Below are 55710 nucleotides of genomic sequence, written 5' to 3'. Positions count from 1 at the left end.
CAGGTGCAGCTGAACATGCAATGGCAGTTGTGGATGGAACTCTGGCGCGGCAGCGGCCTGCTCACCGCCATAGGCATCCAACAAGCGACTCAGCCAGACACCCGCCAGCTCAGTCTGACCCTGACACAGCCACAGCTCGCATTTGCTCAGGGTGATCATCGCCAGGTAGTAGATCGGCGGAATATCCCAGATATGCATCAGCCGCTCGGCCTCGGCCAACTGGGCAAACGCTTCTGGCAGGTTGCCGCAGCGCCCTTCCAGGCTGGCCAGCACGCAGTACCCGATCAACACACTGATATCACGACAACCACGCGCTTCGGCAATTCCGGCCAGCAAGCGCTGACGGGCCTGCTGCGGCTGCAGACGCAGGCTCAGCAGATAGCCTTCGTACAGGGTCAGCCGTCCACGTGCGGCGTACTGCCGCTGGGACGGCAGCTTGGCCAGACGCTGTTGGCCCTGGCGCACTTCGTCCAGTGCGCGGAGCACCTCGCCACGGGCTTGCAACACCCGCGCACGGTCGTAATAGGCCAGGGCTTCGAACAGCGGGTTACCGACCCGCTGCGCCAGCTCCAACGCTTCACGGTTCAGCCCACGGGCACGCCACAGATCACCGTGCACAATCGCCAGGTTGGCCAGACTGGACAGGCACATCAGGCGCTGCCCATAACGGTCCAGCGGCAGACAGCTCAGCGCTTCACTGCAATAGGCCTGAGCTTTGCCGCTGTCACCGCGGCCGCGGGCAATCACCCCACTCAGGGCCAGCCACTGGGCCAGCAAACCTTCCTGCTCGCGGCGCTCGCGGGCGGGCATAAAACGCCCCAGCTCAGCCAGCAGTTCTTCGGCGGCATCCAGCTGACAGGCCAACGCCAGCGCCCAGCCGTACAACAGAATCAGCCGTGGTGTGCTGGTCAGCAGGCTGTCCGGCAAGTCCATCTTCCAGCGCAATAAGGTGGCGACGTTCTGCTCGGCCAGCAACTGTTCTTCGGAGAGGTTCTGCACCAGGTTCGCTGCCACGTCCGGCTGACCTGCGCGCAACGCCTGTTCGATGGCTTCATCCAGCAAGCCCTCAGCGCTGAACCAGCGACACGCGCGCAAATGCAGACCTGAGGTGGGCTGCGGCCGGCTACGCAGCAAATCGGAAAACAGGTGGTGATAGCGAAACCATTTGCCCTGCTCATCCAGCGGCACCAGAAACACCTGATGCGCCTGTAGGTGGCGGAGAATCGCGGCGCTGTCATGGGCATCGCGCAGGGCATCACACAGCTCGGCGCAGAAGCGCTCCTGACTGGCCGTTTCATAGAGAAAGGCCTGCACGTCAGCCGGCTGGCGTTCGATCACCTCTTCCAGCAGGTAGTCGTGAATCAGCCCGTCACCGCCCTGCACCAGCGCTGGCAACGCCGCCGACTCCTGCGTCTCGCTGACGGCCAGCGACCAAAGGCGTAACCCCGCCACCCAGCCCTCACTGCGTTGCAACAAGGCGGCCAGCGCTTCGGCCGACAGCTCGGTGCCCTGCAGCCGGAGCAACGCAGTACTTTCAACGTCGGTCAGGCGCAGATCCTGTTCATGCAGTTCCAGTAACTGGCGCGACAGGCGCAAACGCGCCAGGTGCCAGTCCGGGCGTTGACGACTGGTCACCAGAATCAGCAGTCCGGTAGGCAGATGATTGAGAAAAAACTGCAGGCAACGATCCAAGACGGCGCCTTGCGCCAGATGATAATCGTCCAGCACCAGTAGCAACGGTTGCTGCGGATCAAGGCACACCGCCAGCTCATCAAGCAAACCGTCCAGCCACTCTTCAAAGGCAAATGGCTGATGCCGTTGACGCAGGCGCAGCAAGCCCAGCGCCTCCTGCCCCACACCAGGGAAAAACTCTTGCAGCCCACTGAGCAAGCGCTCAAGAAAGCGCCCTGGATCGCTGTCGCGCACGCTCAGCCCCAACCACAGGCTTTGCCACTGTTCTGGCAAGTGTTCGCAAAACTCGATAGCCAGCGAGCTCTTGCCAAACCCGGCCGGAGCGCTGACCAGCAACAGGCGCCCCGCCAAACCACCTAGCAGGCGCTCGCACAAGCGCGGGCGTGGAACATAGTGGGCGGGTAACGGAGGCCGATAGAAGTGCCCGCCCAATACATTGGGGGTCGCTACCAAGCCAGGAATACGGGACAAATCAGTCATCAGCCGGTTTCTTGTAGTAGTCAGGCAGAGGCACTACCGATGCCCCGCAGACTAGCGCCTTGACTCGCGCATTTGAAGCCCTGGGTACAGTCGGGTAGCAAACTACACTGATTGTTCATCCATCAGCCACAGAGTGCTTGGCGTGTGCGGGGCAAACTGACGGCTTGTAACAGCATGTCGGCAAAGGGTCATCGCAACACCGGCCAGACAATCGAAATCAATGACTGCACATAAAAAAACCGGCCACTAGGGCCGGTTTTCAATACAGCATGACGCAGGTTTAGCGTACGCCCGCCTGGCGCAGGGCCGCTGGGGTGTAATCACTTTCCTTGGCTGGGTAGTCGAACTCGTAGGCACTCTTCTCTTCGTTCTTCATGCCCAGAGCCAAGTAGCGGCCAGACAGCAGGTCATACAAGGTTTCGATGCTGTACCACGGCACTTGCTTGTCGTAGTAGTACTGAGCATGGGCTTCAGCCACACGCCACAGGGTACCGCGACCGTCGTAATGATCGATCGCCGCTGCTTGCCAGGTGTCCTCATCGATGAAGAAGTCACGCTTGGCATAGATATGACGCTCGCCCGACTTCAGGGTTGCAGTCACATGCCATACGCGGTGCAACTCATAACGGGTCAGATCCTGATTGATATGGCCAGCCTTGATGATCTGGTCATACTTCAGCTTCGGTGAGTCCAAACGGTAGCTGTTGTAAGGAATGTAGATTTCCTTCTTACCGTTGAGCTTCCACTCGTAACGGTCAGGTGCACCGTTGTACATGTCGAAGTTGTCGGAAGTACGCAGACCGTCAGCGGCAGTACCTGGACCGTCATAGGACACCTGCGGCGCACGACGCACACGACGCTGACCGGCGTTGTACAACCACGCCAGACGCGGTTCCTTCACCTGGTTGAGGGTCTCGTGCACCAACAACACGTTACCCGCCAGACGCGACGGCGCGGTTACGCGCTGTTTGAAATAGAACAGCACGTTGCTCGGCTTGCTGTTGTCTGCATCTTTCAGGGCGCCACGGAAGGTGAACTCATCCTGGAAGTAAACCAGGCTGTAGGAACCATTCGGCTGCGGCGTTGCCTGGGTCACCAGACGCTTCACACTGCCACCACGGTAGCGGGTGATGTGGTTCCAGATGGCTTCCAGACCGTCCTTCGGAATCGGGAACGGGTTGGCCTGATCGAAGTTCTCCAAACCGTTACCGCCTTCGACCAGCTTGGTATTCACCGCGTTGTTTTTGGCTGCGGCCAGAATATTAGCGGGCAGGTTGGCAGTACGATGGGTTGCGAACACCGGCATTTTGTAGCTTTCCGGGTAACGCTTGAACATCGCCAGCTGGCCTGGGGTCAGCTTGTCTTTGTACTGATCCACGTTTTGCGCGGTAATAGTGAACAGCGGCTGCTCATTCGGGAACGGGTCCGAAAGGAAACCCGCACCATCGGCAGTACCAGCACTGGCTGGCAGACCGCCCGTCCAGGCAGGGATCGAGCCATCCGCATTACCCGCCATTTCCGCACCAATCGGAGTCAGCGTAGTACCCAGTTTCGCGGCCTCATCTGGCGAGACGGCAGCCATCACACCGCTGGCCAGCAGCGAAAGTGTCAGCGCACCGGTTTGCAGCAGACTTTTTGTTGTTTTCATAGTCATAGTCGTCCTCAAAATCTCGTCCGCTTACTTAGAAGTTCACGCCAAAGCTGAGCGCAACGAAGTCGCGATCAATTGCAGTGTTGTATTTGCCGCCGAAGAAATCGGTGTAGGCCAGGCTGGCGGTGTAGGTATTCTGGTAGTCGGCATCCAGGCCCAAACTGACAGCCTTGGCGCCTTCGGTGAACAGGCCATTCGGACCGTAACCATTGACGTCATGCGACCAGGAAACACTTGGCTTCAGGTTCACACCGGCGAAGACATCGGGATAATCCCAAATAGCACGAGCGCGATAGCCCCACGCGGTTGAAGTCACAAAGCCATCGTCTTCACAGTACTTGGACTGGTTCTCACGACTTGCGGTGCCCAGCGTGCTGGCGTTCAGCGTGCTGCATGTATTCAGTGCACCGGTTGCTGGCAGAGGACCTGGACCGTAAACCGGATCGCGGCCATAGCGAATTTCGCTAGTTCTCTCCAGCCCACCCACATGAACGATACCAACTTCGCCGACCAAAGTAAGACGGCTAGCGCCCATTACTTGATCAAAGAAATGTGTAAAGGTTGTTTGGAACTGAGTGATCTCTTTGCGATTGTAACCGTTAACTTCTTGACCTGGCTGACCATCAATCAATGAGGCATTACCAAACAAACCGCCAAGAGGGTTAACACCAGCAAACAGGATATCTGTGGTATTAAACAAAACCGGAGCATTAGGACGGTAGCTGATTTCACCCGCCATAGCAGTACCGCTAGGCAGTGTCGTCGAGAAACTTAGTCCATAGAGCTGTATGTCTTCGGGATACTCAAGGAAATAGTTAGAGTTACCCGCAATTAGCAGAGGACGAAGTGGCTGAAGAGCCGGGTTCGTAGCAAATGGCGCACTATTAGCTATGGCGTATACATCGGCACTAGGGCCTGCAGCACTAAATACCGGCGTACGGCTGTGATAGTTCATGAAGTACGCACCAAACTCTGTATCCAGAGCGGGCGAGAAATACCGAAATGCCGTACCGAACTGACCGCTGTCCCGGGCATCACGATCGCCACTGCGTTTAACAACAACACCTTCAGTTGTCTGTTGAACCCTTAGATCGGGACGACCAAGAGCTGTAACTGTGTTGTTAATACCAGCTAGCGCAGCAGGGTTATTACTCAAGACTGCCAGGTTATTTGCGCAACCATCAGCAATAATATCAGGCTGAGCAAAGAAGGTGCCGCAGTTATCAACTACTGTCTGATCCCACTCAAGCTGGTAGAAAGCTTCCATTGAGAGGTTTTCGGTAAGACTCTGCGACACATAGAACATGTTTACCGGAATCAGACCTTCCTTGATTTCAGCACCCGGACGACGAAATGCGGAGACATCTACCGGGTTGATCGAGTTGATACTGTTCTGGATAAAAGTACTTTCACCCCAGCTGACCACTTGCTTACCCAAACGCACGGAGCCTGGCTGATCGGCGATTGCATAGTTGTGATAAACAAATGCATCAAGGATCTGCGCACCGGAAGCCTGGGCACCCTCTTTACGGTTGCTGTCGCTTATATCCTTGAACAGACGGCTTTCATCTTTCAGCTCAAAGTCATACCAGTACTTGCCGCGAATAAACACGCCTGTATCGCCGTACTTCAGCTCAAGATCATGAAGCCCTTTGAAAATTTTGGAGAAGGTCTCGCCACGCTTGAAGTTCTGACGTGAGTCGTCAGTAGTCTGCGACAGACCGTCACCGCCGTTGTTCGAGCCGATCAAATCTGGATCAGCACCACGCACCGACCAGCTTGAGCCAATCGACATCGAAGAGTCGAACTGACCTTCGATCTCACCGATATTGAAAGTAACGCCGAATGCAGGGGCGGCGAGGGTGGATGCGAGGCTGACGGCCAGTGGCAGTTTTGCCAGGCGCCAGGTTTGTTTTGTTTTTGTCATCGACGCTACTCCATGTGCTTTTTGTTATGGATGGTGCGGACTATAGCCAGCGGGTACTTCTGCTTGATCCCTCGAAAGTGTGATTTGCAGCCCCAGGCACTCTGGCTCGCAGGTTTCGGCGTGTTGACCACTACCGGCAGAGCCAAGAATGGCTTGGAATGAGCAATTAGCAAGCCAAACGCTTGTTTGACCGGCCAGTCACCCCAAACGACCTGATTTGCCGTTAATTGAACAACCGGACTGACCGGCCAAGACCCACCTAGCAATCACTTCACAGACACCTACAGGCCTTGAGCCGCCTGGCCTGCGCGGTGCCAAGCGACTGCCGTATAACGGACGCTGCCTGCAGCTGCGCCCGTTACAGAAAACCTTATAACGTGGAAAGGAACGGACTGCCGGCAGCCTGCCACTGGACGATATCCAAGCGAATGCGTTTCTTATCCAGCTTGCCGACGCTGGTCTTGGGAACTTCGGTAACAAGGGCGATCTGCGACGGTATCGCCCACTTGTTGATGCTGCCCTGATCAACAAACGGCTTGAGGTGTTCCTTGAGCCCTTTGGCATCCAGGCTCTGGCCATCGCGCAGTACCAACAGGGCAAACGGCCGCTCGCCCCATTGCGGATCGACCACACCCACCACCGCGACTTCACGTACGGCGGGGTGGCGGCTGATCAGATCTTCCAGCTCCAAGGAGGAAATCCACTCGCCGCCGGTCTTGATCACATCCTTGATGCGGTCGCGGATATCGATAAAGCCGAAGTCGTCGATGGTCGCCACGTCACCGGTGTGCAGCCAGCCGTGTTGCCACAGTTCAGCGCCCTTCTCCGGTTCGCGGAAGTAACCCTGGGTCAGCCAGGGCGCGCGCAGCACCAATTCGCCCTGACTCTCGCCATCGGCCGGTAACAAGGTGCCATCGGCGGACATGATCGCCGCTTCCACCAGCGGCACCGGCACGCCAGCCTTGATCCGGTAGGTGGTGCGTTCATCTTCGCTGCCGGCCAACAGCTCATCGTTGATATGGGCACAGGAGATCAGCGGGCAGGTTTCCGACATGCCATAGGCAGCGGTCAGCTGGATGCCACGCGCCTTGGCGGCGTCATACAGCGAACGATTGAGCGCGCTGCCGCCGATGATCATTTTCAGGCCGCCGAAATCATGGCCCTGGGCGCTGGGAGCGGCCATGACCATCTGCAGAATGGTCGGTACACAGTGGGAGAAGGTGACCTTCTCCTCCTTGATCAACCGGCAGAGCAGGTCCGGCTCATAACGGCCAGGGTAGACCTGCTTGATCCCCAGCATGGTGGCCACATACGGGATGCCCCAGGCATGCACGTGGAACATCGGGGTGATCGGCATGTACACATCGTTGGTGCCCAACAGGCGAATGCTGTCCAGGCTGCCCAGCACGCTGGCTTCGGCCATGGTATGCAGCACCAGTTGGCGATGACTGAAGTACACGCCCTTGGGGTTGCCGGTGGTGCCGGTGGTGTAGAAGGTCGTGGCGACCGAGTTTTCGTCGAAATCCGGGAAGTCGTAACGCGGGCTGGCGGCCGCCAGCAGGTTTTCGTACTCACCAACCAGACCATTCAATTCGGCAGTTTTGTCCGTGCCATCGGTTAAGAGCATGGTCTTCTGCACCGTGGTCAGCTGACTTTCGATGCCTTTGTAGAGCGGCACGAACTCGCTGTTGACCAGCACGAACGCATCCTCGGCATGGTTCATGGTGTAGAGAATCTGCTCAGCCGATAGGCGGATGTTGATGGTGTGCAGCACCGCGCCGATCATCGGAATGGCAAACATACATTCCAGATAGCGGTGGCTGTCCCAGTCCATCACCGCCACGGTATCACCAGCCTTGACCCCGGCCTCAGTGAGTACATTGGCCAGGCGCGCTACACGTTCGTTGAGGGTCGCGTAGCTGTAACGCAACTGGTCGCGGTAAACGATTTCGCGGGTTTTCTCGTAACGAATGCCCGACAACAAGAGGCGCTTGATCAGCAGCGGCGCATTGTGAGCATTGTCAGCGGGAGCAATCAGGCGGGTCTGCAGCATGGCGGTACCTATTGTTGGTTTTTTCAGTGGGCCCAATCTAGAGCCGCCGCCGCCTGCTCAAATCAGCCCAAAGAATGATTTTTTGCGTGACTCTTTGGGCATTTTTAGTCACGCAGTAGAATCATTGCCTCGCATTCGATGTGTTTGACCTGCGATCTATTACAAAAACGAGGAGTTTTCCGATGTCCGATATCGTCATCGTCAGCGGCGCACGTACGCCGATGGGTGGTTTTCAAGGCAGCCTGTCGAGCATTGCCGCGGTTGATCTGGGTGCGGCCGCCATTCGCGCTGCAGTTGAACGTGCCGGTGTTGCGCCTGCCGACGTGCAGGAGGTGATCATGGGCTGTGTGCTGCCTGCTGGTCTGAAACAGGGCCCGGCGCGCCAGGCCTCGCTGAACGCCGGCCTGCCCGCTGCGACCGGTTGCACCACGATCAACAAGCTCTGCGGTTCGGGCATGAAAGCGGTGATGATGGCGTTTGACTCGCTCAAGGCAGGCAGCAACAGCGTGATGATCGCCGGTGGCATGGAAAGCATGTCCAACGCCCCTTACGTGATGACCAAAGCACGTGCGGGCCTGCGCATGGGCCACGGCGAGATCAAGGACCACATGTTCCTCGACGGTTTGGAAGATGCGCGCACCGGCCGCCTGATGGGTTCTTTTGCCCAGGAAACCGCCGATCAGTACGGCATCACCCGCGAAGACATGGACGCCTACGCCATTGAGTCGCTGAAACGCGCACAGAGCGCCATCGCCAGCGGCGCACTGGATGCGGAAATCGTTCCGCTCACCGTCAGCAGCCGCAAGGGCGACATCGTGGTTAAGGATGACGAGCAACCCCTGACCGCCAATCTGGATAAAATTCCGGGCCTCAAGCCGGCTTTCCGCAAGGACGGCACCATCACGGCGGCCAACGCCAGCTCGATTTCCGACGGTGCCTCGGCGCTGCTCCTGATGACCGCTGAAGAAGCTGCCAAACGTGGCCTCAAGCCGCTGGCGAAGATCGTTGCGCACGCCACCCAAAGCCAGGACCCGAGCGAGTTCACCATTGCGCCGATTGGTTCGATCAGCAATCTGTTGAAGAAAACCGGCTGGGACAAGGCCGACGTTGACCTGTTCGAAATCAACGAAGCCTTCGCCATGGTGACCATGCTGGCCATCCGTGAACACGGCCTGGATCACGCCAAGGTCAACGTCTACGGCGGCGCCTGCGCCCAGGGTCATCCGGTCGGTTCCACCGGCTCGCGGATCATCCTGACCCTGATCAATGCACTGAAAAACACCGGCGGCAAGCGTGGCATCGCCTCGCTGTGCATTGGCGGGGGTGAAGCCACGGCGGTCGCTGTTGAATTGATTTAAGGGCGTCAGTACATGGCCGCAATGGCCATGCTCACGTTGTGGTAACGGGCCAGCCTTGCGCTGGCCCGTTGCGTTCTAGATGCCGATCTTGTCCAGCGACTTGCCGACCTGGCGCCAGAAGCTGCGCTGCATGCGCTCGGTTTCGCCACTGGCGGCAATCCGTTCGAAGGGTTGAATTTCGTGGGTGGCACCGATTTCCGCGTCCGCCACTGCCTTGGATACCAGCTGCAGCGGACCGTCGCCCTGGCTCGGCGACTGCTCGTTCACCGGTGGCGGGTTGAGTTCGTCGTAGCGCAGGTAATAAATACCACCGGCCTCGGCATCCAGGGCAAAGCTGCTGATCAGGGTGAAATCCAGCGGACCGTCAGCGAAGAGAGTCCAGTGCGAGCCAAACAAGGGGCGGCGCATCTCCAGTTGATAACTGGCGATATCAAACTCCAGCACCATATAGGCATTGCTCGGCAGACTGCCAATGCGCTCATTGTTGAGAAATAGCGCAGGGGCTTCCAGCTCCTGGTCCGCCCAGTCGCTCTGCGGCCGATAGAGGTAGACCAGGGCATGATCCTCATCACTGAGCACATGCTCACGAAACACATGGCCCTGCGTTGCTCCGAAAAAGGCTCCTGGGGTTGAACAGCCGCTCAAGACCAGCACACACAGCACGGTCAGACAGGACAGGGCTCGCATCGACAGCTTCCTTATTATGGGTGTTATGACCCGAGCATAACGGCGCCCTAGCCGCCCCACACCCGACAAAAGTGCGGGTCAGCGGCGGCGATCAAGCAGGTTGACCAACAATTGATCCAGCGCCCCCCAGATGGATTGCTGCACGCGCCGCCACCACGGCCGCGCGCGCCAGTCGGCCAGAGTGATTTCCTGGCTATCGGCAAAATCCGCTTGAAAGCTGGCCGCCACGCTGGCGGTAAACTGCGGGTCCAGCGCTTCCAGGTTGGCGTCCAGGTTGAAGCGCAGGTTCCAGTGGTCGAAGTTGCAGGAGCCGACGCTGACCCAGTCGTCCACCAGCACCATTTTCAGGTGCAGAAAACGCGGCTGGTACTCGAATATCTGTACGCCGGCTTTGAGCAGGCTGGCGTAGTAGCGCTGGCCGGCAAAGCGCACCGGTGGGTGATCGGTATGTTGCCCGGCCAACAGCAAGCGCACCTCAATGCCACGCTTGGCGGCCTGGCGTAGCGTGCGACGAACCCGCCAGGTCGGAAGAAAGTACGGCGTTGCCAGCCAGATATGCTGCTTGGCGCCGCGCAAAGCACGTACCAGCGACAACAGAATATCGCGGTGCTGTAAGGCATCGGCAAAGGCCACGCGGCCCAACCCCTGTCCTAAAGCGGGCAAGGCCGGCAGGCTTTTCAGGCGCAGTGGCAGCTTTGGTCGCCAGGCGACCCAGGTCTGACATGCCAGCCATTGGCGCTCAAACAGCTGCTGCCAATCGGCCACCAGCAGCCCGCTGATTTCCACCATTACCTCGTGCCAGACACTGCTGCTTTGGCCTGGCTGCCAGAATTCATCGGTCGAACCGGTGCCGCCGACAAAAGCAAACTGTTCGTCGACGAGTAATAACTTGCGGTGATCACGGTGAAAGTTGCGCACGCCGTGCTTCCAGCGCAGTGGGTTGTACCACTGTACCTGCACGCCAGCCGCCTGCAGCAGCTGTCGATCCGCAGCATGCAAACCCTGCGCGCCAAAGGCATCGAACAGGCAACGGACCACCACACCACGCTGCGCGGCTGCACACAGGCTATCAATCAGCATGCGGCTGCACGCCCCGCTTTCCACCAGATAGAGTTCCAGATCGACCTGTCGCAGCGCTGCGTCGATGCGCGCCAGCATCTGCTCGAAAAACTGCGGCCCGTCGATCAGCAACGTCAGTGCATTACCGCGTCGCCAGGGAAAGACGTTATGCGGCATGAGCGTTCACGCGGCGGTTGACTCTGCGCATTGCGGCTCACGCATGGGAAATGGAGACGCCACCATAGCCGCCCGGCCGGGCCTTGCAAACCCTGCCGGGCGCTCGATTCGATCACGGCCCTGATTACGGTAGCGGCGCGGCTTGCGGTAACAGCTGGCAACCCTGCCGCGGACCCAGCCACTGCGCACTCTGGGTGCTGCCCAGGCCGCGCGCGGTCACGCGCTTGTTGGCTTGGTCATCGAAAAAGCCGGAGAGCGAAACATACTGCGCCACATACGCCTCGCAGTAGTCGACCGGGTTGTTCGCCACATAGCGGCACGAACAGTACTCCTTGGCCGAGTAAGCGCCGATGATGCCTGGAAAGGCTTGCAGGTGTGCGCGGTTCTGCCAGGCCAGGGCCGCGAGCAACAGCGCAATCAGCAACAACAGGCTGCTGAACGGACGACGACGAATCATGGCAGCACCTCATCGGCCAACGCGGAGAGAACCAGCTTGAGGAAATGGTTGCGATCAAAGCTGCCATCGCGGTCATCGGCATAGCGCACGATCACCAGATTTTTACTGGCGATCACATACAGCCCCTGCCCCCAGTGCCCGGACGCCACCAGGGTGTCTTCCGGCGCATCCGGCCAGGGCCTGCCCGCACCGGCTACGGCCGCATTCAGCCACCACTGACCGCCGGGCACCGCTTCACCCGGCTTTTCGGCCTGCGACTGGTAGTTGGCAAAAGGCGTACGGTTGAAGTCGACCCACGCCTTGGGCAACAGCTGCTGCTCGCCCCAGCGACCATCGCGTTGCATCAGCAGACCGACACGGGCCAGGTCACGGGCGCTCATATAGGCGTATGAGGAACCGACAAAGGTGCCCGCGGCATCGCGCTCCCAGACAGCGGTCGTGATCCCCAGCGGATCAAACAGCGCAGTCCAGGGGTAATCGGCGTAAGCCGCTTCGCCCACCATGTTTTTCAGTGCAGCAGCCAGCACATTGCTATCGCCACTGGAATAACGGAAGCGTGCCCCCGGCTCGGCATCGGCGCGGTGCGCGGCGGTAAATGCCGCCATATCACTGCGGCCACGGGTGTAGAGCATCGCCACCACCGACGATTTCAGCGGCGCGTATTCATAGTCTTCCTGCCAGTCCAGCCCCGAGGCCCAGTTGAGCAGATGACCGACCTTGACCTGCGGATGTGCGGCAAACGGCGGGTAGTAATCCGCCACCGGTGCATCCAGACGGAAACGCCCCTGGCCGTAAGCCACCCCCATGGTGGTGGCCAGTAGGCTCTTGGCCATCGACCAGGTCAGGTGCGGCGTGGCGGCAGTGGTCGGTGCGGCATAGCGCTCGTAAACCACCTGGCCATCGCGGATTACCAGCAGGGCATCAGTGCGTACACCTTTGCGGGTGGCGTCATCACGGACGGGGAAGGCATAGCGCTCCAGCTCGCTGAGCGCGCTGCTGGGCGCGGCCAACTGGCTGTCCCAGTCGCTGCCAGGCCAGTTCTCGGCGTGCGCCGTGGCGCAGCCCAGGGCGAAGACGCACGCCAGCATCAGCCGCCGCGCGGGAAAGGGAGTGATGGACATGGAGCCGCCTCTGCTGGGATCGAAGGCCGCACCCTAGCATGCGTTTGACGCCGACAAAAAGCGCCGAACACGCCGCTTTATCCGGCTATTCGGCGCGAAAAGTCACGGCTTATGCCCAGGCGACTAATCCGGCAAGCGGTAATCCTCTGCACCTAGCAGATCCATGCCGCATTCCAGGTTCTCGATCCAGTAGAGAAAGGCATTGATCATTTCTGCGCCGACAAAAGGCCGGCCGTGCTGCGGCACAATCATCGCAACATCCATGTCACGGACCATCGCCGCCCACAGCCGGCAGACCTTGTTGCTGGCCATATAGCGCCGGTGAAAGCCGAGCATGTTCGGCACATGGTTAACGAAGTCCGTGACCGGGTGCGCGTCGTCGACCATCGAGGCGCCCATATCGCCGGAAAACAGAATTTTGCTCACCGGGTCATACAGCTGGAAGTTGCCCACCGAGTGGAGAAAATGCGCGGGCACCGCCTTAAGCGTGCATTTGCCAAGGCTGAAGGACTGGCCGCGATCCGGCAGCGCGATGATCCGGTCAAAGGTGTTGATGCCACGGCTGAGCGCCAGGTAGTTGGCCGTCAGGTGCGGCAGAAAGCGCGCCCAGAGCTTGGAGCAGATCACCCGCGCGCGGGTGTGCAACAGCCATTTGTCCAGCGAGGCGATGATGTCCGGGTCCTGGTGCGAGGCGAAGATATAGGTCAGGTCCTGCACCGGAATGTGCTTGGACAGCTCCAGCGACAACGGCGTGTAAGTCAGGTCACCGCCCGGATCAAGCAGCAGGTACTGCTCGTTGTCGGTGATCAGAAACTGGTTGGACTGCACGCCCTCCCCGCTGACCAGATCATCGAACATCATGCATTGATGCTCACCGTTATCGAACAGCACTATGGGCTCGCGTCGCATGGCAGGCTCTCTCCCGAAAGCCCGTGAGTTTAATGGCGTAGCGGCCCAACCTTACTGACCTGGATCAAGCCAACAAAGCAGTGGTCGTCACAACTCATAAACCGCTGATATCGGTTTCGTGACGGCTGGGTAGCGCATGCCCGCCCCCACGCGGATAGGGCGTCATCCACCCGACGCCTACACGGTCGCTATCGATGCCCCTGCCGGGCCTTACAGTGTGAGCCCCAGCAGGGCCTGTGCCTTCTGCTGGCGTTTGCTGCGCGCGCTGCCGGCAATCGCCAGCAGGCCTTTGTCGCGCTGCCAGAGCTGCGCCCAGTGCGCATCGCCGCTGGCAAAGGCATTGTCCAGCTCTCCGCGCAGGCTGTCGAACTGAGCAAATAATCCGGCCAACAGCAGATGACTGCCTGCGGCGCTCGGGCATTGCCGCGCCACTTCCGCGCAGCCGGCCAGCAAACCAAGCAGGCGCAATTGCAGGGCCTGCGGCCAAGTAGACTCCTGCCCGATGCCAAACAACCAGGCCGTCAGCGCCGCCAACACATGAGTGTCCTCCAGGGTGCGGAAGGGTTTTACATAGTCATCCCAACCGTCACCGGGCAAGCGCTCGCACTGCGCGCTTTGCAGATGCAAGCGGCCATGGCTGACATCGGGCATCAGTGGCAACGCCGGCAGCGTCTCGATCTGCACCCCTGGCGCACCATTGCGCACCACGCCCAGGGCCAGTTGCACCCGCGCGCCGGCAACGTCCTCACGGGCCGCCACCAGCAACCAGTCGGCGGCCTCGGCGGCTGTGACGAAATCCTTGCGGCCGTCGAGGGTCAGGGCGTTGATCCGCGTACTCATATCCGCCGGTCGGGTACTGCGGTTTTCGGTGACGCACAGCGCCCCCAACGTCCAGGGCGCAGCTGGCCAGAGCGCACGCAACGCGCCCTGATACCCGGCGAGAAACGCCAGCCCTGGCGTCGCAGCCAGCCGTCCACCGAGCAGGGCCAGCTGCAACGGGGTTGGGTGGCCAATACGGTCCAGCAGGCTGGCGTACCACTCCTCCAGCCCCGTCACCGGTAAACGCGTTTTCGGACTCAACAGCTGTTGCCAGGGCATGCCTTGCTCCTTGTTCCAGGGATTGAACACCGTGTCATACAAGCATCACCAAATCTTCATGGAGGTGACACCGCCGCTACCTAGCCTGAGCTTGCCCAACAAGATCGACCGGCTGCAAGGCAAAAAGCCGGCTACAGGAGATGACGGCATGACCCAGATGGCAATCACCCGCGACCGCACCACCCCCGCTCGTCGCCTGCAAGCCGAGCGCTTGCTGGGCGCTGCCGCCCTGCGCGAAGCCCAGGCGCTGCGTTTTCGCGTATTCAGTGCCGAATTCGATGCCAAGCTCAAGGGTGCCGAACTGGGCCTGGACATGGATGATTACGATATTCACTGCCAACACATCGGCGTGCGCGACCTCAACAGCGGTGAGCTGGTAGCCACCACTCGCCTGCTCGACCACCGCGCTGCCGCCAGCCTGGGGCGCTTCTATAGCGAAGAAGAATTCAGCCTGCACGGCCTGCCACACCTCGAAGGCCCGGTGCTGGAAATCGGCCGTACCTGCGTCGATGCCGCCTACCGCAACGGTGCAACCATCGCCGTGCTCTGGGGCGAGTTGGCCGAAGTGCTCAACGAAGGCGGTTATCGCTACCTGATGGGCTGCGCCAGCATCTCCATGCAGGATGGCGGTGTTCAGGCCCAGGCGATCATGCAGCGCCTGCGCGAACGCTACCTGTGCACCGAACACCTGCGCGCCGAACCGAAAAACCCGCTACCGGCGCTGGATGTGCCAAGCAACGTGATCGCCGAAATGCCGCCGCTGCTCAAGGCCTATATGCGCCTGGGCGCGAAGATCTGCGGCGAGCCGTGCTGGGATCAGGACTTCCAGGTCGCTGACGTGTTTATCCTGCTCAAGCGTGACGAGCTGTGCCCACGCTATGCACGGCACTTCAAAGCCGCTGTTTAACAGCAAGTCGGAGTAATCTTGCACAACTCACCGGCACTCTGTAGACAGTGCCGGCGTTTGTGTTTTTGTCGCGAGAGTGTTTGATGAAGAAAGTGCGTTTGTACCTGCGCCTGGCACGCCTACTGCTGGTGATCAGCCTCGGCACCCTGCTGGCGGCGAGCATAACCCTGCTTGAACGCCTGGTCCGGCATGACCTGATGCCAACCCGCCAACGCCTGACCCGCTGGTTTCTCGCACGCCTGGCCGGGGCGCTGCCATTTCGCTTGCAGGTACAGGGCGAGCTGCCACGTCAGCCGATGCTATGGGTCAGCAACCATGTGTCCTGGACCGATATTCCACTGCTCGGCATGCTCACTCCGCTGTCCTTCCTGTCCAAGGCGGAGGTGCGCACCTGGCCGGTGGCCGGCTGGCTGGCGCACAAGGCCGGCACCCTGTTTATTCGCCGGGGTTCGGGTGATAGCGGCCTGCTCAGCCAGCAGCTGGGCAACCACTTGCAACGCGGGCGCAACCTGCTGATCTTCCCCGAAGGCACCACCACCGATGGGCTGGGGCTGCGCACCTTTCACGGTCGCCTACTGAGCAGTGCGATCGACAGTGGCGTATCTGTGCAGCCGGTGGCCATCCGTTACCTGCGCGGCGGCAAACCGTGCAGCGTGGCGCCGTTTATCGGCGATGACGACATGCTCTCGCACCTGCTGCGTTTGCTCGGCAGCGAACTGGGTGAAGTGCACATTCAGCTGCTGACGCCAATTGCCAGCAGCGAACTGAACCGCAACGCCCTGGCCCGCGCGGCGCAGCAGGCGATCAGTCAGGCGCTGTTTGGTGCGGTAGACGCAGCTGAAACTGAAAAGGCTGAAACTGAAAGCCAGGCAGCCTAACCGCCGAGTCCACGCTCGCGCGCCACGAAGGCCTGTAACTCCGGATAGAACTGGCGAAAATCCTCCAGCAGCGGCTGATACAGCCGCTCCAGCTCGGCGGCACCGCCGGCCAGCAAGCCTGGCCGCGACAGACGCCGATCAATCCCCGCGACCACCTGTTCCAGCACGGAAAAGTCGCGGTAACTGCCCAGCCAATCCTGCGCTGCCATGCGCGGCGCAATGTGCGCCAGACGCTCAGGCAAACGCGGCTCAGCGGCCAGTACCAGATACACCCTCCTGGTAAAGCGCGGTAATGGCTCGGCGGCATAGTCAGCCCAGTTCAGCGCCAGGCAGTGATCGAAAAACACATCCAGCAAGATGCCGCTATGACGCCGCCGCTCAATGGCAAAACGCGCCCGCGCCTGCATTTGCAATGGATGATTGTCGGTGAATACATCGATACGCCGGTGCAGGCGGATCGCCGCTTCGATATCCGCCGGCCACTGCCCACCCAGCGGCCCTTTGACGAAATCGCCATACAGGCTGCCCAGCAATTGGGCCGGCGCGTCGCCGCCGAGGTGTAAATGCGCGAGGTAATTCATGGCCTCAGCTTACACATCAGCAGGCGTGATGATGACTATCGCCATGAACGATCTGTATATCGTCAGCAACCGATATAAGGTTCGCCTCATCGCGATATGGCGTTACAGCGCACTGGGGATAACCCGTATGCAACTCGACATCGATGAAGTGATCAAGGCACTGGCCCATCCGGTGCGGCGCGACATCCTGCATTGGCTGAAAGACCCGCAGGCGTATTTCGCCGACCAGGACCATCCGCTGGAAATCGGCGTGTGCGCCGGCAAGATCGACCAGCGCACCGGGCTGTCGCAATCAACAGTCTCCGCACACCTGGCAACCCTGCAGCGCGCCGGTTTGATCAGCAGCAAGAAGGTTGGCCAATGGAACTTCTTCAAGCGCAATGAAGAGACGATCCAGGCGTTCCTCAACCACATCAGCCAAGCGCTCTAAAACTCATTGTTCATTCACCCCTTTTTCAGGAGCTGACGGCATGCCTGCAGCGCTTCTCGTCCTCGCTTTGTCCGCGTTTGCCATCGGCACCACGGAATTCGTCATCATGGGCCTGCTGCCAGAAGTGGCGGGCGACCTCGGCGTGTCGATTCCCGGCGCCGGCTGGCTGGTCACCGGTTACGCCCTGGGCGTGGCCATCGGCGCACCTTTTATGGCCCTGGCCACCGCCAGTTGGCCGCGCAAAGCCTCACTGCTGATGCTGATGAGCATCTTTATCGCCGGCAACCTGTTCTGCGCCCTGGCCAGCGATTACCAGATGCTGATGCTCGCCCGGGTCATCACCGCCCTCTGCCATGGCGCGTTCTTCGGCATCGGCTCGGTGGTGGCCGCCAGCCTGGTGCCCGCCAATCGCCGCGCTTCAGCCGTCGCCTTGATGTTTACCGGCCTGACCCTGGCCAACGTGCTCGGCGTGCCACTCGGTACCGCACTCGGTCAGTACGCCGGCTGGCGCTCGACCTTCTGGGCCGTGACCCTGATTGGCGTGATTGCCCTGATCGGCCTGTGGCGCGTGCTGCCCAGCAAAACCGATGAAGCCAAGGCCGACTTCGCCAGCGAAGTGCGCGCCCTGCGCGGTGCCGGCCTGTGGTTGGCGCTGAGCACCACGGTGCTGTTCTCTGCGGCGATGTTTGCCCTGTTCACCTACATCGCGCCGCTGCTGGGCGAAGTCACTGGCGTGTCGCCCAACGGCGTGACCTGGACCCTGCTGCTGATCGGCCTCGGCCTGACCCTCGGCAACATGCTCGGCGGCCGCCTGGCCGACCGCAGCCTGAAAGCCACCCTGGTCGGCGTATTTGTCGCCATGGCGGTGATTTCCACCCTATTCAGCTGGACCAGCCAGGCGCTGATCCCGGCCGAAATCACCCTGTTCCTCTGGGCCACCGCCGCCTTCGCTGCGGTGCCGGCCCTTCAGGTCAATGTGGTGGCCTTTGGCAGCGGTGCACCGAACCTGGTATCGACCCTGAATATTGGTGCCTTCAACCTCGGCAACGCCCTCGGTGCCTGGGTTGGCGGCCTGGTGATTGCCGAAGGCTTCGGCCTGACCCACGTGCCCCTGGCCGCAGCCGTACTGGCTGTACTGGCGCTGCTGGCCACCCTGCTGACTTTTAGTACCCGTAGCCCTGAACCCGAACTTGCACTCAACGAATAACCTGAGAGGACCGTCCCATGACCACACTTTTCGACCCAATCCAGATTGGCGACCTACAACTCAACAACCGCATCATCATGGCCCCGCTGACCCGCTGCCGCGCCGATGAAGGCCGCGTACCCAACGCGCTGATGGCCGAGTACTACGTGCAGCGCGCCAGTGCTGGCCTGATCATCAGTGAAGCCACGGCCGTGACCCCGATGGGCGTCGGCTACCCGGACACCCCCGGCATCTGGTCGGATGATCAGGTACGCGGCTGGAGCAATGTGACCAAGGCCGTGCACGCTGCAGGCGGCAAGATCGTCCTGCAACTGTGGCACGTTGGGCGCATTTCCGACCCGATCTACCTGAACGGTCAACTGCCCGTCGCACCGAGCGCCATCCAGCCAACGGGTCACGTCAGCCTGGTGCGCCCGATGAAGGACTTCGTCACCCCGCGCGCCCTGGAAACCGAAGAAATCGCCGATATCGTCGAGGCCTATCGCCTGGGCGCGGAAAACGCCAAGGCCGCCGGTTTTGACGGTGTGGAAATCCACGGCGCGAACGGCTACCTGCTCGACCAGTTCCTGCAAAGCAGCACCAACCAGCGCACCGACCGCTACGGCGGCAGCCTGGAAAACCGCGCGCGTCTGCTCCTGGAAGTCACGGATGCGGCAATTGAAGTCTGGGGCGCAGGCCGCGTTGGCGTGCACTTGGCACCGCGTGCGGACAGCCACGACATGGGCGACGCCAACCGCGCCGAAACCTTTACCTACGTCGCTCGTGAACTGGGCAAACGCGGCATCGCCTTTATCTGCGCCCGTGAGAAGGAAGCCGACGACAGCCTGTCGCCAAGCCTGAAACAAGCCTTCGGCGGCGTGTTTATCGCCAACGAGCGCTTCACCAAGGATCAAGCCAATGCCTGGCTGGCTGAAGGCAAAGCCGATGCAGTGGCCTTCGGCATTCCGTTTATCGCCAACCCGGACCTGCCGGCGCGCCTGGCGCAGGATGCCGAGCTGAATACCCCGCACCCGGAAACCTTCTATGGCAAAGGCCCAGTCGGCTACCTCGACTACCCAACGCTGTAGCCGCTCTGCCGTAGGAGGGGTTTTAGCCGCGATAGCGTTATCGAACGTTCGCCGCTAAAACGCCTCCCACAGAGGCTTGCCAGTATCTACCTGAGGTTTAAACGCCTCAAAAAAGAAGCCCGCCAATTGGCGGGCTTCTTTGTTGCAGCTCACTCAGCGGGCGTCAATCTGCTGCTGCAGGTTCAACACTTGCGCCTGCAGGGTGCTGATGTTGCGGCTCATCTGCGCGCGGAAAGCATCAAACTCGACGGTATTGCTGGTGGCAGGACGGGTTTCCAGATCGCTCTTGAGTATCAGCAGGTCCTGCTCGACACGGGCAATGGCCTGGCTGGAGTTGCCCTGTTTTTTCAGCGCGTCGATCTCACTGCGCAGGCTGGCCATTTTCTCGTCGAGCTTGCTCTGCCCGGCCAGCGCACTTTTCAGGCTGGTCTGCTCATCTTTAAGCGCAGCCTGTTCTGCGCTGAGCTTGCTGAGAACCGCTTCCAGCTTCGACTCACCACCTTCCTGACCTTTCAATTGCGCGGCCAACTGTTCTAGCCGATTATTCTGCTCGGTGCTCTGGCCCGTCATACCCTGTTGCTGTTTGCTCAGCTCGGCCACTTTGCTTTCCAGCTGTTTGACCTGCAGCTTCAGCGCTTCACTGCCGCTGGTGACCGAGGATTCAGTGGCCACCACCTTGCCGGAAATATCCTGAATTCGCCCGGCCGCTTCCTCGCTGATGCGCGCAAAGCTTTCCTGGGTCGCCACCAGTTGCTGCTCCATCAGACTGATCTGCTGGAAGCTCCACCAGCCAAGCCCGCCCAAGGCAATCATCAAGGCGCCAACCAGGGCCCAGAGCGGGCCAGTGCTGGCCGATTTCAACGGCGCTGCGGCCGCTACGCGGCCATAGGCAGGACTGCGCGCAGGCTCCGGTGGTTCTGCGGCATAGTCGTCATGATCGCGCTGATCAGCCCGCAGGCTGGGCACGTGATCGAGTTCGTCGTGGGCATCGTTACGCATGGGTCAACCTTCAGTAGCAGAATGCCGCGCAGTATACCGGTTCGCGCGCAGGGCTTCAGTGTCGCGCCATGCCAGTGCAGGGCGCACCGACGAAGGGCACAACTCAGGCCATCGACCCGCTGCAAGCAGCGCAGTTCCGCAGAGTGTGAACTGGTACGCGCCTTGCAGTTGTCTATTTGCGACGTTTTCGTAGGGTCAGGGAAGCCGGCCGCTACAGGCGCGATCCGCACGCGGCAAACGCGGCGAGACCAGACGGGGCATTCCGGATGAAGGCACCCAGTCCACTTCTAATTACGGGGGAAGGTCCATGGAGCTGAATAGAGAAGTGTTGGATTGCATGAAAAGCCTGCGCCGCCGGTTGCGCGAAGAGCTGGCGGTGGATATTCGCATGAGCCAGCCGGATGCAATCAACAGCATGCTCAGCGCCTGCCTCACCTCCAGCAGCGATGAAACCCGCCAGTTGGGTCAACTGCTGGCTCAGTACAGCGACCGCCCCTTCGGCGAGGCTGCAACGACGCCACGCATGCAAGCCGGACATCCGCTGCTGGTGGAAGAGCATGCACACCGCCCGGCCAGTGGGTCAGTACGCATGTACCGCGGGCAGCGCGTTTACGCCTGAGATTGACTTACCGGGCATCAAATCGGGTGATGCGCCTGCCACCAGGTGCAGAATTCATCCAGCGCGGTCCACAGGCTAACCCTGGGTTCGAATTCCAGATGCTGTCGGGCGCGGCTGATGTCCAGGGAGAAATCCTTGGCCATCACCGCCACCCCCAGGCGAAACAGGGTCGGCTCCGGGCGACCGGGTAGCAGCTTGCACACGCCTTCATTCAACGCCGCCGCGCCATACGCCAGGCTATAAGGCAGATGGCGGGTCACCGGCGGCAGGTCGAGTTTGCGCAGCACATAATTGACCACATCCCACAGCGGCACTGGCGCACCATTGCTGATGTTATACACCTGCCCCAGCGCAGGCCCGGCGGCCAGTAGGCAGCTCATCAGCGCTTCGTTGAGGTTGTGCACGCTGGTGAAATCGACCTTGTTCAAGCCGTTACCGATGATCGACAACCGACCTTTGCGCTGCATATTGATCAGCCGAGGAAAGATACTGGTATCGCCCGCCCCAGTGACAAAGCGCGGACGCAGCGCCAGCACCTCCAGGCCGAACTCCTGGGCGGCAAACACCTGCTGCTCGGCAAGAAACTTGGTTTTGCCGTAGTGATCGGAAAACCGCTTGGGCAGCTGCTCTTCACGCAAGCCGACATGCGCCTGACCGTCGAAATACACCGACGGCGACGACAGGTGCACCAGGCGCCGCACCTTCTGTTTAATACAGGCGTCGACCACGTTTTCGGTGACCGTGACATTGGCCTGATAGAAGTGCTCGTAACACCCCCAGACGCCGACCGCGCCGGCGCAGTGCACCACCGCTTCAACGTCCCGACACAGCTGCTGCACCAGCTCGGGGTCAGATAGATCGCCCTGAACAAACTCCGCACCACGCGAGCAGAGGTGCTCGACACCCTCGGCACGGCGGCCGTTAACCCGCACACGCAAGCCCTGCTCCAGGGCAAAGCGGGCAAACCGCCCGCCGATAAAACCGCTGGCTCCGGTTACCAGAATCTTCATTGCAACCCCCCGCTTGGCCTGCTCGATGCGCCACTCTAGCAGCGTGCGCAGTGGCAGTGCAGGCCATAAAAGCGACCGCACACACCCTGCGATAGGCCAACAAAGGCGGCAGCACCCGCTAAGCTGTGCCCCTACCTCCGCTTATTAAAGGAAAACAGGATGGCCACGCACTGGATGATTTATGGCGCCAACGGTTACACCGGCCACCTGCTGGCCGCCGAAGCCAAGCGCCAGGGCCTCACGCCCATTCTGGCAGGGCGTAACCCGGCCGCTGTACACGCTCTGGGCAGCCTGCTGGGCCTGGAATGCCGGATATTCGATATCCACCAACTGGACCGAGCCAAGGAAGCCCTGGCGGATGTTGCCGTGGTCGCTCACTGCGCGGGGCCATTCTCCGCCACCAGCGCGCCGATGCTCGACGCCTGCCTGGCCAGCGCCACCCACTATGTCGATATTACTGGCGAGATCAGCGTGTTCGAAGCCGCTCACCAGCGGGATCAGCAGGCCCGCGAGCGGGGCGTAGTGGTCTGCCCCGGCGTGGGCTTTGATGTCATCCCCAGCGATTGCCTGGCCGCCTGCCTGCACCAGGCCCTGCCCGATGCCACGCACCTGGCGCTGGGCTTCGATTCTGGCAGCGGGCTGTCGCCCGGTACGGCAAAAACCTCGGTGGAAGGCCTGAAGTTTGGCGGTAAGGTGCGCCGCGCAGGCGTGATCACCGATGTACCGCTGGGCTATAAGCGCCGCACCATCAACTTTGGTCGCGGTGAAAAACCGGCGGTAACGATCCCCTGGGGCGATGTGTCCACCGCCTACCACTCCACCGGCATCGACAATATCGAGGTGTACCTGCCGACGCCAGCAATGGCCGCCATCGTGATGCGACTGATCGACCCGCTGCGCGGCCTGCTCGGCCTGGATGCGGTGCAGAACTGGCTCAAGCGACTGATCGAAAAACGCGTCAGCGGCCCCGATGAAGCCAGCCGCGCCCGTCAGCGCACCTGGCTGTGGGGCGAGGTGCGTAATGCCGCCGGTGAGGTAAAAACCGCGCGCCTGGAAACCGCCAATGGCTACGACGTCACCGTGCACGGTACCTTGTTGGCCGTGCGGCATTTGCTGAGTTACAGCGGCACTGGCGGCTACTTCACCCCGTCAAGACTGCTCGGCGCCCGTTGCGTGGAACAACTGCCAGGCTCGGGCAAGGTGCAGCTCTCCTGAGTTCACAGTAACGCCACCAGACTCTTGCCTGCCGCCTGCGCCAGGTGCTGCGTCAACTGGTTAAGCAGCTCGCCACCATTACGCCAATGATGCCAGTAGAGCGGCACATCAATCGGCTGCTCGGCGAGCAGCTCAACCAGTTCTCCGCGCGCCAGTTCGCCCTGCACCTGCAACTCGGGAATCAGGCCCCAACCAAAACCGGCCAACGCCAGGCGGATAAAGCCCTCGGACGAAGGGCACAAGTGGTGGGCAAAACCGCCCTCCACACCCAGCCCGGACAAATAGCGATGCTGCAGCAAATCATCCGGACCAAAGACAATGGCCGGCGCATGGGCCAACGTCTGTGCATTTACCCCATCAGGGAAGTGCCGGGCGATAAAGGCCGGGCTGGCCAACGCCCGGTAACGCATCGCTCCCAGCAGCATGGCCCGCGCTCCGGCCACCGGACGCTCGCTGGCACACACACAGGCCGCCACCTCGCCAGCGCGCATGCGCTTGAGACCGACCTCCTGATCCTCCACTACCAAGTCCAGCAACAGGCGCTGTTCGCTACAGAACACCCCAACCGCAGCCGCCCACCAGGTGGCCAGGCTGTCCGCATTCAGGGCAATGCGCAGGCGCTCCGGCATGCCGCCTTCATCCAGTGCCGGCACCTGCGCCTGAATATCACGTTCCAACAGACGCACCTGCTGCACATGGTTAAGTAGACGCCGGCCGATTTCCGTGGGCGCTGGCGGCACCGCACGCACCAGCACCGGCTGACCGACACGCGCCTCCAGCAGCTTGATCCGCTGCGACACAGCCGACTGCGACAGCCCCAGTACCTGCGCCGCTCGTTCGAAACCAGCCTGCTCCACAACCGCAGCCAGGGCGGCGAGTAACTTGTAATCGAGCAAAATAAGATTTCCTAATGGGCAATCAGGATTATTGGTTTCTCTTATATACCCAGCCACAGCAAACTGACCAGCATCACCACTCTGAACAAGGCAATCCGCATGGCCGGCGAAACCTCACTGACAACCTTGCTGCGCAGCATGAGTCCACAGCTGAACGAAGGTGCTTACGTGTTCTGTAGCCTGAGCGATGCCACGCAGCTGCAAGGCATACAACCACTGGGCAGTTTTCAGGAAGCCGAGGGCCTCAGCGTGATTCTGCCGCGCCTGCAGGCAGAGCAACTGCGCCTGCCATACAGCTATGTGGCCGCCTGGCTGACACTGCATGTGCATTCGGCTCTCGAAGCCGTGGGTTTGACGGCGGCTGTCGCCAGCGCTCTGGCGCAAGCCGGGATCAGCTGCAACGTGATCGCCGGCTACTACCACGATCACCTGTTCGTCGCCCATGCCGACGGGCCGCGCGCGCAGGCTGTTCTGCAACAACTCAGTGCACAGGCGGAGTAACCGAGATGTGGCAAAGTTATAGCAACGGATTACTGATCGCCGCCGGACTGATCATCGCCCTCGGCGCACAAAACGCCTTCGTCCTGGCGCAAAGCCTGCGCCGCGAGCATCACCTGCCCGTGGCGCTGCTCTGTGTGGTCTGCGACGCCCTACTGGTGGCCGCCGGGGTGTTCGGCCTGGCCGCTGTGCTGGCGCAAAGCCCGCTGCTGCTGGGCATCGCCCGCTGGGGCGGCGCGGCTTTCCTGCTCTGGTATGGCACTCAGGCGCTGATCCGTGCCAGCCGCCCACAAGCACTGAATCAGGCCAGTGAAAGCGGCCCGCGCTCACGCCAGGCAGTGCTGCTGGCGGCTCTGGCGGTGACCTTGCTCAACCCGCATGTTTACCTCGACACGGTACTGCTGATCGGCTCACTGGGCGCACAGCAACCGGTACCGGGTGCCTATGCGCTGGGTGCGGCCAGCGCATCATTAATCTGGTTCTTCTGCCTGGCCCTGGGCGCCGCCTGGCTCGCACCCTGGCTGGCGCGCCCCAGCACCTGGCGGGTTATCGACCTGGGCGTAGCCCTGATGATGTTCAGCATTGCCTGGCAGTTACTCAGCGGCGGCCAACTGGGCTGAGCAGCATTGCCGCACGCCGGCACAGAGCGCGCCGAGTTGGTTTTCCACACAGTTGCCGCGTGTTTAAGCCGTAGGGCCAGTGCTATGATTCAGGGCTTGCGGCGCAAAGAGATAACTCACGCCGCTGAGATGGCCGCCCGTGATCGGCTTCGCGCACACCGCACCTGACCTGATTAGGAGATAAACCATGGCTTTCGAATTGCCGCCGCTGCCTTACGCACATGACGCCCTGCAGCCGCATATTTCCAAGGAAACCTTGGAATTCCACCACGACAAGCACCACAACACCTATGTCGTGAACCTGAACAACCTGGTTCCAGGCACCGAGTTCGAAGGCAAAACCCTGGAAGAAATCGTCAAGACTTCGTCCGGCGGCATCTTCAACAACGCCGCTCAGGTCTGGAACCACACCTTCTACTGGAACTGCCTGGCGCCTAACGCCGGTGGCCAACCGACAGGTGCTCTGGCTGACGCCATCAACGCAGCCTTCGGTTCCTTCGACAAGTTCAAGGAAGAATTCAGCAAGGTTTCCATCGGCACCTTCGGTTCCGGCTGGGGCTGGCTGGTGAAGAAGGCTGACGGTTCTCTGGCCCTGGCCAGCACCATCGGCGCCGGCTGCCCGCTGACCAGCGGCGACACCCCGCTGCTGACCTGCGACGTCTGGGAGCACGCCTACTACATCGACTACCGCAACCTGCGTCCGAAGTATGTTGAGGCGTTCTGGAACCTGGTCAACTGGGACTTCGTAGCGAAAAACTACGCCGCCTAAGTCAGCGCTCCCGAATAACAAGAAACCCGGCCCTGTGCCGGGTTTCTTGTTTTCTGCACCAGCGGTTTACAACAGCTTGCGCGGCGCCAAGGCCAGGTGCAACGCCTCGACCTGCTGCACCGCATGAGTCAGACGCTGATCAGCCACCACCGGCCCCAGGTATTCACACAACCCGATGTACAGCAGGTTGAGCAACTGCCGTAGCTGCTCCAGCCCCAGGCCGGCCGGTTCCAGTTCAGCGCCCTGCTCCAGCCAGGCCCGCACGCGCAGGCGCTGCACATTGCTGCCACTTAAATTGCTCAGGTTACCCGCAACGAAATGTTGCAGGCGTGGCAGCAACCCGGCGTCGAGCGCATTGAACAGCACGCGGCTCAGCGCCTCGAAGGTATGCCGTGCTTGGCTATCCGTGCCAACCCGTAGCGGTGCCGCCACGCCCATCCGCTGCCGCCAGCTGAGCAACTGCGGTTCCGGGTCCGGCAGCAAGGCTGATAACGGGCCGGTTAGCGCCCCCACCAGCTCGCGGTAGAGCTTGGTACGCTCCAACTTGCGCTCGCAGGTCGCCGCCACTTCACCGAGAAACTCATTTAGAGCGAACGGCGGTTTGTCGGCGTATTTGTTTTCCCACAGGGCCAGCACAGCCAGCAGTTCGTCTTCAGCAAAGTGCCCGGCCAGGCCGGTGTAGATCGCCCGTCGGCGAGTTGCCAGGCTCATGTCACACCCTCCTCGGCAGGTCGTTACTGTCGAAGGTCACCGCCAGGTTGAACTCGGGATAGCCCACCTCAGCATGTTCGGCATAATCCAGGCCACGCTGCTCATGTTGCGAAGAGGTGCGCAGGCCGAGGGTTTTCGCCAATAACAGGTAAAGCATCAACGCCAGCGGGAACGCCCAGACAAACGCGACCCCGGCACCCAGCAACTGCACCCCAACCCGTGACCAATTGAACAGGTCGCCACTGAAGAACAGCCCAGCCGCCAGCGTGCCCCAGACCCCGGCAAAACCATGCACCGGTATCGCACCGACCACGTCATCCAGTTGCCAGCGCTCCAGCAGGCGCATCCCGAACACCACCACACCACCGGCCACCAGCCCGGTCAGCAGGGCAAACAGCGGCGACATCGTCGCGCAACCGGCGGTGATGCCGACCAAACCACCGAGCGAACCGTTCACCGTGGTAGTCAACAGCACCGGGCTGGAGGTGCTGCGCTGCGCCAGAAATGCACCCAGTGCTCCGGCCGACGCCGCCAGGTGGGTATTCAGGGCAATCAGCCCGAGGCTGACATTTATCCCCAGGCTGCTGCCGGCGTTAAAGCCAAACCAGCCAAACCAAAGGATGAAACCGCCCAGCGCGACCAGGCTTAGGTTGTGCCCAGGAATGCTGCGCGGCGCACCGTCCGCAGCAAAACGCCCCAGACGCGGCCCCAGCACCAGAATACCGGCCAGCGCACACCAGGCGCCGACGCTGTGCACCACAGTGGAGCCGGCAAAGTCGATAAAGCCCAGGGCCGCCAACCACCCCTGGCCACCGTATATGCCGCTCCACACCCAGCTGCCGAACACCGGGTAAATAAACCCGCTGATCACCACCGCGCCGATCAAATAGGCCGAGTAACGCGTGCGCTCGGCCATGGCGCCACTGGCGATGGTTGCTGCCGTGGCCGCGAACATCATCTGAAATAGCAGAAAGGTGAAATCCCAGGGCTCGCCATCGTGCGGCGCAAAATGACTCATGCCGAACCAGCCGGTGATGTTGCTGCCGAACATCAGACCGAAACCGAACAACCAGAATGTAATGCCGCCGACGCAACCGTCCATGTAGTTCTTCATCATCACGTTAACGGCATTCTTCGCCCGCGACATTCCGCTTTCCAGCAAGGCAAAACCAGCCTGCATGAAAAACACCAACACGCTGGCCAGCACCAACCAGGCCGTATTGATCGCATCATCGCTGGCCGCCTGAGCCAGTGGCGATACGGCAAACGCAGCTATTCCTGACAGTCGAGTTTTCATTGCATATCCCCCGCACGGTGAGTGCCGGAGGTGTGGCAACTCTCATGCCAAGAAAAAACGAGTAGCTGGCAAGCCGCAGCAGCACAGCGCATGCACCGAGACAGTGCAACTTACTCTTATGTCCGCTAGCATCCGCGCCATCACGACACAAAAGTTTGTTCGACAAACTTTGATAATGGCCCTTTGACTGCAAGCGCGACTTTGCCAATACTCACTAGCGTCTGACGCCAAAGGCCTCTAACAAGGAACCGTCACTTGAAGCTGGAACTCAAAAACAGCTTGTCACTTAAGTTGCTTCGTGTGGTGCTGCTCTCTGCACTCATCGTCGGCGTGGTCTTGAGTTGTGCGCAGATCGTTTTCGACGTGTACAAGACACGTCAGGCCGTCGCAAACGACGCGCACCGCATCCTCGGCATGTTCCGTGATCCTTCCACCCAGGCGGTCTACAGTCTCGACCGGGAAATGGGTATGCAAGTCATCGAAGGTCTGTTCCAGCACGAGTCAGTGCGCATGGCCGCCATCGGCCACCCCAATGAGCCAATGCTGGCGGAGAAGGCCCGCGAACAGGTTGATATCCCCACCCGCTGGTTGACCGATCCGATCCTCGGCAAGGAACAGAATTTCACCACCCAGCTGGTCGGCCGCGGCCCCTACAGCGAGTACTACGGCGACCTCAGCATCACTCTCGACACAGCCCCCTACGGCGAGAGCTTTGTCACCAACTCGATCATCATCTTTATTTCTGGCGTGCTGCGCGCCCTCGCCATGGGTTTGGTGCTGTATCTGGTCTACCACTGGCTGCTGACCAAGCCGCTGTCGAAGATCATCGAGCACCTGACCAATATCAACCCGGATCGCCCCAGCGAACACAAGCTGCCCATGCTCAAGGGCAACGAAAAGAACGAGCTGGGCTTGTGGATCAATACCGCCAACCAGCTGCTCTCCTCCATCGAACGCAACACCAACCTGCGCCGCGAAGCGGAAAACAGCCTGCTGCGCATGGCTCAGTATGATTTCCTCACCGGTCTGCCGAACCGTCAGCAGCTGCAGCAACAACTCGACCAGATTCTTGAAGATGCTGGCCGCCTGCAGCGCCGCGTCGCCGTGCTTTGCGTCGGCCTGGATGACTTTAAGGGCATCAACGAACAATTCAGCTACCAGACCGGCGACCAGCTGCTGCTGGCACTGTCCGACCGCCTGCGCAGCCACAGTGGCCGCCTTGGTGCGCTGGCACGTTTGGGGGGTGACCAATTCGCGCTGGTGCAGGCAGATATCGAACAGCCTTACGAAGCCGCCGAACTGGCGCAGAGCGTACTCGACGACCTCGATAACCCGTTTATGCTCGACCAGCAGCAAGTTCGCCTGCGCGCGACCATCGGCATTACGCTGTTCCCGGAAGACGGTGACAGCACCGAAAAACTGCTGCAGAAAGCCGAACAGACCATGACCCTGGCCAAGAGTCGTTCACGCAACCGCTACCAGTTCTACATCGCCAGCGTCGACAGCGAAATGCGCCGCCGTCGCGAACTGGAAAAAGACCTGCGTGACGCCCTGGCCTTGAATCAACTGCACCTGGTCTACCAACCGCAGGTCGACTACCGCGACCACAGCGTGGTCGGCGTCGAAGCGCTGCTGCGCTGGCAGCATCCGCAGCATGGTTTTGTGCCGCCGGATCTGTTTATCCCGCTTGCCGAACAAAATGGCACCATCATCCCGATTGGCGAATGGATTCTCGACCAGACCTGCCGCCAACTGCGCGAGTGGCATGACCAGGGCTTCACCGAGCTGCGTATGGCAGTCAACCTCTCCACTGTGCAACTGCACCACGCAGAGCTGCCACGGGTCGTGAACAACCTGATGCAGGTCTACCGATTGCCACTGCGCAGCCTTGAGCTGGAAGTTACCGAAACCGGCCTGATGGAAGACATCAACACCGCCGCCCAGCACCTGCTCAGCTTGCGCCGCTCCGGCGCGCTGATCGCGATTGATGACTTCGGCACTGGCTATTCTTCACTGAGTTACCTGAAGAGCCTGCCCCTGGACAAGATCAAGATCGACAAAAGTTTCGTACAAGACCTCCTGGATGATGAGGACGATGCCACCATCGTGCGCGCCATCATTCAATTGGGCAAAAGCCTGGGCATGCAAGTCATCGCCGAAGGTGTCGAAACTGTTGAGCAAGAGGCTTATATCATGGCTCAAGGTTGCAACGAGGGTCAGGGATATCTGTACAGCAAGCCATTGCCTGCACGGGAATTAACAGCCTATCTGAAGCAGGCACGACGCCTGAACAACACTGCCAATCCGGCGACGCTCTGACGCTCATTCACACGGACAAGCCCGCCCTTCTGGCGGGCTTTTTTCTAACCGTAAAAAGACCGAAGCTCACTGAGCGCACCCGCCTCGCGAAACTTGGGCAGCACGTTGTTTTGCCACAACTCACGTTTGAATCGTGACCACACCCCTCTCAGGTCGGGCGTACCAGCGACTGAATGGAACATGACGCCCTGCAGCATTCAGCTGGCACCCAGGACAAAAGATAAGGATCGCCAGCAATCCAAATGAAAAAAACGTAACGATCCTTTGCGCAAAATGAAAATCTTTCGCATTATGCTTCAGTTTTTGCACTCGCCCACATGGGTGCTCCACTCTCACTTGCAAAGGATTTCGCCATGCTTCGTATGCCCCTGGCCTCTGCCAGCCTGCTCGCCATCGCTATCTCTCTCGCCGGTTGTGGCGAAGACAAGGCGCCTGCTAATCAAGCGGCCGCTCCAGCAGCCAGCAGCAACAGTGCTCCGGCAGCCGCCAGCAGCAAGGTCGACGAAGCAGCCGCCAAGGCAGTTGTCAGCCATTACGCAGACTTGGCACTGGCCGTATTCAGCGATGCCGCCAGCACCGGTAAAACCCTGCAAGCAGCCGTAGACACCTTGCTCGCCAATCCGAACGCCGACACGCTGAAAGCCGCCCGCGAAGCCTGGCTGGCCGCTCGTGTGCCTTATATGCAAACTGAAGTATTCCGCTTCGGCAACGCCGTAGTCGATGACTGGGAAGGCCAGTTGAACGCCTGGCCGTTGGACGAAGGCCTGATCGACTACGTCGCCAAGGATTACCAGCACGCCCTCGGCAACCCGGGCGCCAGCGCCAACATCATTGCCAACAAAGAGCTTCAGGTCGGCGAAGACAAGATTGATGTCAGCACCATCACCCCGGAGCTGCTGGCCAGCCTGAATGAGTTGGGCGGCTCCGAAGCCAACGTCGCCACCGGCTACCACGCCATCGAATTCCTGCTGTGGGGCCAGGATCTGAATGGCAGCGGCCCAGGTGCCGGTGAGCGCCCAGCCAGCGATTTCGTCGTGGGTGAAGGCGCCACTGGCGGCAACAACGAGCGCCGCCGCGCCTTTATCAAAGCCGCCGCCGACCTGCTGGTCAGCGACCTCGATGCCATGGTTGTGCAATGGCAGGCCGGCAAGACTGACAACTACCGCGCCACACTGGAAGCCGACACAGCTGAAAATGGCCTGCGCAAGATGCTGTTCGGCATGGGCAGCCTGTCCCTCGGCGAACTGGCCGGCGAGCGCATGAAGGTCGCACTGGAAGCCAACTCCACCGAAGACGAGCACGACTGCTTCAGCGACAACACCCACAACTCGCACTTCTACAACGGCAAAGGTATTCGCAACGTCTACCTGGGCGAATACAAGAAAGTCGACGGCACCACCCTGACCGGCCCAAGCCTTTCGTCGCTGGTGGCCAAGGTTGATGCCGCTGCTGACAGCACCCTGAAAGCCGACCTCGAAGCCACCGAAGGCAAGCTGCAGGCTCTGGTCGACAGCGCGAACAACGGCAAGCACTTCGATCAGCTGATCGCCGCCGACAATACCGAAGGCCAACAGATCGTTCGTGATGCCATCGCCGCACTGGTCAAGCAGACTGGCGCCATCGAGCAGGCCGCTGGCAAGCTGGGTATCAGTGATCTCAATCCGGATACCGCTGACCACAGCTTCTAACCGCTTAGGGCTTGCTGCGCGTCGGCGATACTGCGTTGAAAACAGCCTCGGCAAGCTGCTTGCGGCTAACGCGTTTTAGCGCGGCCCGAAGGGCGAGTGAAACAAGTAATGCTCGTAAACTCTGCTTGATTCACTACGCCCACCCTTCGGGCCAGCCTACGGCTGTTGCTAACGTAGCGCCTTGTCTCGCTCCAGCTCGCGAAGTCCGAAGATTGGTAGCGCATAAGAAGCCGCGACGCCTTAACCGGAGTTGCGGTTTTTTTATGGCATGCAGTTTTTTATACCCTGCGACCTTTGGCCACCAGCGATAATGCAAATCCGTCTTATTTAAAACGGGATGGACTGTTAAGATCAGCCGCCTGTTTTTTGCTGCGGATCTCTTCCATGCATGCGCCGCACCGCGTTGCGCTCTTACTGGCCCTGAGTCTTGGCCTGACTGGCTGCGACAATGGCCCTCAATTCACCGAAGCCGAACCCGGTGAAGCCCTGTCTGCGGGCAGCACCACCGTGCGCCAGTCCGACCAAAATGCCTTTTCCCTGCCCTCCGCCAATCTGACGCCTTCACGCCGTCTGGACTTCAGCGTCGGCAACAGCTTCTTCCGCAACCCATGGGTCACCGCACCGGCCACTACCACCGCGCGTGACGGTCTCGGCCCGCTGTTCAATACCAACGCCTGCCAGAACTGCCATATCAAGGACGGTCGCGGCCACCCACCGACGTCTGATGCGATCAGCTCGGTGTCGATGCTGGTACGCCTGTCAATTCCAGCCGGCAGCGAACATGCCGAGATTATCCAGCGCCTTGGCGTACTGGCCGAACCCACCTACGGTGGCCAGTTGCAGGACATGGCCAACCCCGGTGTTCCCCCCGAGGGCAAGGTGCGCGTCAGTTACAGCACGCAGCAGGTCAGTTTTGCCGACGGCACCCGAATTGAGCTGCGTAAGCCCAACCTGGAAATCAGCCAGCTCGGTTATGGCGCTCTGCATCCCGATACGCTGTTTTCGGCACGCATCGCTCCGCCGATGATTGGTCTGGGTCTGCTCGAAGCCATTCCCGAAGCGGCCATCCTGGCCAATGCCGACCCCGAAGACAGTGATAACGATGGCATCTCAGGGCGCGCCAACCAGGTCTGGGACCGCGAGAAACAACGCACGGTGCTGGGTCGTTTTGGCTGGAAAGCCGGACAACCAACCCTCAACCAACAGAACGCCGAGGCCTTTGCCAACGACATGGGCCTGACCAGCAGCCTGGTCAGCCAGGACAACTGCACTGCGGCACAACCCGACTGCCGCAGCGCACCTCATGGCGGCGAGCCGGAAGTCAGCGACAACATTCTTGCCAGCGTGCTGTTCTACACCCGCAACCTCGGTGTACCGGCACGTCGTGGCGCGGATACACCGCAGGTGCTGACTGGTAAGACCCTGTTCCACCAGGCAGGCTGCCAGGGCTGTCATACCCCGCAATTCACCACCGCCAGTGACGCCGCCGAGCCGGAGCTGGCCAATCAGCTGATTCGCCCCTACAGCGACTTGCTGCTGCATGACATGGGCGAAGGCTTGGCTGACAACCGCCCGGAGTTTCTCGCCAGCGGCCGCGAATGGCGCACCCCACCACTCTGGGGCATCGGCCTGACAGAAACAGTTAACGGCCACACCCTGTTCCTGCATGACGGCCGCGCGCGCAACCTGCTGGAAGCCATCCTCTGGCACGGTGGCGAGGCCGAGGCGGCCAAGCAGCAGGTCATCACTTTCAATGCCGACGAGCGCAACGCGCTGTTGGCTTTTCTGAATTCATTGTAAGGAGCCGCAGATGATCCGCTCACCCCTCACGCTCGCCCTGCTTAGCCTTACGCTTACCGCCTGCAGCCCAAGCGATCCGCAGCAGCAGGTCAGCCGTGCACTCACCGATGGCGTGTTGCTGCCGATTTACAGCGCCTGGAGCGAAGCCGACCGCCAGCTGGCAGCTAGCGGCCAGGCCTTCTGCGCCGGCCAACAGAACCTCGCCGAAGCCCGTCAGGCCTTTGCCAGCGCGCAAAGCGCCTGGGCCGCCGTGCAACCGGTTGCCTTCGGTCCGCTGGCGGAAGGCAACCGCGCCTGGCAGATCCAGTTCTGGCCGGACAAGAAGAACCTGGTGGCACGTCAGGTTGAGGCGCTGGTCAACAGCAAACCCGAGCTGACCCCAGCCGATCTGGATAAATCCAGCGTCGTGGTACAAGGCCTCACCGCCTATGAATACCTGCTGTTCGATCCGGCAATTGATCTGAACGTCGCCGAGCAGAAAACCCGCTACTGCCCGCTGATCGTTGCCATCGGCCAGCACCAGCAAGTCCTCGCCGCCGATGTGCTAAGCCAGTGGCAAGCCAAAGACGGTATGGCCGCGCTGCTCAGGGACTTCCCCAATGCGCGCTACGCCGAAGCCCCGGAAGCGGTGGCCGAGCTGCTGCGCACCCAGGTTAGCGCCATCGACGGGCTGAAGAAGAAACTCGGCACGCCACTCGGCCGCCAGAGCAAAGGTCAGCCGCAGCCCTATCAGGCCGAAGCCTGGCGCAGCAAGGCCAGTCTGGCCAACCTCGCTGCCAGTCTGGCCAGCGCCGAACGCATCTGGCTGGGTGCCGAGCAGGATGGCATCCAGGCGCTGCTCGGCAGTGATCAGGGCGCACTGAAACAACGCATCAACGACGCCTACAGCGACACCCGTCAACGCCTGGCCGCCGCCCAACGGCCGCTCGGCGAACTGCTTAGCGACGACGCCGGCCGCGCCGAGGTCAACGCCCTGTATGACAGCCTGAATGTGCTGCATCGCCTGCATGAATCCGAGCTGGCGAAGACTCTGGGCATCCAGCTGGGCTTTAACGCCCATGACGGTGACTGAACCATGCAGATCAATCGCCGCACCTTTCTCGGCTTGAGCATCGCGGCTGTTGCCGCCACGGCAGCGGCCGCCGGCACTTACGGCGGCTGGACGCTGATGCACAGTGGCGCGCAGCCGTTATTGCTGTCGGCACGCAACGACAGCGCCGGCAAACACTTCGCAGTGGGTTACCGGCTCGATGGCAGCCCGGTATTTGCCACCCAGGTCAACGAGCGCTGCCACGATGTTATCGGCCATCCGTTTCTGCCAATGGCGCTGTTTGTCGGTCGCCGCCCGAGCACCCAGAGCTACCTGATCGACACTCGCGATGGCCGCCTGCTGCAGACCATCCACTCACCCAAGCAGCGGCACTTCTACGGCCATGCGGTGTTCCACAAGGACGGCGAATGGCTGTACGCCACCGAGAACGACACCTCCGATCCCGGTCGCGGCCTACTTGGCGTCTATCGCCTGCAAGGTGAACAGTTGCTGCGCAGCAGCGAACTGTCGACCCACGGCATCGGCCCGCACCAGCTGCTCTGGCTGCCAGACGGTGAAACGCTGGTCGTGGCCAACGGCGGCATCCGCACCGAAGCCGACAGCCGGGTGGAAATGAACCTCGACGCCATGGAGTCCAGCCTGGTGCTGCTGCGCCGCGACGGCAGCCTGATCAGCAAGGAACAGCTGCCAGAACGGATGAACAGCGTGCGCCATATGGCCGTGGCCAGCGATGGCACGATTGTCAGCGGCCAGCAATATATGGGCGCAACCAGCGATGTGGTGCCGCTGCTGGCGATCAAACGCCCCGGCCAGCCCTTCCAGCACTTCCCGGTGGCCAATGCGCAGCGTCAGCAGATGAACCAGTACACCGCCAGCGTAGCGATCCACAGCGAACTGCGCCTGCTGGCGCTGACCGCGCCACGCGGTAATCGGGTGTTTATCTGGGACCTGGACAGCGCCGAGTTGCGCCTGGATGCGCCACTGGCCGACTGCGCCGGAGTAGGCGCAGTAGCCGACGGTTTTGTGGTCAGCAGCGGCGTCGGCCGTTGCCGCCTGTACGACTGCCGCGGCGCTCAGATCAGCAGCCAGCCGCTACAACTCCCTGCAGGACTATGGGACAACCACCTGCGCCTGGCCTGACACAACAGCATGAGGAGCACGCTCGCACGAGGTGGCGGGTCATGCGGCCTGTCCCGAATCTGTAACACACCTGCGGCAGGTTAAAGAATGCCTCTGCAGAGCCGATCTATACTCCTGTCAGGCCGTACGTGAAATACTGCGGCACAGCCGATACCAGTTGAGAAGGACTTCGCAGTAGGACGCGCTCGCGTCACTGGCATTTCGTATTCCACAGTCGGGGGTATCCACCCATGTTTCTGCAGAAATCCTTGCGCGCGCAAATCCTCGCCCTGCTCAGCGGCAGCCTGGCGCTGATTCTGGTCACGGCACTGGCCTGTTTCAGCTTCCTCTCCAGCGGCATGCAGGCCTATCGTGGCCTGCTTGATGGCCCATTGGAGGCGTCGACGCTGATTGATTCAACCAACCTGAACTTCAAGACCCAGGTACAGGAGTGGAAAAACGTCCTGCTGCGTGGCAGCGACAAAGCCCAACTGGACAAATACTGGGGCCAGTTCGAAGCACAGGAGCGCAAGGTTCAGGACTTACTGGGAAAATTGAGCGAGCTGGCCGGTGCCGACCGCGCGCTGAAAACCAAGGTCGACACCTTGCGCAGCGAACACCAGACGCTCGGCGCCAACTACCGCAAGGGTCGCGATGCCTTTGTCGCTGCTGGCGGTGACGCTGCAGTCGGTGACAAGGCGGTGTCCGGCATTGACCGCAACACAGCACAACAGTTGGAGGCCCTGTCCAACGAATTGCATAAACAAAGCCTGGAGCAAGCAAGCCAGATCAATGCCGCAGCAGACCGCACCATCACCTATGGCACCCTGCTGATGCTCGGCGCTACCGTGGTGACCGCCCTGTTCAGCTTATGGCTGGTCAACCGCAACTTAATCAACCCGATCCGCGAACTGATTGATCATATCGCCCAACTTAGCCGGGGCAACTTCGGCCAACATGTAGATGCCACACGCCAAGACGAACTGGGCAAACTCGCCGTCGCGGCCAACATCCTGCGTGACTTCCTCGCCGACACCTTTACCCGCCTGAAACGCAGCACGGCTGACCTGGATATCGCCAGTGGCGAACTCAACTCGATCGCCACCCTGATGGCCCAGGGAACACGCGAGCAATTCTCGCGTACCGACCAGGTCGCCACCGCCATGCATGAAATGTCCGCCACAGCCCAAGAAGTCGCCCGTCATGCGGTTGAAGCTGCCGGCGCCGCCGACGCGGCTGATAATGCGGCACGCCAGGGCGATATGGTGATGCAGGCCACCATCAGCACCATCACTGATATTCGCAGCGAAATCAGCAACACCTCAGACGTGATTCGCCGCCTGGAAAACGATACAGGACGAATTGGTAAGGTGCTGGAAGTCATTCGTGGCATCGCCGAGCAGACCAATCTACTGGCCCTCAATGCGGCCATCGAAGCCGCACGCGCCGGTGAACAGGGTCGAGGCTTTGCCGTGGTAGCCGACGAAGTGCGCACCCTGGCGCAGCGTACCGCCGAGTCCACCGCGGAAATCCACCAGATCATCGACACCGTACAAACCGGGGCGGTGAATGCAGTGCGCGCCATTCAAAGCGGCCAGCAGCGCAGCGAAGAAGGCGTGACCCAGGTGACCGAAGCCGGCGCCACGCTACAGCTGATCACCAACGCAGTGGAAGCGATCCGCGACATGAACCGGCAGATCGCCACCGCCGCCGAAGAACAGACCTCCGTGGCCGAAGATATTTCGCGCAACCTCACCGAGATCACCTCCATTGCCACAGCCAATCAGGAGAACGTCCAGCGCACCGAAAGCGCCGGGCGCAACCTGCATGACCTGTCAGGGCAGCTAAATGAGGTTACTCAACGCCTGAGTGCCTGACCCGCGGAGCGCACTGAAAAGCAAACAACAAAATGCCAGCACATGCTGGCATTTTGCTTAAAAAGCACTTGATCAATCAGGCAACTTTTGTACAGCAATATTTTGCAAATGCGAATCTTTGACAGGCCTCTGCGCGAGGTCTAATGTGCCCCTCTTGCCTATTCCCAGGCCCTCTTACCGCTTTGCCAAGGAACCGGAATATGTTGCTTCGCCGCATGCTGATCATGCTCGGCGCGGTACTCCTCGTGGTACTCGCCCTCGCCGCCTACAAAGGCTTTTCTATCTACCAACAAGTGCAGATGTTCTCGGCACCGCAGCCGGCCGTCAGCGTAGATGCGGCCAGCGCCGAAACGCGTCCGTGGCAGGGCCGCCTGCCGGCCATCGGTACACTCAAGGCCTTTCAGGGCGTTGACCTGACCGTGGAAGTCGGCGGCACTGTGCAACAGGTGCTGTTCCGCTCCGGTGAGCAGGTTACCCTGCAGCAGCCGCTGATCCAGATGGACAGCGATGTCGAACAGGCCAGCCTGGCCACTGCACAGGCAGAGCTGGGTCTGGCCCGCGTGGAATATGAACGCGGCCGCAGCCTGATCAGTCGGCAGAGCATCTCGAAGAGTGAGTTCGACCGACTTCAGGCCAGCCTGCAGAAAGCCAACGCCAGCGTTGCCCAGCTGCAGGCGCAACTGGCGAAGAAGCGCATCCTTGCACCCTTTGCCGGCACGATCGGCATCCGCCAGGTGGATGTTGGTGACTACCTCGCCTCCGGCACCACCATCGCCACCCTACAGGACCTGAGCAAGCTCTACGTCGACTTCTTCCTGCCGGAGCAGGCGGTGCCCCAGTTGGCCATCGGCGAGCGCGTGCGCTTCAGCGTAGCGGCTTACCCGAACGAGGTGTTCGAAGGCGAAATCGCTGCGATCAACCCCAAGGTCGAAGACACCACGCGCAACGTGCAAGTCCGCGCCATGCTGACCAACCCGGAGAGCAAACTGCTGCCGGGTATGTTCGCCAACCTGGAGGTTCTTCTGCCCGGTGAACAGGATCGGGTCGTTGTCCCGGAAACCGCCATCACCTACACCCTCTACGGTAATTCGGTGTACGTGATCGGCGAGAAGAAAGGAGAAGACGGCCAGGTGGTCAAAGATGACAAAGGCCAGGCCGAACTGACTGTCGACCGCCGCTTCGTTGAAACCGGCGAACGCCGTGAAGGCCAAGTGGTGATTCTCAAAGGCCTGCAAGCCGGTGAGCAGGTGGTATCCGCCGGCCAGCTGAAGCTGGATAACGGCGCCCATGTCAGCATCGCCAACTCGCAGGCCAAGCCAAGCGCCAATTAACCCGGCGCGGCGCAAAGGAACTTATTTATGGCTTTTACTGATCCCTTTATCCGTCGCCCGGTACTGGCGACCGTGGTCAGTCTGTTGATCATCCTGCTTGGCTTCCAGGCATTCAGCAAACTGACCATCCGCCAGTATCCGCAGATGGAAAGCGCCCTGATCACGGTGACCACGGCTTACCCCGGGGCCAATGCCGAGACCATCCAGGGTTATATCACCCAGCCGCTGCAGCAGAGTCTGGCCAGTGCCGACGGCATTGACTACATGACCTCGGAGAGCCGGCAGAACGTATCGATCATCTCGATTTATGCGCGCATCGGCGCCAACAGCGACCGCCTGTTCACCGAACTGCTGGCCAAGGCCAACGAGGTGAAGAACCAGCTGCCGCAGAACGCCGAAGACCCAGTGCTGAGCAAGGAAGCCGCTGACTCCACGGCGCTGATGTACATCAGCTTCTACAGCCAGGAGCTGAGCAACCCGCAGATCACCGATTACCTGTCGCGGGTCATCCAGCCCAAGCTGGCCACCCTGCCGGGCATGGCTGAGGCCGAAATTCTCGGCAATCAGGTGTTCGCCATGCGCCTGTGGCTCGATCCAGTAAAAATGGGTGCATACGGCGTGACCGCCGGTGACGTAAACGATGCGGTGCGCAAGTACAACTTCCTTGCCGCAGCCGGTGAAGTGAAAGGCGAGTACGTGGTCACCAGCATCAACGCCGAAACCGACCTGAAATCGGCCGAGGCGTTTGCCGCCATCCCGTTGAAGACCGTGGGCGACAGCCGCGTGCTGATCCGCGATGTGGCGCGGGTGGAAATGGGCGCGGAAAGCTACGACGCGATCAGCTCCTTCGACGGCACCCCTTCGGTGTACATCGCCATCAAGGGTACGCCGGGGGCCAACCCGCTGGATGTGATCAAGGAAGTGCGCAAGGTCATGCCAGACCTGGAAGCGCAGCTGCCGCCGAACCTGAAAGTTTCCATCGCCTATGACGCCACCCTGTTTATCCAGGCATCCATCGACGAAGTGGTGAAGACCCTCGGCGAAGCGGTGCTGATCGTCATCGTGGTGGTGTTCCTGTTCCTCGGCGCGTTCCGTTCAGTACTGATCCCGGTGATCACCATCCCGCTGTCGATGATCGGCGTGCTGTTCTTCATGCAACTGATGGGCTACTCGATCAATCTGCTGACCCTGCTGGCGATGGTGTTGGCCATCGGCCTGGTGGTGGACGACGCCATCGTTGTGGTGGAGAACATCCACCGGCATATCGAGGAAGGCAAAACGCCTTTTGATGCGGCCATTGAAGGCGCACGGGAAATCGCGGTACCGGTGATATCCATGACCATCACCCTGGCGGCCGTCTATGCGCCCATCGGTTTTCTGGAAGGCCTCACAGGCGCGTTGTTCAAGGAATTCGCCCTGACCCTGGCCGGCGCGGTGATCATCTCCGGCATCGTCGCCCTGACCCTGTCGCCGATGATGTGCGCCAAGCTGCTGCGCCATGAAGAGAATCCATCGGGCCTGGCACACAAACTCGATCAGATTTTCGACAGCCTCAAGCGCCGCTACCAGCGCGCCCTGCACAGCACGCTGGACACACGCCCAGTGGTGCTGGTGTTTGCGGTGATCGTCATGTGCCTGATCCCGGTGCTGCTCAAATTCACCAAAAGTGAACTGGCTCCCGAAGAGGATCAAGGCATCATTTTTATGATTGCCAATGCCCCACAAGCCACCAACCTCGACTACCTGAATAAGTACACCGATGAGTTCGTGACCATCTTTAAGGAGTTCCCCGAGTACTACTCCTCCTTCCAGATCAACGGCACCAGCGGTGTGCAATCGGGTATCGGCGGCTTCCTGATGACGCCGTGGGGTGAGCGCGAGCGCACGCAGATGGAAATCCTTCCCGAGGTGCAAGCGCGCCTGTCGCAAATCGCCGGCCTGCAGATTTTCGGCTTCAACCTGCCTGCACTGCCAGGCACCGGTGAAGGGTTGCCGTTCCAGTTCGTGATCAACACCCCTAACGACTACCAGTCCCTGCTGCAAGTGACCGAGCGGGTCAAGCAACGCGCCGTGGAGTCTGGCAAGTTCGCCTTCCTCGACGTCGATCTGGCCTTCGACAAGCCAGAAGTGGTCGTAGAAATCGACCGCGAGAAAGCCGCACAAATGGGCGTGTCCATGGAAGACCTCGGTCTGACCCTGGCCAGCCTGCTCGGCGAAGGTGAAATCAACCGCTTTACCATCGACGGGCGCAGCTACAAGGTGATCGCCCAGGTCGAGCGTGCTTACCGCGACAATCCGGGCTGGCTGAACAGCTACTACGTGAAGAGCGAAAGCGGTGCGATGCTGGCGCTGTCAACCCTGGTCAAGGTCAGCGACCGTGCTCGCCCGACCCAGCTAAACCAGTTCCAGCAGCTCAACTCGGCCATCATCCAGGGCGTGCCAATTGTCAGCATGGGTGAAGCGGTCGAGACGGTGACGCAGATCATGCAGGAAGAAGCGCCTGCCGGCTTTTCCTATGACTACGCCGGTGCATCGCGCCAACTGGTTCAGGAAGGCAATGCCCTATATGCCACCTTCGCCCTGGCCCTGGCCCTGATCTTCCTGGTGTTGGCGGCGCAGTTTGAGAGCTTCCGTGACCCGCTGGTGATCATGGTCACGGTACCGCTGTCGATCTGTGGAGCGCTGCTTCCACTGTTCCTCGGCCTGTCGAGCATGAACATCTACACCCAGGTGGGCCTGGTAACGCTGATTGGCCTGATCACCAAGCACGGCATTCTGATCGTCGAGTTCGCCAACCAGCTGCGGCGTGAGAAAGGCCTGTCGCGCCGTGACGCGGTCGAAGAAGCGGCGGCGATTCGTCTGCGTCCGGTGCTGATGACCACCGCGGCGATGGTCTTCGGCATGGTGCCGCTGATCCTCGCCAGTGGCGCTGGCGCAGTCAGCCGCTTCGACATCGGTCTGGTGATCGCCACCGGCATGTCGATCGGCACGCTGTTCACCCTGTTCGTGCTGCCCTGCGTGTACAGCCTGCTGGCGCAGCCTGATGCTCCCAACACAGCAGTCGCCAAGGCCCACGGATAGAACACACTGCGCACAGGGACGCACGCAACAAAAAGCCCGGCACTAAGCCGGGCTTTTTTATACCTGCCCCCCCTGTGCAGGAGTGAGAAAGATCTAGCAGGGAAAGCGCGATAAAGGCGGGATATAGCGGGACGAGGCGGGAAATATCGGGACGGCGTTTGAAAAAGTGTTGTCTGGAGGGAAAAGGCGGCGGCCGGGGATTATTGGCCGTCGCCGAAGTCCATACCGATCTGGTTCTTGTCGATCCGCCGGCGCTGATGTTGACGAAGCACGCTGTAGATCCAGTCCTCAGTCACCCCGTACTTACGCACCAGGATGTCGGCGTTGCTGCCATCGTACTCTTCCATGATGTGCAGCTCTAAGCGCTTACGAGCTAGGTCATCCTTGACCGGGAAAACGAAAGTGATCCCTGCCCAACGCCGGTGGAGCTGGAATGCCAGCTCCTCCGCTTCGTTGATGGCTTTCTCATCAGCGATTCCATGACGCTTCAGCGAATCGACGAGCAGCTCCGACAGCTCGCGCAGCATCGTGTTGCGCCGGCGGATCTGCTGCGACCTGACCTTCATTACTCCTCCCGCCGTTGCACAACGGCCGCATTCAGAGCGTCGATCAGCAGCTGCAGGATTGGACGTTGCCGCTGCCACCCCTCAGGTAGCTGTTCCAAACCAGCCACGCGTTCTGGAGCATCAATGCCCAGCTCTTTGCACAGCTCTTCCACGCTGGCCAGCAACTGGCGCTTTTCCTGCTCGACGTGCAGAGCCGCGATCAGTGCATCCAGTTGCTTGGGCAGCTTCAGCCAGGACACGCGGTCGACCTTGAACATCTGCTTGGCCAGCGCGTCGGCATAGGCCCACGGCAGGCGCATATCGGCCAGCAGCGCCTCGATCTTGGTGATGCGTGCCGGCATCTGGTCGAAGTTCTTCGGCTTGCCCTTTGCCTTGGCGCTCGGCTTTGGCTTCCAGCCCTTTGCCTTGAACTCCTCGAGTACCTTCTCGGCCTGAGCCTGGGTCAACCCCTTGGACGAGTTGGTCTTGCCGTTGCTGATTCGCAGGAGCATGGCGCGGTAGCTGTCATCGTCCAGGCCTGGGGTCTGACTCTTGGCGACGTGGATCTTGGTGATAAGGGCTTTAGACAGGGACATTAAATGGCTCTCCTGGAACGATCAGCCACTTACTGTGCAGCCGGCCAACCGGTGTGCATTCGAGGCGCTCAATGGACTTGTGGTAATCCGGGAACAGCTTGTCTGCCAGGCGTTCTACGGCCAGCTTGGCGTCATAGGTGCAGCATCCGCGCTTACCCTGAACCACTTTGGTTTTGTAGCCGGCATGATCGATGGTGACTGTTACCTCAACACTGGTATCAGTAGCCATGTCATACCCCCTGAGTCAGCCGGGCGACCGGTTTGTGGCTGATGGCCTGGTGCAATTGAGCAGATTTGCCTGCCTGGTACCCGGCGTTGACTGCTGATTCGTCACGCGCTTTTAGCTTGCGACGCTTCATCTTGGCGGACTCAAGGTCGGGGTGATGTTTGGCCATGTAAGCGTCGATGGCTTCGGCGATGTTGTCCTCAACACCCGCGAAGGCGTCGACCTTGTGGTACACCGCATCGATCCAGGCATTTGCGAAGTGATCACCGCGAGCAACCTTAGTGCTGCGCTTACAGCGCTTTTGCTTGGGCTCTGCGAGAAACTCCCGACGCGCTTTCTGTAATTGACGTTCAAGCACCTGGTAGGCGTACCCGGTCAGTTCTGGAGCCGCTCCGCAGCCCACAAAGATGAAGCCAGCCACACTGAACAAGCCAGTGGTGATAATCAGCTTGGTGCCAAATGCATGGCCACAAACCTGAGCCAAGCGAACGCGCCAGGCAGGAGGTGACCCGTCAGAGCCTGCCGGGATCTTCGCCTCACAGGCCATGCTGGCTAGCACGTCACCCAGTTCCAGGTTGTAGGCCTCCATCAGCTTGTGCGCCTGACGCAGAGCTATTTCGGCTTCATTGGGGTTGGCGGTCTTCGACTTCGCCATCTCCATGCACTTCTTGATACGTTCGAGAATGCGTTCCTGGTCCATGTCACACCGCCGCGAGGTCAAGAGGAACAGCTTCGTACTTGTCGCCGCTGATGCGTTTGTAGATGCGGACGTAGACAGCGGTACCGCTGACCAGGATCGAGTCTTTGACGGCCTGCATGGCGCGTTTCCAGTCCTCGTCGTCGATCTCCCAGCGCAGCATTTCCAGCACATCGGCGGTGCGGATCTGGCCGTTGCGGCCAGGGCTGAGCATGCGGTGCACTACTTCCACCAGGTGGGCATTTGCACCTGACGTCCAGGACTTCACGCACTCCAGCACTTGGGCTTTCGCTGCCAACATTTCCTCGGTAAAGCTGATGCGATCGGCGTAGGAGCGGATCACCTTGTACTCGCCATCAAACGACACGATGGTTACGTTGCCCTTCTCGCCGCCGATGGTGACGCTGTAGCGCTCGGCGGCGATGCTGACCAGGTCAGCGATATCGCCCAGGGCTTTCTTCTTGAACGCCGCCAGTTGGTCATTCAGGACAATGGCTGCTTTGGCCAGCTCGGTGGCTACTTGATCGCGCAGCTTGTCCTGCTCGCGCACGCTGGTCTCGGGCACAAAGTGGCCTGCTGCGTTGCGCAGGTAGCCAGGTGGCACCGGCGTTAGGTTGATATCAGCCATGTTTCGGTTCCTCGACTGGAGTGAAGGTCTTGCATGCGCAGCGCGGGCAGACGTTGTCTGAGCGCCAGTGCTCTTTCGGGTGGGGGCGTTGGCGCAGCTCCGCATGGATACCAACCCAACGGCAGCGGCGGCACTTCAGTTGGTCAGCCACGGTCTTGCTCCTTCACTGGCGTCAGCCAGGCAACGCAGATGCCGCCGAGGCGCACCATGTTCTTGGTGTGCTTGCCGCAGGTGGTCCAGGACAGGCCGTGCCATTCCTTGCGGAAGGTGTCGGCCAGTTGTTGGGCGCTGTCGGTGGCGATGAAAATGGTGAGGTCGAGCGGCGATGCCGTCTCGACGCGGATGCCCGCCGCGCGCAGGCGGCGAGTCATGTCGTTGACCTTCTTGAGCGAGTCGGCCAGCTGCGCTGTAAGCACCGTGCAGACAGGCATTGCGTGCTGGTTGACGCTGATCGAAGGTTTGATCGGGACAACATTCGGATTGGCCATGTCACACCCCCTTAATCACTTCATCGGTGATCAGAGGCGCGCCAATACTGGTGGCCAGGTTCATTGCCGCCACCACTAGGTTGCCGATCGCCAGCGGGTACAGCAGGCTGCGTTTGGTGTCGCGACCGGCGTTGGTCAGCCGCTCAGCGATGGCCTGCACGCCGCTGGGGTCGATCACTTCGGCCAGCTTCTTGCCTGCCCGATCCATGCGGAAAGCGAGGAACTCGCCCAAGCGCGCAGCGCTGACCGGCAGCAGCTCGGCGACCTCGATGCGCTGCACCACCTCGCGCACCTCGGCGTTGCGCTCTGAGAGCTTGACCATCAGCTCGGTCTGGCCGATCAGGATGATGCTGACCAGCTTGGTGAAGCCGGACTCCAGCTCGCGTAGGCGCTTCAGGTGCTTGAGCGTCGAGATAGGCATGCTGTGCGCCTCCTCAATGATCAGCACATGCCGAAAGCCGCTCTCGTAGCTGTTCTTCAGAGCGCGGTGCATCTGCCGAAACCGGGCTTCAGGGTTCGACTTGGGGCGTTCCAGCGGGGCAACGGTGTCGACGATGGCATCGGCGATGTGCGAAGTGCGCAGCGCCTTACCCTTTTCGCCTTTGTCCTCCATGGCAAGTACATAAGGCTCAATCACCAGAACTGGCGCGCCCTCGGCGTTCAGCCGGTTGATCAGGTCGCGGCGCAGGGTAGATTTACCCGCACCGGATTCGCCCACCACAGCCAGGAAGCCATCGTGGCGCGCCACCTGGTACATCGACTCGCGGATGTAGCGGATATCAGGGTTGACGTACATATCCTCAACGCACTGCAGATCGTCGAAGGGGTCGCGGAAAATGGCAAAGGCCCGCTTGGTTTCTGGTAACAGCACCTGTTTGCGCAGTAGCATGGGTTCGCACTCCTGGTCATCTATGGCTTTTTTGGTTGGGTTTGCAGGAGCCTTAGCGTTGGCGCGCTCTGGCTCCATCTCTTCAAATGCGGTGTTCACCGCAACATCGTCAGCACCGTGCTCCTTCAAGAACCCCTCAATCCGCTTTCGCAGATCGTCCTGATCGATCGTCCGGGGCCACTGCCTGTGGTTGATCAGCAGCGATACGGTTGCTGAGCTGACATTCAGGTGCTTGGCCAGCGTGATTTGGCGCTGGTCGAGATCGGTCAGCGTGGCTTTCAGATTCAGCATGTCTCACCTCCAACCACGCGCAGGCCGGGGCGCGCGGGTTTGTTGAGGGTGGCGGCGATGGTGTCGAGTTCGGCCTCTGGCACGCCATCCGGGTAGTTGGTTTTCAACCAGGTCAATGAGTCCGCCGACCAGCTTCTGACCTTGCAACGCAAGGCCTTAGCTGCAGCTACATGGGTAAGCGGCGTGAGTTCGATGGTCGGTATAACAAGGCCGTGCTGGGTGCCACGGCGCGGCATAAAGGTCGGCAGATCAGCCTCATCCATCTGCTTGTAGGGCTGCAGCTGGCCAGCGAAGGGAATGGCCTTGGCCTTGCGCGCTGTGTCCACTTCGTCCTGGGTTTCTGCGCCCATGGCGAGTTTGGCGGCATCCTTGCGGGCGACCTGGGCTGGGGTTTCGGCGTGGCGCTTGAAGGTTTCACCGATGGTTGCGGCTTTTATGTCGAAGCCCAGGTCGTTGGTCACCACGGCCGGCACCACATAGAACACCTCGTGGCCGTTGGCATCTGTGGTCACCACTTGGGCGGCGTCATCGCGCCATGGGTTGCGGGTGACTAGCACGCGGTCATGCACCATCACCTGCGGCACACCCGACACGTCGTACTCGCGGCCCTGGAAGCTGACGCGCAGCTTGGTTGTGACCTTGCGGCTTTCCGGCTCGGCCACTGCCAAGCGGCGGCATTCCTCGACGTTGGGTACCTTGATCAGCTGGTGTTCACGAATGGTCATCCACACCGCACTGCGGTTCTTCTTGTGGCGCGAATGCACTGCTGTGGCGTTGAAATAGGCACGCCACCGTGCTGCCAGGGCATTGAGTTCGTCCAGATCGGCGACTGGCTGAAAGCGCAGGCCTGCCTCGAACTTACGCTCGATCAGGTTCCGCGCGTTCTCCACCTGGCCGGTTACCCGCGCTGCACCAGGTGCGTGGACGATCATCTGGATGCCCAGGCTGCGGCACAGGTTCTTGGCCATGGCCGAGGTGTTCGCAGAGCCGGGGTCCATCATCAGGATTTCGGGACGGCCATGCAGAATGTCGCTGCCGCCGCGCTCCTGCATGGCGTTGATCAGTACACTGCAGAGGTTTTCGCCGCTCTCAGCACCGAGCACGTATTCGAGGTAAATCCAGCCGCTGGCGTGATCGGTGATCTCGTAAGACCACACCCGATCCATAGCCACGCGCAGCAGGTTCTTCGGTTTGTTCTTGTAGAACTCGGCCGCATCCATCACCCGCAAGCCATTAGCCTTGGAGTCTGCCCCCGGCTTCAGGTAATACAGCACACAGATCGAAGCATCGATCTGCCAGACGTGGTTCGGGTGGGTGCTGGCCAGCTCGGTAACTGGTGCTGGGGCCAGCAGTTGGTCCGGGTGCAGCTTAAAGCTGTGCAAGGCGCGGCCGATGGCACTGAGCGACATAGGGCGCAGTTCGCCGGTGGCCTTATCAACCGCCTCGGCACGGATCATGCCGCTGATGCGCAAGGCATCCACTGCATCGCCCAGGGAATACAGGCGCTTTTCATTGCGGCGAGCCGACTCGATCAGCGCGGCGCTGATGGCCAGTGCTTCCTGCCGGGTCAGGCCGCTCTGGCCAGCATCAGCGCGGCGTTTACGCGGAGCAGTGGCGGACACGTTGACCTCCTCCAGTTTGCGGTAGATGGTCGCCAGCGACAGACCAAGGTCGAGCGCCGCCGCTTTGCACAGCGCCGTGCGCTGGCCTTTGCCGGCCCCGTCAAGGGCACGGCTAAGGTCAACCAGGCGATGGGTGATAACGGCGCTCATGCTTAGGTGTCCTTCTGTGTGAAGAAGGACAGATCATCGTCAGCGGTGCTGTCTGGCAGCTGGAACTCGGCGCGGATATCAGCCAGCAGGCGCTCAAGCTGATGCACCAGGCCGGCCTTGAAGTTGCGGTGGTCGGTGCCGGTTTCCTCGGTATGCGCAGCCATGGTCGCAAAGGCCCCGCGCAGCTTGCCGCTGATATCGGCCTCGGCCTCGAAGGCGATGCCAATCACTTCCTGACGCAGTTTCTTGGCTGCCTCGTCGGGTGTTGGCACCTGTATGAGCGGCTGTTTGGCCAGGCGCGTGGCCAACTCGTCGATACGGGCATTCTTGTCGGCCAGCACCCGGCCCTGGGCTTCCTTGTCCTGGCGGGTTTCGCGCAGGGCTTTGCGTAGCTCCTTGACTGACATGGTGGCGACGTCATCCAGCGTCAGCTCGCCGGTCTGGCCGGTGAGTTCCAGCTCCTGGATCTCTTCGTCATCGAGGACGAGCATTTCAAAGAGCTTCGATTGGTTGCCGAGGGCTTTGGTCAGCGCAGAGCTTCCCCCAAGGGACGCGAATTTGGCTGCCGATGCCATGAACTTGACCGCCACTTTCCTATCGAGCCCGAGCACATCCAGCCGATCAATAAAGTTCCCATGCTGGGTTGCGGCCTTCAGTACCTGGAGGCCGCGCCCGACTTCAAGGCAGGCCTCCACGCTGCGCCGCATATTGGCGGCGATATCGCGCTGGATCAGGTCCGGGTCGGTGCACTCCGCTGGCAGTTGGTAGCCGAGCTGCTCAGCAACTGCACGTACCCGTGTTTCCTGCTCCTCATTCAATACGGCCACTTGGTTGTGCTGGGCCAGCAGCACTTCGGTGTTCAGCGGGGCGTCTTCTACGAGCGCCACCCCCTTGCTAGCGGTGCGTGACATTAAGCAGCCCCCCGCAGTTCAGCGAGCTGGCGCATGCGAGCAACGGCAGCATCGTGGTCGCTGTTGGTTTCCAACAGCAGGTTGCGGAATTCGTTATGAGCGCGCATGCGCCCGGCAAAGAAGGCATCGTCCTCAACACTGCCTACGGCATAGGGGCTGGTCACTGGAGTGCGGTCTACGCGGTTTTGCAGTACAGCGGCCATACCCAGCAGGAATGGCTCGCTGCGCTTGGGGTCGTGCTCCAGCAGTTTCTCGGTGACTTTGCGGTAGTCCATCTGTCGCTCCTTTCTGTTAGCGGTTGGAACCAGCCAACACGCGTTGATTGATCTCGTTGATGCGCCCTTGGGCCATGGCCATTTCGTTGGCATGGGCCTGGGCGATTTGCAGAACGGCGATGCTCAGGGCAAAGCGGCCGGTATCGAGCTTGGTGGCCATACCCTCGGCAATCAGGGTGTTCATGCAGCGGTTGATGGTGGCCGGGCTCTCACCCAAGGCCTTGGCTAAGTCGCCATTGCTCAAACCAGTGAGGGCGTGGCCACGTAGGGCTTTGAGCACACGCAGTACGCGGCCGCCGCTGTCGCTGGTGCGGGTTTTGTCGGTCATGGCTGTGTGGCCTCGTGCTGCGTGTATTGGTACTGACGCAGGCCTTCCTGGCAGCCAGCCAGCCAGGCATCGGCCTGGGCGCTGGGCATGCGGTAAGGACAATCTTTTTTGCCTATGCCATCCAGCTTGCGGCGCAGGATGTACAGGCAACCTTCCTGGTACTCGGTGCTACGCGGGTCACGCGGGCCATCGAAGAGTGTTTTGAAAAGCTCCAAGGCCTTACTCATGTTCATGTGCTCCAAGTTCAAGTTGTGGATGGGCGTGCTGCTGCACGTTGCCGCGATGCCACGCCAAGCCTTCAAGGCCTGTCTGTATCGCTGCCAAGGTGGCAGCGGCATCAGCAGTGCCGTTGTAAAACGCCAGCAGCGCGCCGGTTGCGGTGTGCAGGGCGGCCTGCAGATCCTGCATGTCGTCTGTTGAGCAGGCGCGGCCGGTGGGCATGTCGATCAGCAGCTTGCTGCCCGTCGCCGCCAGCCAGCGGCTCACCAGGTTGATGCCGCACACGTGCTCAAACGCCGGGATGCTCACAGCGGGCATGCGCCCCTCGCTGGTCCACTTGTATAGGGTCCAGTGGTTGGCCTGCCCCATACGCTCGGCGATGCGCTCAACGCTCAGGTTGTGGCGTTCTTTGGCGTACTCCAGCGACCACTCCATCGCCTGGCGGATGCTGTTGGGTTGGGCGCTTTTCCAATTGCGGCGCTTCATTGGAAGACCCTCGCGCACGTGCCAGAGCGCCCCGCCAAACAAATTGATTTTTTGCGGGTAGGCAAAAGCGTTTCAAAACCCACAATGGAATCAGGTACATTCACGAGAAGGCACATGGCTATGACCGATCAGATTGAGGTGTTGAAAGCGCAGGTGAATGCTCTGGCTCAAGTAGTGCTTCACCTGGCAGCAGTGGCTGAGGTGCAAGGGCAGTTCCAGCCGGAGCAGCTACGAGACCTCCGCTGGCCTGGGCAGCACTTTGAGGCCGAGGCCGTACGGACGATGGGCTGGCTGTGTGATGAACTGGCTGCGGCGCGTGAGGTTCGCCAATCGTGTTGGCAAAACGGCTGAAGCCAAGGTCGTTGACCATGCTGCTGTTTAGCTTTGCCGAGGCGGCGTCCAGGCGTTTGCCCACCAACTTGCCGGCACCCAGCAACATAAGGCGGTCGATCAACTTGGCCTCGCCTTGGCTGGCAGCGCTGAAGTCGCGGCAGATGAGCATGCACTTGCGGGCATCGTTCAAGTGGTAGGCGATGTCGGCAGAGCTACCGGGAGCAACGGCGATCAGCGCATTAAGCGCAGCACGCCAAGCGTCTAGTGGATGCGGGACTAGCTCGATCTCTTCGATCGGGCACTGCGGCTGATTGGACATGTCGGTGTCCCTCGCTGCTGTTGTTATTGGGGGTTAAGCGGCGGAAAGCTGTTCGGCGTCTGGCACTTTCAGACCCAACGCCACGGCAATGTCATGGGCCTTGCCGTAGTTGGCTTTGGCCTGGCCGTTGAGTACGCGGTACACCTCATTGCGGGTGTATCCGTTCTCCACGGCCCAAGCAGTGATGGTTTTGCCGCGTTGGCGAAAGCGTTCTTTCACCTGCGTGGCAGTTAGGGCTTTGGTTGCAGTGGCCATGTCGGTGGCTCCTGTGATGCAAAGATTTATGTTGTTTGTGCGATTGATAATGGTGCCAATATTGGCACATGTCAAGGTGATTAAGTGCCATATAATTCACTTGGCGAGCGGCTAAAATTCGAGCGCGAACGGCTTGGCTACACACAGCCGGAGTTCGCGGAGCTTGTCGGTGCCTCTAAGAGGTCGCAGATCGGCTGGGAGCAAGGTCGCTCGGCTCCAGATGCCAACGCCTTGGCGGCTTGGGCTGCGGAAGGGTTGGACGTTGGCTTTGTGTTGAGCGGGGAGCGGGCAAATGTCGCGACGTCGAGACATTTGCCGCCGGACGAACAATTGCTGCTTGAGGCTTATCGAGGTTTGGCCGCAGCTGCGCGCAAAGCGCTGCTGGCCGAGCTGCTGACCGGAGGCAAGAAGCCCAAGGCAAAACCGAAAGCCCAGGGCGAGGATTTGGGTCTCAATGTCACAGGGGATGGCAATCGGGTCGCAGGCAGGGATTACAACGAATAGTCGCTTGCAATTGGTGATGGCGTTTTGCCTGGCACCACCTGAGAGACCTCAGTAATCTAAAGCGAGTTAGGACATTCGTACCGGATAGGAAGGATTCATGAACGTAAGTGGCGATAACAACCGCGTAGCCGGTCGGGATTACATCGAGAACCCGATCAAGGCCTGCCCATCTTGCGAGAACAGCGTTATTGACCGGGACAAGGCGAAGTGCAATCGCTGCATCAAGCAGGAGAAAGAAGACGCTGCAAAGGGGACGATGTCGCTCTTTGGTTTGGCCGTGATCTTCGTTTGGGGCCTCCTACTTCAGCGCATGGAAGTCTCAGGTATAGAGCGGTTGACGGAAACATTCTTCCTGTCCGTCCTGATTGTCGTTATGGGCTACTTCATTCTGTGGCACTTATTGCCCCTGGTGTTCGATCTGATACGCATATGGTGGAGTAGCAGGCGTCAGTGACCTTTGTGATTGATGCCAAGTGAATAAATGGTCGGACTGTCTAACGGGCTGAATATGGATATCAACATGCAGAGCTATAAATTATGCGCATTGCTGGCCTTGGCTGGTGTTGTGCTAGTTGGGTGCGCAATCGCGAAACCGGTGAATCTAACGTCCAGCTTTAACGCGCAAGAAGCCAGGGAGCTGACACGTCCAGGAGTGAATATTGTCAGCGGTAGCGCACTCATTAGGCAGAATGGTGGTGGGGTTGTGACCTGTGCAGGCCTGCAGGTTCTTCTGATTCCCAAGACAGCATATGCAGCTGAGCGAATGCGCGTGATTTACGGCAATACAGAGCGCGGATACAACTCGGTGTACCGCCAAGTTGCGTTCAACCCTGAGATTCCCGAATACCAGAGCATCAACCGGTCCACGCTCTGTGATGCACAAGGGCACTTTAGTTTTGATGACGTCGCTGATGGCAGCTTCTTTGTTGTAAGTCAGATTGTATGGAATGTAGGTGGCCCCCAAGGTGGTGCCGTCATGCAAGCTGTTACGGTTCGCGGTGGCGAGAGTAAACAGCTGGTACTAAGCCCGTAGGCAAAGGAACCGCGAATGAACGTCATTGCAAGGATCTGCATGTTACTCACCGTGGTCAGCCTTACCGGATGCGCCACGGTCTTCGGTGACCGCTACAACCACGTCAACCTCACCACCACCCCGGCCGGGGCTGAGTATGAGGTGCGTAACGGTGCCAACGCGGTGGTGGCCAGCGGGGTTACGCCGAACCTGGTCAAGCTCAAATCCAGCGCGGGCTACTTCAAGCGCGGCGTCTACACTGTGCGCTTCCGCAAGGATGGCTATGAGGATGTAGAAGTGCCGCTGGCGGCCAGCATGCGCGGCATCTACTGGGGCAATCTGCTTGTCAGCGGCCCGATCGGCCTGTTTATCGTCGACCCAGCTAGCGGCGCAATGTGGGCGCTGCCACGCAACCTGAGCGGCGACTTGAAGCCCGGTGGCCCAATCGCCCTGAGCGTTCCGCCTTCTCTGCAACCGAGTGTGCTCAGCCAAGAACAGCAGCTGGATGAGCTGCGGCATACGCCTGGGCTTAGTTATGAGGAGTACATGCGTCGGTACCGGGAGATTACGGAGCAATGAACGACGAGGAAGACGTAGAGCCAGGAAACTACAGCTACGAACAACGATACGTGGCGTTCATCGATATTCTGGGTTTTCGGGGCCACGTCAATGAGCTTGGGAAAAACGGGAGCCACGATAAGCTAGTAAGTCTTCTGCAAGCGCTGCATAAAATTCGCGATAGCAGTCGTCGTGACCTCTTGGCTCTGAAAGCGTTTGCTTTTGCTAAAGACCTACAGGCCACCACCTTTTCGGACAATATTGTTATTTCAGGCGAAGGAGACGACTTCCAGTACGTACTCTCTGTCACAGGAAATTTATGCGTCGAGCTTTTAAGTCAGGGGTATTTATTGCGGGGCGGAATCTCTAGCGGGGGACTCCATCACTCCCAGGACATCGTGATGGGTGAGGGACTGGTTAAGGCTTATGAGTTGGAGAGCCAAGTAGCGATCTACCCTCGCGTGATCATTGATGACTGCTGTCTGCAGGAAGCTCTGAAGGAAAGTACTACCTATCCACTAACGAAAGACTTTGATGGGTTCTATTACTTGGATTATCTGGCAAAAGAATCGAACCGTGGGTTTAGGCTCTTTGAGAAATCGCGCGAGGCGATTGTTCAAACCTTGGAACATGGCAAACCCAAGGAAAAAGCCAAGGCCCGCTGGATGGCCCGTTATCTTAATGAGCGTGCCAGTATTCACGGTATAGAGCCCATTCCACTTTAAATAGCGGAGACGTTGCAAAAAAGGCACCTTGATAGGTGCCTTTTTCGCTTTCTGGAGTTGTAGTACCTGTTACATGGCCGTGCCCTCGGGTCGTTGCTGGGTGCTCTGATTGGTGGAAAGCCAACTGAGTGGCGCGGTTTTACTCTGCATCCTTTCTCTGGCCACTGATTTTCGGCACCCCGAAAAGTCTCTTCGCGCGCGCGTGGCGATGATGAAGCCCTGTTGATTCAGGCCTTCCTTCACGCTTAACGCGGAGCGCACCATGTCTAAAACCTGCCAACCCCGTTCTCGCCTGCCGCGCATGACGCTGTGGACGATGATCACCCTTTGCCTGATGGTCGCCCTGGCGCTGATTCGCCCTGAGCAGCTGCAGGTTGTTCTGTACAAGGCTGGCCTGGTCACGCTTGGCGCTGTGCTGGGCTACTGGATCGACCGCTCGCTGTTCAAAGATGACGCCCGCCCGCATGAGTGCATCGGTGGCATTCATATCGTCGGGGCCTGGCTGCGGCGTGCGCTGATTGTGCTGGCGTGCATCCTCGGCCTGACGCTGGGGCTCTGATCATGCGTGCCGCCTTTTGGTTTTTCTTAGCTGCATTGTTCGGTAGCTCCATGGGCTGGTTGTTGCTGGCGGTGGCGCTGCTGGTTCGGAGTTGCCAGCCGGCCTATGCCGCTGATATCCCTCATGCTGCCGAGCAGTACCGCCGCACCCTGGTACGCGTTGCCCATGCTGAATGGGGGCTTGATGCACCGATTGCCACATTGGCAGGTCAGGTGCACCAGGAGAGCGCCTGGCGTGCCAATGCCCGCAGCCCGGTCGGTGCACAGGGCTTGGCGCAATTTATGCCCGCAACAGCGGACTGGATGGCCGAGCTGTACCCCAACAGCCTGGGCCCGGCGCAGCCCTACAACCCAGGCTGGGCATTGCGCGCCATGGTGCAGTTCGACCGCTGGTTGTACGAAAGAAACCAGGCCATCAGCGAGTGCGAGCGCTGGGCGTTCGTGCTTGCCGGCTAC

At 60.4% G+C, this 55710-nt stretch carries 57 protein-coding genes (1 of these 57 only partly in view); 27 read left to right on the top strand and 30 right to left on the bottom strand.

Annotation, left to right across the window (positions count from 1 at the left end):
• The 4 genes from DBR00_RS07190 to DBR00_RS07175 form a co-directional block, all read right to left on the bottom strand.
• On the bottom strand, positions 1 to 2172 hold the 5' portion of the coding sequence (locus tag DBR00_RS07190; protein WP_108487040.1) for a LuxR C-terminal-related transcriptional regulator. It extends 546 nt beyond the left edge of the window; 2172 of the gene's 2718 nt are visible here — the first part of the coding sequence; the start codon lies at positions 2170 to 2172; its stop codon lies beyond the left edge, outside the window.
• Positions 2173 to 2452: 280 nt separating this feature from the next.
• Positions 2453 to 3820, bottom strand: coding sequence for a DUF1329 domain-containing protein (locus DBR00_RS07185; RefSeq protein ID WP_108487053.1), 1368 nt, complete (start codon positions 3818 to 3820; stop codon positions 2453 to 2455).
• Between the two features lie 34 nt (positions 3821 to 3854).
• Positions 3855 to 5750 carry a DUF1302 domain-containing protein gene (locus DBR00_RS07180; RefSeq protein ID WP_108487041.1) on the bottom strand — a complete coding sequence of 632 codons (1896 nt, stop codon included), beginning with the start codon at positions 5748 to 5750 and terminating at the stop codon, positions 3855 to 3857.
• A gap of 370 nt (positions 5751 to 6120) precedes the next feature.
• Positions 6121 to 7803, bottom strand: coding sequence for a fatty acid--CoA ligase (locus DBR00_RS07175; RefSeq protein WP_108487042.1), 1683 nt, complete (start codon positions 7801 to 7803; stop codon positions 6121 to 6123).
• 182 nt (positions 7804 to 7985) lie between these two features.
• Here DBR00_RS07175 and DBR00_RS07170 point away from each other — a divergent pair, with 182 nt between their 5' ends.
• Positions 7986 to 9161: an acetyl-CoA C-acyltransferase gene (locus DBR00_RS07170; protein ID WP_108487043.1), complete on the top strand. Its 1176-nt coding sequence runs from the start codon at positions 7986 to 7988 to the stop codon at positions 9159 to 9161.
• A gap of 75 nt (positions 9162 to 9236) precedes the next feature.
• Here DBR00_RS07170 and DBR00_RS07165 read toward each other — a convergent pair whose 3' ends face one another.
• The 6 genes from DBR00_RS07165 to DBR00_RS07140 form a co-directional block, all read right to left on the bottom strand.
• The gene (locus DBR00_RS07165) at positions 9237 to 9848 is read right to left on the bottom strand and encodes a DUF2846 domain-containing protein (protein ID WP_108487044.1); all 612 of its coding nucleotides are present in this window, start codon (positions 9846 to 9848) and stop codon (positions 9237 to 9239) included.
• 78 nt (positions 9849 to 9926) lie between these two features.
• Positions 9927 to 11084 (bottom strand): phosphatidylserine/phosphatidylglycerophosphate/cardiolipin synthase family protein, encoded by a 1158-nt coding sequence (locus DBR00_RS07160; protein WP_108487045.1) that lies wholly within the window; start codon positions 11082 to 11084, stop codon positions 9927 to 9929.
• A gap of 124 nt (positions 11085 to 11208) precedes the next feature.
• Positions 11209 to 11541: an amidase gene (locus DBR00_RS07155; protein ID WP_108487046.1), complete on the bottom strand. Its 333-nt coding sequence runs from the start codon at positions 11539 to 11541 to the stop codon at positions 11209 to 11211.
• Complete coding sequence (locus tag DBR00_RS07150) at positions 11538 to 12662, bottom strand: serine hydrolase (protein WP_108487047.1); 1125 nt, start codon at positions 12660 to 12662, stop codon at positions 11538 to 11540. Before DBR00_RS07150 ends, DBR00_RS07155 begins: the two co-directional genes overlap by 4 nt.
• Positions 12663 to 12785: 123 nt before the next feature.
• Positions 12786 to 13571, bottom strand: coding sequence for an MBL fold metallo-hydrolase (locus DBR00_RS07145; protein ID WP_108538031.1), 786 nt, complete (start codon positions 13569 to 13571; stop codon positions 12786 to 12788).
• A gap of 210 nt (positions 13572 to 13781) precedes the next feature.
• Complete coding sequence (locus DBR00_RS07140) at positions 13782 to 14669, bottom strand: acyl-CoA dehydrogenase family protein (protein ID WP_108486273.1); 888 nt, start codon at positions 14667 to 14669, stop codon at positions 13782 to 13784.
• 148 nt (positions 14670 to 14817) lie between these two features.
• Here DBR00_RS07140 and olsB point away from each other — a divergent pair, with 148 nt between their 5' ends.
• Both olsB and DBR00_RS07130 read left to right on the top strand, forming a co-directional pair.
• Complete coding sequence (olsB, locus tag DBR00_RS07135; protein ID WP_108486275.1) at positions 14818 to 15576, top strand: L-ornithine N(alpha)-acyltransferase; 759 nt, start codon at positions 14818 to 14820, stop codon at positions 15574 to 15576.
• Positions 15577 to 15659: 83 nt separating this feature from the next.
• Positions 15660 to 16454, top strand: a complete 795-nt coding sequence (locus DBR00_RS07130) for a 1-acyl-sn-glycerol-3-phosphate acyltransferase (RefSeq protein ID WP_108486272.1) — start codon at positions 15660 to 15662, stop codon at positions 16452 to 16454.
• Here the strand turns inward: DBR00_RS07130 and DBR00_RS07125 are convergent.
• Entirely contained in the window at positions 16451 to 17035 is a 585-nt protein-coding gene (locus DBR00_RS07125) for an ACP phosphodiesterase (RefSeq protein WP_108486271.1), read from the bottom strand. The two genes, DBR00_RS07130 and DBR00_RS07125, sit on opposite strands and share 4 nt — an antisense overlap.
• 127 nt (positions 17036 to 17162) lie before the next feature.
• On the opposite strand from DBR00_RS07125, the gene DBR00_RS07120 reads away from it, so the two are divergent.
• From DBR00_RS07120 to DBR00_RS07110, 3 genes are read left to right on the top strand one after another with little or no spacing between them, the layout of a single operon-like run.
• On the top strand, positions 17163 to 17465 hold the full coding sequence (locus tag DBR00_RS07120; protein WP_090382593.1) for a helix-turn-helix transcriptional regulator: 303 nt from the start codon (positions 17163 to 17165) through the stop codon (positions 17463 to 17465).
• 40 nt (positions 17466 to 17505) lie between these two features.
• Positions 17506 to 18672 (top strand): MFS transporter, encoded by a 1167-nt coding sequence (locus DBR00_RS07115; protein ID WP_108486270.1) that lies wholly within the window; start codon positions 17506 to 17508, stop codon positions 18670 to 18672.
• 17 nt (positions 18673 to 18689) lie between these two features.
• Positions 18690 to 19739 (top strand): alkene reductase, encoded by a 1050-nt coding sequence (locus DBR00_RS07110; RefSeq protein WP_108486269.1) that lies wholly within the window; start codon positions 18690 to 18692, stop codon positions 19737 to 19739.
• Positions 19740 to 19892: 153 nt separating this feature from the next.
• Here DBR00_RS07110 and DBR00_RS07105 read toward each other — a convergent pair whose 3' ends face one another.
• On the bottom strand, positions 19893 to 20738 hold the full coding sequence (locus DBR00_RS07105) for an ATPase (RefSeq protein ID WP_108486268.1): 846 nt from the start codon (positions 20736 to 20738) through the stop codon (positions 19893 to 19895).
• A gap of 307 nt (positions 20739 to 21045) precedes the next feature.
• Between DBR00_RS07105 and DBR00_RS07100 the strand changes: the two genes are divergently transcribed.
• Positions 21046 to 21357: a hypothetical protein gene (locus DBR00_RS07100; RefSeq protein ID WP_108486267.1), complete on the top strand. Its 312-nt coding sequence runs from the start codon at positions 21046 to 21048 to the stop codon at positions 21355 to 21357.
• A 17-nt stretch (positions 21358 to 21374) separates the two neighbouring features.
• On the opposite strand, the gene DBR00_RS07095 is transcribed toward DBR00_RS07100, so the two are convergent.
• Complete coding sequence (locus tag DBR00_RS07095; protein WP_108486266.1) at positions 21375 to 22367, bottom strand: NAD(P)-dependent oxidoreductase; 993 nt, start codon at positions 22365 to 22367, stop codon at positions 21375 to 21377.
• Between the two features lie 159 nt (positions 22368 to 22526).
• Between DBR00_RS07095 and DBR00_RS07090 the strand changes: the two genes are divergently transcribed.
• Positions 22527 to 23582, top strand: a complete 1056-nt coding sequence (locus DBR00_RS07090) for a trans-acting enoyl reductase family protein (protein WP_108486265.1) — start codon at positions 22527 to 22529, stop codon at positions 23580 to 23582.
• 2 nt (positions 23583 to 23584) lie between these two features.
• Here DBR00_RS07090 and DBR00_RS07085 read toward each other — a convergent pair whose 3' ends face one another.
• Positions 23585 to 24478 (bottom strand): LysR family transcriptional regulator ArgP, encoded by an 894-nt coding sequence (locus DBR00_RS07085; protein WP_108486264.1) that lies wholly within the window; start codon positions 24476 to 24478, stop codon positions 23585 to 23587.
• A 99-nt stretch (positions 24479 to 24577) separates the two neighbouring features.
• Between DBR00_RS07085 and DBR00_RS07080 the strand changes: the two genes are divergently transcribed.
• The 3 genes from DBR00_RS07080 to DBR00_RS07070 all read left to right on the top strand — a co-directional run bounded on the left by DBR00_RS07080 (position 24578) and on the right by DBR00_RS07070 (position 26365).
• A complete protein-coding gene (locus DBR00_RS07080; RefSeq protein WP_108486263.1) occupies positions 24578 to 24979 on the top strand; it encodes an ACT domain-containing protein in 402 nt (133 codons plus the stop codon).
• 5 nt (positions 24980 to 24984) lie between these two features.
• A complete protein-coding gene (locus DBR00_RS07075) occupies positions 24985 to 25596 on the top strand; it encodes a LysE/ArgO family amino acid transporter (protein WP_108486262.1) in 612 nt (203 codons plus the stop codon).
• Positions 25597 to 25783: 187 nt separating this feature from the next.
• The gene (locus DBR00_RS07070) at positions 25784 to 26365 is read left to right on the top strand and encodes a superoxide dismutase (protein WP_090249029.1); all 582 of its coding nucleotides are present in this window, start codon (positions 25784 to 25786) and stop codon (positions 26363 to 26365) included.
• A gap of 66 nt (positions 26366 to 26431) precedes the next feature.
• Here DBR00_RS07070 and DBR00_RS07065 read toward each other — a convergent pair whose 3' ends face one another.
• The gene (locus tag DBR00_RS07065) at positions 26432 to 27076 is read right to left on the bottom strand and encodes a hypothetical protein (RefSeq protein ID WP_108486261.1); all 645 of its coding nucleotides are present in this window, start codon (positions 27074 to 27076) and stop codon (positions 26432 to 26434) included.
• 1 nt (position 27077) lies between these two features.
• On the bottom strand, positions 27078 to 28373 hold the full coding sequence (locus DBR00_RS07060; RefSeq protein ID WP_108486260.1) for an ammonium transporter: 1296 nt from the start codon (positions 28371 to 28373) through the stop codon (positions 27078 to 27080).
• A gap of 255 nt (positions 28374 to 28628) precedes the next feature.
• On the opposite strand from DBR00_RS07060, the gene DBR00_RS07055 reads away from it, so the two are divergent.
• The 8 genes from DBR00_RS07055 (at position 28629) to DBR00_RS07020 (ending at position 42639) form a co-directional block, all read left to right on the top strand.
• Complete coding sequence (locus DBR00_RS07055) at positions 28629 to 30692, top strand: bifunctional diguanylate cyclase/phosphodiesterase (protein ID WP_108486259.1); 2064 nt, start codon at positions 28629 to 28631, stop codon at positions 30690 to 30692.
• A 353-nt stretch (positions 30693 to 31045) separates the two neighbouring features.
• Complete coding sequence (locus tag DBR00_RS07050) at positions 31046 to 32380, top strand: imelysin family protein (RefSeq protein ID WP_108486258.1); 1335 nt, start codon at positions 31046 to 31048, stop codon at positions 32378 to 32380.
• 384 nt (positions 32381 to 32764) lie between these two features.
• Entirely contained in the window at positions 32765 to 34180 is a 1416-nt protein-coding gene (locus tag DBR00_RS07045; protein ID WP_108486257.1) for a di-heme oxidoredictase family protein, read from the top strand.
• Positions 34181 to 34190: 10 nt separating this feature from the next.
• Entirely contained in the window at positions 34191 to 35252 is a 1062-nt protein-coding gene (locus DBR00_RS07040; RefSeq protein ID WP_108486256.1) for an imelysin family protein, read from the top strand.
• A gap of 9 nt (positions 35253 to 35261) precedes the next feature.
• Positions 35262 to 36371 (top strand): DUF1513 domain-containing protein, encoded by a 1110-nt coding sequence (locus tag DBR00_RS07035; protein ID WP_108538050.1) that lies wholly within the window; start codon positions 35262 to 35264, stop codon positions 36369 to 36371.
• Positions 36372 to 36601: 230 nt separating this feature from the next.
• Positions 36602 to 38227, top strand: coding sequence for a methyl-accepting chemotaxis protein (locus DBR00_RS07030; RefSeq protein WP_108488495.1), 1626 nt, complete (start codon positions 36602 to 36604; stop codon positions 38225 to 38227).
• Between the two features lie 200 nt (positions 38228 to 38427).
• Positions 38428 to 39558, top strand: coding sequence for an efflux RND transporter periplasmic adaptor subunit (locus DBR00_RS07025; RefSeq protein WP_108488494.1), 1131 nt, complete (start codon positions 38428 to 38430; stop codon positions 39556 to 39558).
• Positions 39559 to 39585: 27 nt separating this feature from the next.
• On the top strand, positions 39586 to 42639 hold the full coding sequence (locus DBR00_RS07020) for a multidrug efflux RND transporter permease subunit (RefSeq protein ID WP_108488493.1): 3054 nt from the start codon (positions 39586 to 39588) through the stop codon (positions 42637 to 42639).
• A 200-nt stretch (positions 42640 to 42839) separates the two neighbouring features.
• Here DBR00_RS07020 and DBR00_RS07015 read toward each other — a convergent pair whose 3' ends face one another.
• From DBR00_RS07015 to DBR00_RS06955, 13 genes are all read right to left on the bottom strand, one after another.
• Complete coding sequence (locus DBR00_RS07015) at positions 42840 to 43205, bottom strand: Mor transcription activator family protein (protein WP_108488492.1); 366 nt, start codon at positions 43203 to 43205, stop codon at positions 42840 to 42842.
• Entirely contained in the window at positions 43205 to 43780 is a 576-nt protein-coding gene (locus tag DBR00_RS07010; protein WP_108488491.1) for a gp16 family protein, read from the bottom strand. The genes DBR00_RS07015 and DBR00_RS07010 overlap by 1 nt, the downstream gene beginning before the upstream one ends.
• Positions 43767 to 44009, bottom strand: a complete 243-nt coding sequence (locus tag DBR00_RS07005; RefSeq protein ID WP_108488490.1) for a hypothetical protein — start codon at positions 44007 to 44009, stop codon at positions 43767 to 43769. Before DBR00_RS07005 ends, DBR00_RS07010 begins: the two co-directional genes overlap by 14 nt.
• A 1-nt stretch (position 44010) precedes the next feature.
• Positions 44011 to 44706, bottom strand: coding sequence for a DUF2786 domain-containing protein (locus tag DBR00_RS07000; RefSeq protein ID WP_108488489.1), 696 nt, complete (start codon positions 44704 to 44706; stop codon positions 44011 to 44013).
• 1 nt (position 44707) lies between these two features.
• On the bottom strand, positions 44708 to 45331 hold the full coding sequence (locus DBR00_RS06995) for a DUF3164 family protein (protein ID WP_108488488.1): 624 nt from the start codon (positions 45329 to 45331) through the stop codon (positions 44708 to 44710).
• A 143-nt stretch (positions 45332 to 45474) separates the two neighbouring features.
• Complete coding sequence (locus DBR00_RS06990; protein WP_108488487.1) at positions 45475 to 45819, bottom strand: hypothetical protein; 345 nt, start codon at positions 45817 to 45819, stop codon at positions 45475 to 45477.
• A gap of 1 nt (position 45820) precedes the next feature.
• Entirely contained in the window at positions 45821 to 46999 is a 1179-nt protein-coding gene (locus DBR00_RS06985) for an ExeA family protein (RefSeq protein ID WP_108488486.1), read from the bottom strand.
• On the bottom strand, positions 46993 to 48771 hold the full coding sequence (locus DBR00_RS06980) for a DDE-type integrase/transposase/recombinase (RefSeq protein ID WP_108488485.1): 1779 nt from the start codon (positions 48769 to 48771) through the stop codon (positions 46993 to 46995). Before DBR00_RS06980 ends, DBR00_RS06985 begins: the two co-directional genes overlap by 7 nt.
• 2 nt (positions 48772 to 48773) lie before the next feature.
• Positions 48774 to 49682, bottom strand: a complete 909-nt coding sequence (locus tag DBR00_RS06975; protein ID WP_108488484.1) for a hypothetical protein — start codon at positions 49680 to 49682, stop codon at positions 48774 to 48776.
• Entirely contained in the window at positions 49682 to 49957 is a 276-nt protein-coding gene (locus tag DBR00_RS06970; protein WP_108488483.1) for a hypothetical protein, read from the bottom strand. Before DBR00_RS06970 ends, DBR00_RS06975 begins: the two co-directional genes overlap by 1 nt.
• Before the next feature lie 16 nt (positions 49958 to 49973).
• On the bottom strand, positions 49974 to 50285 hold the full coding sequence (locus DBR00_RS06965) for a helix-turn-helix domain-containing protein (RefSeq protein ID WP_108488482.1): 312 nt from the start codon (positions 50283 to 50285) through the stop codon (positions 49974 to 49976).
• Complete coding sequence (locus DBR00_RS06960; protein WP_108488481.1) at positions 50282 to 50512, bottom strand: hypothetical protein; 231 nt, start codon at positions 50510 to 50512, stop codon at positions 50282 to 50284. The genes DBR00_RS06965 and DBR00_RS06960 overlap by 4 nt, the downstream gene beginning before the upstream one ends.
• Positions 50505 to 50990: a hypothetical protein gene (locus DBR00_RS06955; protein WP_108488480.1), complete on the bottom strand. Its 486-nt coding sequence runs from the start codon at positions 50988 to 50990 to the stop codon at positions 50505 to 50507. Before DBR00_RS06955 ends, DBR00_RS06960 begins: the two co-directional genes overlap by 8 nt.
• Before the next feature lie 114 nt (positions 50991 to 51104).
• Between DBR00_RS06955 and DBR00_RS06950 the strand changes: the two genes are divergently transcribed.
• Entirely contained in the window at positions 51105 to 51341 is a 237-nt protein-coding gene (locus DBR00_RS06950; protein ID WP_108488479.1) for a hypothetical protein, read from the top strand.
• Positions 51342 to 51675: 334 nt separating this feature from the next.
• On the opposite strand, the gene DBR00_RS06945 is transcribed toward DBR00_RS06950, so the two are convergent.
• Positions 51676 to 51897: a DNA-binding protein gene (locus DBR00_RS06945; RefSeq protein ID WP_108488478.1), complete on the bottom strand. Its 222-nt coding sequence runs from the start codon at positions 51895 to 51897 to the stop codon at positions 51676 to 51678.
• A gap of 84 nt (positions 51898 to 51981) precedes the next feature.
• Between DBR00_RS06945 and DBR00_RS06940 the strand changes: the two genes are divergently transcribed.
• The 7 genes from DBR00_RS06940 to DBR00_RS20950 all read left to right on the top strand — a co-directional run.
• Positions 51982 to 52401, top strand: coding sequence for a DNA-binding transcriptional regulator (locus DBR00_RS06940; RefSeq protein ID WP_108488477.1), 420 nt, complete (start codon positions 51982 to 51984; stop codon positions 52399 to 52401).
• A gap of 97 nt (positions 52402 to 52498) precedes the next feature.
• The gene (locus DBR00_RS06935; RefSeq protein WP_108488476.1) at positions 52499 to 52855 is read left to right on the top strand and encodes a hypothetical protein; all 357 of its coding nucleotides are present in this window, start codon (positions 52499 to 52501) and stop codon (positions 52853 to 52855) included.
• A gap of 54 nt (positions 52856 to 52909) precedes the next feature.
• On the top strand, positions 52910 to 53434 hold the full coding sequence (locus DBR00_RS06930; RefSeq protein WP_146180674.1) for a hypothetical protein: 525 nt from the start codon (positions 52910 to 52912) through the stop codon (positions 53432 to 53434).
• A gap of 15 nt (positions 53435 to 53449) precedes the next feature.
• Complete coding sequence (locus DBR00_RS06925) at positions 53450 to 53992, top strand: hypothetical protein (protein ID WP_108488474.1); 543 nt, start codon at positions 53450 to 53452, stop codon at positions 53990 to 53992.
• Positions 53989 to 54696 (top strand): hypothetical protein, encoded by a 708-nt coding sequence (locus DBR00_RS06920; RefSeq protein ID WP_108488473.1) that lies wholly within the window; start codon positions 53989 to 53991, stop codon positions 54694 to 54696. Before DBR00_RS06925 ends, DBR00_RS06920 begins: the two co-directional genes overlap by 4 nt.
• A gap of 262 nt (positions 54697 to 54958) precedes the next feature.
• The gene (locus DBR00_RS06915; RefSeq protein WP_256582942.1) at positions 54959 to 55255 is read left to right on the top strand and encodes a putative holin; all 297 of its coding nucleotides are present in this window, start codon (positions 54959 to 54961) and stop codon (positions 55253 to 55255) included.
• A gap of 50 nt (positions 55256 to 55305) precedes the next feature.
• On the top strand, positions 55306 to 55710 hold a 405-nt coding region (locus DBR00_RS20950), incomplete at its 3' end, for a transglycosylase SLT domain-containing protein (RefSeq protein ID WP_256582971.1).

The sequence above is a fragment of the Pseudomonas sp. HMWF032 genome (genome assembly GCF_003060885.1).
Lineage (GTDB): Bacteria > Pseudomonadota > Gammaproteobacteria > Pseudomonadales > Pseudomonadaceae > Aquipseudomonas.
Note: the sequence above shows the minus strand (reverse complement) of the source record. Positions and strands in the feature narration are given on the sequence as shown.

Excerpts from the sequence above, each read along its gene's own strand:
- DBR00_RS07185 (WP_108487053.1), bottom strand. The coding sequence starts at position 3,820 with ATGAAAACAACAAAAAGTCTGCTGCAAACCGGTGCGCTGACACTTTCG.
- DBR00_RS07180 (WP_108487041.1), bottom strand. The coding sequence starts at position 5,750 with ATGACAAAAACAAAACAAACCTGGCGCCTGGCAAAACTGCCACTGGCC.
- DBR00_RS07175 (WP_108487042.1), bottom strand. The coding sequence starts at position 7,803 with ATGCTGCAGACCCGCCTGATTGCTCCCGCTGACAATGCTCACAATGCG.
- DBR00_RS07170 (WP_108487043.1), top strand. The coding sequence starts at position 7,986 with ATGTCCGATATCGTCATCGTCAGCGGCGCACGTACGCCGATGGGTGGT.
- DBR00_RS07165 (WP_108487044.1), bottom strand. The coding sequence starts at position 9,848 with ATGCGAGCCCTGTCCTGTCTGACCGTGCTGTGTGTGCTGGTCTTGAGC.
- DBR00_RS07160 (WP_108487045.1), bottom strand. The coding sequence starts at position 11,084 with ATGCCGCATAACGTCTTTCCCTGGCGACGCGGTAATGCACTGACGTTG.
- DBR00_RS07155 (WP_108487046.1), bottom strand. The coding sequence starts at position 11,541 with ATGATTCGTCGTCGTCCGTTCAGCAGCCTGTTGTTGCTGATTGCGCTG.
- DBR00_RS07150 (WP_108487047.1), bottom strand. The coding sequence starts at position 12,662 with ATGTCCATCACTCCCTTTCCCGCGCGGCGGCTGATGCTGGCGTGCGTC.
- DBR00_RS07145 (WP_108538031.1), bottom strand. The coding sequence starts at position 13,571 with ATGCGACGCGAGCCCATAGTGCTGTTCGATAACGGTGAGCATCAATGC.
- DBR00_RS07140 (WP_108486273.1), bottom strand. The coding sequence starts at position 14,669 with ATGCCCTGGCAACAGCTGTTGAGTCCGAAAACGCGTTTACCGGTGACG.
- olsB (WP_108486275.1), top strand. The coding sequence starts at position 14,818 with ATGACCCAGATGGCAATCACCCGCGACCGCACCACCCCCGCTCGTCGC.
- DBR00_RS07130 (WP_108486272.1), top strand. The coding sequence starts at position 15,660 with ATGAAGAAAGTGCGTTTGTACCTGCGCCTGGCACGCCTACTGCTGGTG.
- DBR00_RS07125 (WP_108486271.1), bottom strand. The coding sequence starts at position 17,035 with ATGAATTACCTCGCGCATTTACACCTCGGCGGCGACGCGCCGGCCCAA.
- DBR00_RS07120 (WP_090382593.1), top strand. The coding sequence starts at position 17,163 with ATGCAACTCGACATCGATGAAGTGATCAAGGCACTGGCCCATCCGGTG.
- DBR00_RS07115 (WP_108486270.1), top strand. The coding sequence starts at position 17,506 with ATGCCTGCAGCGCTTCTCGTCCTCGCTTTGTCCGCGTTTGCCATCGGC.
- DBR00_RS07110 (WP_108486269.1), top strand. The coding sequence starts at position 18,690 with ATGACCACACTTTTCGACCCAATCCAGATTGGCGACCTACAACTCAAC.
- DBR00_RS07105 (WP_108486268.1), bottom strand. The coding sequence starts at position 20,738 with ATGCGTAACGATGCCCACGACGAACTCGATCACGTGCCCAGCCTGCGG.
- DBR00_RS07100 (WP_108486267.1), top strand. The coding sequence starts at position 21,046 with ATGGAGCTGAATAGAGAAGTGTTGGATTGCATGAAAAGCCTGCGCCGC.
- DBR00_RS07095 (WP_108486266.1), bottom strand. The coding sequence starts at position 22,367 with ATGAAGATTCTGGTAACCGGAGCCAGCGGTTTTATCGGCGGGCGGTTT.
- DBR00_RS07090 (WP_108486265.1), top strand. The coding sequence starts at position 22,527 with ATGGCCACGCACTGGATGATTTATGGCGCCAACGGTTACACCGGCCAC.
- DBR00_RS07080 (WP_108486263.1), top strand. The coding sequence starts at position 24,578 with ATGGCCGGCGAAACCTCACTGACAACCTTGCTGCGCAGCATGAGTCCA.
- DBR00_RS07075 (WP_108486262.1), top strand. The coding sequence starts at position 24,985 with ATGTGGCAAAGTTATAGCAACGGATTACTGATCGCCGCCGGACTGATC.
- DBR00_RS07070 (WP_090249029.1), top strand. The coding sequence starts at position 25,784 with ATGGCTTTCGAATTGCCGCCGCTGCCTTACGCACATGACGCCCTGCAG.
- DBR00_RS07065 (WP_108486261.1), bottom strand. The coding sequence starts at position 27,076 with ATGAGCCTGGCAACTCGCCGACGGGCGATCTACACCGGCCTGGCCGGG.
- DBR00_RS07060 (WP_108486260.1), bottom strand. The coding sequence starts at position 28,373 with ATGAAAACTCGACTGTCAGGAATAGCTGCGTTTGCCGTATCGCCACTG.
- DBR00_RS07050 (WP_108486258.1), top strand. The coding sequence starts at position 31,046 with ATGCTTCGTATGCCCCTGGCCTCTGCCAGCCTGCTCGCCATCGCTATC.
- DBR00_RS07045 (WP_108486257.1), top strand. The coding sequence starts at position 32,765 with ATGCATGCGCCGCACCGCGTTGCGCTCTTACTGGCCCTGAGTCTTGGC.
- DBR00_RS07040 (WP_108486256.1), top strand. The coding sequence starts at position 34,191 with ATGATCCGCTCACCCCTCACGCTCGCCCTGCTTAGCCTTACGCTTACC.
- DBR00_RS07030 (WP_108488495.1), top strand. The coding sequence starts at position 36,602 with ATGTTTCTGCAGAAATCCTTGCGCGCGCAAATCCTCGCCCTGCTCAGC.
- DBR00_RS07025 (WP_108488494.1), top strand. The coding sequence starts at position 38,428 with ATGTTGCTTCGCCGCATGCTGATCATGCTCGGCGCGGTACTCCTCGTG.
- DBR00_RS07020 (WP_108488493.1), top strand. The coding sequence starts at position 39,586 with ATGGCTTTTACTGATCCCTTTATCCGTCGCCCGGTACTGGCGACCGTG.
- DBR00_RS07015 (WP_108488492.1), bottom strand. The coding sequence starts at position 43,205 with ATGAAGGTCAGGTCGCAGCAGATCCGCCGGCGCAACACGATGCTGCGC.
- DBR00_RS07010 (WP_108488491.1), bottom strand. The coding sequence starts at position 43,780 with ATGTCCCTGTCTAAAGCCCTTATCACCAAGATCCACGTCGCCAAGAGT.
- DBR00_RS07005 (WP_108488490.1), bottom strand. The coding sequence starts at position 44,009 with ATGGCTACTGATACCAGTGTTGAGGTAACAGTCACCATCGATCATGCC.
- DBR00_RS07000 (WP_108488489.1), bottom strand. The coding sequence starts at position 44,706 with ATGGACCAGGAACGCATTCTCGAACGTATCAAGAAGTGCATGGAGATG.
- DBR00_RS06995 (WP_108488488.1), bottom strand. The coding sequence starts at position 45,331 with ATGGCTGATATCAACCTAACGCCGGTGCCACCTGGCTACCTGCGCAAC.
- DBR00_RS06990 (WP_108488487.1), bottom strand. The coding sequence starts at position 45,819 with ATGGCCAATCCGAATGTTGTCCCGATCAAACCTTCGATCAGCGTCAAC.
- DBR00_RS06985 (WP_108488486.1), bottom strand. The coding sequence starts at position 46,999 with ATGCTGAATCTGAAAGCCACGCTGACCGATCTCGACCAGCGCCAAATC.
- DBR00_RS06980 (WP_108488485.1), bottom strand. The coding sequence starts at position 48,771 with ATGAGCGCCGTTATCACCCATCGCCTGGTTGACCTTAGCCGTGCCCTT.
- DBR00_RS06975 (WP_108488484.1), bottom strand. The coding sequence starts at position 49,682 with ATGTCACGCACCGCTAGCAAGGGGGTGGCGCTCGTAGAAGACGCCCCG.
- DBR00_RS06970 (WP_108488483.1), bottom strand. The coding sequence starts at position 49,957 with ATGGACTACCGCAAAGTCACCGAGAAACTGCTGGAGCACGACCCCAAG.
- DBR00_RS06965 (WP_108488482.1), bottom strand. The coding sequence starts at position 50,285 with ATGACCGACAAAACCCGCACCAGCGACAGCGGCGGCCGCGTACTGCGT.
- DBR00_RS06960 (WP_108488481.1), bottom strand. The coding sequence starts at position 50,512 with ATGAGTAAGGCCTTGGAGCTTTTCAAAACACTCTTCGATGGCCCGCGT.
- DBR00_RS06955 (WP_108488480.1), bottom strand. The coding sequence starts at position 50,990 with ATGAAGCGCCGCAATTGGAAAAGCGCCCAACCCAACAGCATCCGCCAG.
- DBR00_RS06950 (WP_108488479.1), top strand. The coding sequence starts at position 51,105 with ATGGCTATGACCGATCAGATTGAGGTGTTGAAAGCGCAGGTGAATGCT.
- DBR00_RS06945 (WP_108488478.1), bottom strand. The coding sequence starts at position 51,897 with ATGGCCACTGCAACCAAAGCCCTAACTGCCACGCAGGTGAAAGAACGC.
- DBR00_RS06935 (WP_108488476.1), top strand. The coding sequence starts at position 52,499 with ATGAACGTAAGTGGCGATAACAACCGCGTAGCCGGTCGGGATTACATC.
- DBR00_RS06930 (WP_146180674.1), top strand. The coding sequence starts at position 52,910 with ATGGATATCAACATGCAGAGCTATAAATTATGCGCATTGCTGGCCTTG.
- DBR00_RS06925 (WP_108488474.1), top strand. The coding sequence starts at position 53,450 with ATGAACGTCATTGCAAGGATCTGCATGTTACTCACCGTGGTCAGCCTT.
- DBR00_RS06920 (WP_108488473.1), top strand. The coding sequence starts at position 53,989 with ATGAACGACGAGGAAGACGTAGAGCCAGGAAACTACAGCTACGAACAA.
- DBR00_RS06915 (WP_256582942.1), top strand. The coding sequence starts at position 54,959 with ATGTCTAAAACCTGCCAACCCCGTTCTCGCCTGCCGCGCATGACGCTG.